The organism is Mesorhizobium sp. M0293, from assembly GCF_040321735.1.
Taxonomy (GTDB): domain Bacteria; phylum Pseudomonadota; class Alphaproteobacteria; order Rhizobiales; family Rhizobiaceae; genus Mesorhizobium.
This window is the reverse complement of record NZ_JAMYSA010000052.1, coordinates 1-43,374: the sequence shown is the minus strand read 5'-3', so window position 1 is coordinate 43,374 and position 43,374 is coordinate 1. Positions and strand designations below refer to the sequence as shown.

At 63.3% G+C, this 43,374-nt stretch carries 43 protein-coding genes and 1 pseudogene; 27 read left to right on the top strand and 17 right to left on the bottom strand.

Annotated elements, in window-relative coordinates:
- Positions 1 to 255 precede the first annotated feature (255 nt).
- The 11 genes from fliK (at position 256) to NKJ06_RS20085 (ending at position 10,319) form a co-directional block, all read left to right on the top strand.
- Positions 256 to 1,635 carry a flagellar hook-length control protein FliK gene (fliK, locus tag NKJ06_RS20135; RefSeq protein WP_352810451.1) on the top strand — a complete coding sequence of 460 codons (1,380 nt, stop codon included), beginning with the start codon at positions 256 to 258 and terminating at the stop codon, positions 1,633 to 1,635.
- Positions 1,565 to 2,152: a transglycosylase SLT domain-containing protein gene (locus NKJ06_RS20130; RefSeq protein WP_352632658.1), complete on the top strand. Its 588-nt coding sequence runs from the start codon at positions 1,565 to 1,567 to the stop codon at positions 2,150 to 2,152. Before fliK ends, NKJ06_RS20130 begins: the two co-directional genes overlap by 71 nt.
- 221 nt (positions 2,153 to 2,373) lie before the next feature.
- Entirely contained in the window at positions 2,374 to 3,042 is a 669-nt protein-coding gene (locus NKJ06_RS20125; RefSeq protein ID WP_352632692.1) for a response regulator transcription factor, read from the top strand.
- 79 nt (positions 3,043 to 3,121) lie between these two features.
- Positions 3,122 to 4,381 carry a flagellar hook protein FlgE gene (locus NKJ06_RS20120; protein WP_352632657.1) on the top strand — a complete coding sequence of 420 codons (1,260 nt, stop codon included), beginning with the start codon at positions 3,122 to 3,124 and terminating at the stop codon, positions 4,379 to 4,381.
- Positions 4,382 to 4,408: 27 nt separating this feature from the next.
- Complete coding sequence (gene flgK, locus NKJ06_RS20115; RefSeq protein ID WP_352810450.1) at positions 4,409 to 5,863, top strand: flagellar hook-associated protein FlgK; 1,455 nt, start codon at positions 4,409 to 4,411, stop codon at positions 5,861 to 5,863.
- A 3-nt stretch (positions 5,864 to 5,866) separates the two neighbouring features.
- The gene (locus NKJ06_RS20110) at positions 5,867 to 6,910 is read left to right on the top strand and encodes a flagellar hook-associated family protein (RefSeq protein WP_352632655.1); all 1,044 of its coding nucleotides are present in this window, start codon (positions 5,867 to 5,869) and stop codon (positions 6,908 to 6,910) included.
- A gap of 31 nt (positions 6,911 to 6,941) precedes the next feature.
- The gene (gene flaF, locus NKJ06_RS20105; RefSeq protein ID WP_352632654.1) at positions 6,942 to 7,289 is read left to right on the top strand and encodes a flagellar biosynthesis regulator FlaF; all 348 of its coding nucleotides are present in this window, start codon (positions 6,942 to 6,944) and stop codon (positions 7,287 to 7,289) included.
- Positions 7,286 to 7,729 (top strand): flagellar biosynthesis repressor FlbT, encoded by a 444-nt coding sequence (gene flbT / locus NKJ06_RS20100; RefSeq protein ID WP_352632653.1) that lies wholly within the window; start codon positions 7,286 to 7,288, stop codon positions 7,727 to 7,729. The genes flaF and flbT overlap by 4 nt, the downstream gene beginning before the upstream one ends.
- Positions 7,729 to 8,136, top strand: a complete 408-nt coding sequence (gene flgD, locus NKJ06_RS20095) for a flagellar hook assembly protein FlgD (RefSeq protein ID WP_352632652.1) — start codon at positions 7,729 to 7,731, stop codon at positions 8,134 to 8,136. Before flbT ends, flgD begins: the two co-directional genes overlap by 1 nt.
- A 25-nt stretch (positions 8,137 to 8,161) precedes the next feature.
- Positions 8,162 to 8,428, top strand: a complete 267-nt coding sequence (gene fliQ / locus NKJ06_RS20090) for a flagellar biosynthesis protein FliQ (RefSeq protein ID WP_023761707.1) — start codon at positions 8,162 to 8,164, stop codon at positions 8,426 to 8,428.
- Between the two features lie 247 nt (positions 8,429 to 8,675).
- Positions 8,676 to 10,319, top strand: coding sequence for an MFS transporter (locus tag NKJ06_RS20085; protein WP_352632651.1), 1,644 nt, complete (start codon positions 8,676 to 8,678; stop codon positions 10,317 to 10,319).
- Positions 10,320 to 10,376: 57 nt separating this feature from the next.
- On the opposite strand, the gene NKJ06_RS20080 is transcribed toward NKJ06_RS20085, so the two are convergent.
- The 3 genes from NKJ06_RS20080 to NKJ06_RS20070 all read right to left on the bottom strand — a co-directional run bounded on the left by NKJ06_RS20080 (position 10,377) and on the right by NKJ06_RS20070 (position 13,711).
- Positions 10,377 to 11,174 carry a hypothetical protein gene (locus NKJ06_RS20080; RefSeq protein ID WP_352632650.1) on the bottom strand — a complete coding sequence of 266 codons (798 nt, stop codon included), beginning with the start codon at positions 11,172 to 11,174 and terminating at the stop codon, positions 10,377 to 10,379.
- A 343-nt stretch (positions 11,175 to 11,517) separates the two neighbouring features.
- Complete coding sequence (locus NKJ06_RS20075) at positions 11,518 to 13,299, bottom strand: chloride channel protein (RefSeq protein ID WP_352810449.1); 1,782 nt, start codon at positions 13,297 to 13,299, stop codon at positions 11,518 to 11,520.
- 112 nt (positions 13,300 to 13,411) lie between these two features.
- The gene (locus NKJ06_RS20070; protein WP_352632648.1) at positions 13,412 to 13,711 is read right to left on the bottom strand and encodes a putative quinol monooxygenase; all 300 of its coding nucleotides are present in this window, start codon (positions 13,709 to 13,711) and stop codon (positions 13,412 to 13,414) included.
- 148 nt (positions 13,712 to 13,859) lie between these two features.
- Between NKJ06_RS20070 and flhA the strand changes: the two genes are divergently transcribed.
- From flhA to NKJ06_RS20055, 3 genes are read left to right on the top strand one after another with little or no spacing between them, the layout of a single operon-like run.
- Positions 13,860 to 15,947: a flagellar biosynthesis protein FlhA gene (gene flhA, locus NKJ06_RS20065; protein ID WP_352632647.1), complete on the top strand. Its 2,088-nt coding sequence runs from the start codon at positions 13,860 to 13,862 to the stop codon at positions 15,945 to 15,947.
- The gene (gene fliR, locus NKJ06_RS20060; RefSeq protein ID WP_023761712.1) at positions 15,944 to 16,696 is read left to right on the top strand and encodes a flagellar biosynthetic protein FliR; all 753 of its coding nucleotides are present in this window, start codon (positions 15,944 to 15,946) and stop codon (positions 16,694 to 16,696) included. The genes flhA and fliR overlap by 4 nt, the downstream gene beginning before the upstream one ends.
- A gap of 2 nt (positions 16,697 to 16,698) precedes the next feature.
- Entirely contained in the window at positions 16,699 to 17,082 is a 384-nt protein-coding gene (locus NKJ06_RS20055) for a hypothetical protein (protein ID WP_352632646.1), read from the top strand.
- Positions 17,083 to 17,272: 190 nt separating this feature from the next.
- On the opposite strand, the gene NKJ06_RS20050 is transcribed toward NKJ06_RS20055, so the two are convergent.
- Positions 17,273 to 17,830, bottom strand: a complete 558-nt coding sequence (locus tag NKJ06_RS20050; protein ID WP_352632645.1) for a c-type cytochrome — start codon at positions 17,828 to 17,830, stop codon at positions 17,273 to 17,275.
- A gap of 20 nt (positions 17,831 to 17,850) precedes the next feature.
- A complete protein-coding gene (locus tag NKJ06_RS20045) occupies positions 17,851 to 18,933 on the bottom strand; it encodes a methyltransferase (protein WP_352632644.1) in 1,083 nt (360 codons plus the stop codon).
- 555 nt (positions 18,934 to 19,488) lie between these two features.
- On the opposite strand from NKJ06_RS20045, the gene NKJ06_RS20040 reads away from it, so the two are divergent.
- Positions 19,489 to 20,403: an AraC family transcriptional regulator gene (locus NKJ06_RS20040; protein WP_352632643.1), complete on the top strand. Its 915-nt coding sequence runs from the start codon at positions 19,489 to 19,491 to the stop codon at positions 20,401 to 20,403.
- 274 nt (positions 20,404 to 20,677) lie between these two features.
- Here NKJ06_RS20040 and NKJ06_RS20035 read toward each other — a convergent pair whose 3' ends face one another.
- Both NKJ06_RS20035 and NKJ06_RS20030 read right to left on the bottom strand, forming a co-directional pair.
- A complete protein-coding gene (locus NKJ06_RS20035; RefSeq protein WP_502905639.1) occupies positions 20,678 to 21,544 on the bottom strand; it encodes a DUF1194 domain-containing protein in 867 nt (288 codons plus the stop codon).
- A 26-nt stretch (positions 21,545 to 21,570) separates the two neighbouring features.
- Positions 21,571 to 22,680 carry a DMT family transporter gene (locus NKJ06_RS20030; protein ID WP_352810448.1) on the bottom strand — a complete coding sequence of 370 codons (1,110 nt, stop codon included), beginning with the start codon at positions 22,678 to 22,680 and terminating at the stop codon, positions 21,571 to 21,573.
- Between the two features lie 155 nt (positions 22,681 to 22,835).
- On the opposite strand from NKJ06_RS20030, the gene NKJ06_RS20025 reads away from it, so the two are divergent.
- From NKJ06_RS20025 to NKJ06_RS20005, 5 genes are all read left to right on the top strand, one after another.
- The gene (locus tag NKJ06_RS20025; RefSeq protein WP_352632640.1) at positions 22,836 to 24,818 is read left to right on the top strand and encodes a BTAD domain-containing putative transcriptional regulator; all 1,983 of its coding nucleotides are present in this window, start codon (positions 22,836 to 22,838) and stop codon (positions 24,816 to 24,818) included.
- Positions 24,819 to 24,900: 82 nt separating this feature from the next.
- Positions 24,901 to 25,512 (top strand): rod-binding protein, encoded by a 612-nt coding sequence (locus tag NKJ06_RS20020; protein ID WP_352632639.1) that lies wholly within the window; start codon positions 24,901 to 24,903, stop codon positions 25,510 to 25,512.
- A gap of 96 nt (positions 25,513 to 25,608) precedes the next feature.
- Complete coding sequence (locus NKJ06_RS20015; protein ID WP_352632638.1) at positions 25,609 to 26,034, top strand: hypothetical protein; 426 nt, start codon at positions 25,609 to 25,611, stop codon at positions 26,032 to 26,034.
- An 85-nt stretch (positions 26,035 to 26,119) separates the two neighbouring features.
- Positions 26,120 to 26,635 carry a hypothetical protein gene (locus NKJ06_RS20010; RefSeq protein ID WP_352632637.1) on the top strand — a complete coding sequence of 172 codons (516 nt, stop codon included), beginning with the start codon at positions 26,120 to 26,122 and terminating at the stop codon, positions 26,633 to 26,635.
- Positions 26,636 to 26,834: 199 nt separating this feature from the next.
- Entirely contained in the window at positions 26,835 to 27,119 is a 285-nt protein-coding gene (locus tag NKJ06_RS20005) for an SCP2 sterol-binding domain-containing protein (protein WP_352632636.1), read from the top strand.
- An 83-nt stretch (positions 27,120 to 27,202) separates the two neighbouring features.
- On the opposite strand, the gene NKJ06_RS20000 is transcribed toward NKJ06_RS20005, so the two are convergent.
- Positions 27,203 to 27,760 carry a GNAT family N-acetyltransferase gene (locus NKJ06_RS20000; RefSeq protein WP_352632691.1) on the bottom strand — a complete coding sequence of 186 codons (558 nt, stop codon included), beginning with the start codon at positions 27,758 to 27,760 and terminating at the stop codon, positions 27,203 to 27,205.
- Positions 27,761 to 28,031: 271 nt separating this feature from the next.
- Positions 28,032 to 29,165: an ornithine/lysine decarboxylase gene (gene odc2, locus NKJ06_RS19995; RefSeq protein ID WP_352632635.1), complete on the bottom strand. Its 1,134-nt coding sequence runs from the start codon at positions 29,163 to 29,165 to the stop codon at positions 28,032 to 28,034.
- Between the two features lie 538 nt (positions 29,166 to 29,703).
- On the opposite strand from odc2, the gene NKJ06_RS19990 reads away from it, so the two are divergent.
- From NKJ06_RS19990 to NKJ06_RS19975, 4 genes are all read left to right on the top strand, one after another.
- Positions 29,704 to 30,900: an amidase gene (locus NKJ06_RS19990; protein ID WP_352632634.1), complete on the top strand. Its 1,197-nt coding sequence runs from the start codon at positions 29,704 to 29,706 to the stop codon at positions 30,898 to 30,900.
- 2 nt (positions 30,901 to 30,902) lie between these two features.
- On the top strand, positions 30,903 to 31,802 hold the full coding sequence (locus NKJ06_RS19985) for a LysR family transcriptional regulator (protein ID WP_352632633.1): 900 nt from the start codon (positions 30,903 to 30,905) through the stop codon (positions 31,800 to 31,802).
- Positions 31,803 to 31,889: 87 nt separating this feature from the next.
- Positions 31,890 to 32,558, top strand: coding sequence for a DUF1007 family protein (locus tag NKJ06_RS19980; RefSeq protein WP_109659327.1), 669 nt, complete (start codon positions 31,890 to 31,892; stop codon positions 32,556 to 32,558).
- Complete coding sequence (locus tag NKJ06_RS19975; protein WP_352632632.1) at positions 32,555 to 33,748, top strand: nickel/cobalt transporter; 1,194 nt, start codon at positions 32,555 to 32,557, stop codon at positions 33,746 to 33,748. The genes NKJ06_RS19980 and NKJ06_RS19975 overlap by 4 nt, the downstream gene beginning before the upstream one ends.
- A 25-nt stretch (positions 33,749 to 33,773) precedes the next feature.
- Here the strand turns inward: NKJ06_RS19975 and denD are convergent, their stop codons facing one another.
- From denD to NKJ06_RS19955, 4 genes are all read right to left on the bottom strand, one after another.
- The gene (gene denD, locus NKJ06_RS19970) at positions 33,774 to 34,751 is read right to left on the bottom strand and encodes a D-erythronate dehydrogenase (protein ID WP_352632631.1); all 978 of its coding nucleotides are present in this window, start codon (positions 34,749 to 34,751) and stop codon (positions 33,774 to 33,776) included.
- A gap of 16 nt (positions 34,752 to 34,767) precedes the next feature.
- Positions 34,768 to 34,980: a hypothetical protein gene (locus NKJ06_RS19965; protein ID WP_352632630.1), complete on the bottom strand. Its 213-nt coding sequence runs from the start codon at positions 34,978 to 34,980 to the stop codon at positions 34,768 to 34,770.
- A gap of 78 nt (positions 34,981 to 35,058) precedes the next feature.
- A complete protein-coding gene (locus NKJ06_RS19960) occupies positions 35,059 to 36,036 on the bottom strand; it encodes a cation diffusion facilitator family transporter (protein ID WP_352632629.1) in 978 nt (325 codons plus the stop codon).
- 25 nt (positions 36,037 to 36,061) lie between these two features.
- Positions 36,062 to 36,748: a GNAT family N-acetyltransferase gene (locus tag NKJ06_RS19955; protein WP_352632628.1), complete on the bottom strand. Its 687-nt coding sequence runs from the start codon at positions 36,746 to 36,748 to the stop codon at positions 36,062 to 36,064.
- An 83-nt stretch (positions 36,749 to 36,831) separates the two neighbouring features.
- Between NKJ06_RS19955 and NKJ06_RS19950 the strand changes: the two genes are divergently transcribed.
- Both NKJ06_RS19950 and NKJ06_RS19945 read left to right on the top strand, forming a co-directional pair.
- Positions 36,832 to 38,016 carry a pyridoxal phosphate-dependent aminotransferase gene (locus NKJ06_RS19950; protein WP_352632627.1) on the top strand — a complete coding sequence of 395 codons (1,185 nt, stop codon included), beginning with the start codon at positions 36,832 to 36,834 and terminating at the stop codon, positions 38,014 to 38,016.
- A gap of 50 nt (positions 38,017 to 38,066) precedes the next feature.
- Positions 38,067 to 38,441: a YciI family protein gene (locus NKJ06_RS19945; protein WP_352632626.1), complete on the top strand. Its 375-nt coding sequence runs from the start codon at positions 38,067 to 38,069 to the stop codon at positions 38,439 to 38,441.
- Here the strand turns inward: NKJ06_RS19945 and NKJ06_RS19940 are convergent, their stop codons facing one another.
- The 3 genes from NKJ06_RS19940 to trhO all read right to left on the bottom strand — a co-directional run bounded on the left by NKJ06_RS19940 (position 38,442) and on the right by trhO (position 41,284).
- Positions 38,442 to 39,197, bottom strand: coding sequence for an SDR family oxidoreductase (locus NKJ06_RS19940; protein WP_352810447.1), 756 nt, complete (start codon positions 39,195 to 39,197; stop codon positions 38,442 to 38,444).
- A gap of 307 nt (positions 39,198 to 39,504) precedes the next feature.
- Positions 39,505 to 40,239 carry a tellurite resistance TerB family protein gene (locus NKJ06_RS19935; RefSeq protein ID WP_352810446.1) on the bottom strand — a complete coding sequence of 245 codons (735 nt, stop codon included), beginning with the start codon at positions 40,237 to 40,239 and terminating at the stop codon, positions 39,505 to 39,507.
- Between the two features lie 124 nt (positions 40,240 to 40,363).
- A complete protein-coding gene (trhO, locus tag NKJ06_RS19930) occupies positions 40,364 to 41,284 on the bottom strand; it encodes an oxygen-dependent tRNA uridine(34) hydroxylase TrhO (RefSeq protein WP_352632623.1) in 921 nt (306 codons plus the stop codon).
- 256 nt (positions 41,285 to 41,540) lie between these two features.
- On the opposite strand from trhO, the gene NKJ06_RS19925 reads away from it, so the two are divergent.
- On the top strand, positions 41,541 to 42,179 hold the full coding sequence (locus NKJ06_RS19925) for a 2-dehydro-3-deoxy-phosphogluconate aldolase (RefSeq protein WP_352632622.1): 639 nt from the start codon (positions 41,541 to 41,543) through the stop codon (positions 42,177 to 42,179).
- A 114-nt stretch (positions 42,180 to 42,293) separates the two neighbouring features.
- Here NKJ06_RS19925 and NKJ06_RS19920 read toward each other — a convergent pair.
- A pseudogene (locus NKJ06_RS19920) lies at positions 42,294 to 43,374 on the bottom strand (DUF882 domain-containing protein); the annotation flags it as partial.

Genomic DNA, 43,374 nt, shown 5'->3' with positions numbered 1-43,374 from the left:
TGACCGCGGACTGCCACCGGTCTAAGGGGCGAGCTGGCAACAACCTGCCGACCCCGCGGCCCCCGGCGGACCACCCACGAATGCGCGGGACGCGCCGGCGGTTGCAGCCGCTCCCGCGGGCGCAGCGACCGTCATGCCGGCCTCGGCACCGGCGCCCGCTACCGGGCCGGAGCCCGCCGATCCGACCGACGCCGCCATGACCAGAACACGTCGACAGCTCGACTTGATCGACCAGATGCTTGGAGCCGCCCCCAAATGACCACCAGCCTCGGCTCGGCCTTGCCGGGATTTGCCTCCGCGCGCGCGACGTCGGATCAACCTGCCGCGAATGGCAGGAACGATGACGCCGGTTTCGGCAAGATGCTGCGCGGCGACACGGCGCCTGCTCGCCCTGAACGGCAGCCGACGACCGAGGCAGGATCGCGCGAGCAGCGTTGGGGCAAGCTCGCCGCCGGCCTTGCCGGGCATGGCGGCAAGGCCGAGCCTGAAAAGGTTATCTCAGCCAAAGCGCAGACCGTGAAAATCGGCAAGGACGGCCTGGAAGCAAAGGCGCACAAGGACGAAGTCGACGCCGAAGACGCGGCGCCGGACGCCGATGCCGTGCCGCTTCAGGACGACCTGCCGCTGCTGATCGCGTTTCATGACCTGCGCCATTTCTCGACATCGGCCAAGGCATCCGGGCGCGACGCGGCATCCGGCGAGAGCCCGTCGGACCCGGCACTCGACGGGCAGGCTCCACTGCCAAAGACCTACCGGTCGAAGTCTACGGCCGGACGCGAGGCTCTCGCCACCGTGTCGAAGCCGGAGCAGGCTTCGATCGTCGACGGGCCTCTGGCGGAACTCGACAGTCAACCGCCAAGCGCTGCCTCAAGCGCGCCGAAACGCGACAATACCGTGGCGGCCCTGAAGCTGCCGGACGCCCCGGCTGCCGACGTGCCCGGGGTACAGTCGAAGCACGCCGGGCCGGCGATGAAAAGCATCGAGGACGTCCAGTCCGCGATACGGCCCGAAGCGGGAAAACAGTCCCTGTCCGCGCGCATGGACGTGGTGTCCGAACAGAGCTTTCCCGCACCGCCGCAGAGTCCCGTCAGCCAGGCAGCCCTCAATGTGATCAACGCCATAGCCGCCGAAAGCGGCCCGCAAAAGGCGCTTTCGGCCTCATCCGCGGCCGCCCAGCTGGCCAGCCCTGTTGCCGTTCCGACACATGTGTTGAAGATCGAACTTCATCCCGCCGAACTCGGCATGGTGACGGCCCATCTCCGCCTCTCCGGAGAACAACTTTCGATTGAGCTGAAGCCTCAAACACACGACGCCTACCGCCGGTTGTCCGCCGACAGCGAGGCCATCATCAAATCGCTGCGCGGGCTCGGCTTCGAGGTTGACAAGGTCACAATCCTGCAACCTTCGATTGCAATTCCTGCCGCAACCCGCGCCGATGCAACCGCCCCTTTGCCGGCGGCAACAGGCCGCGATCCATCATCTTTCCAACCGGGGAGTTCGGGCGGCGGCAATGGTGGAGCGGGCAGCCAGCAACCGGGTCAGCAATCCGCAGGGAAACGCAACGATGACGCGCAGGACTACGGCCGCGGCACTTCGCCTTCTCGCGAGCGCGCTGGCGGCGATATCTTTATCTAGCGCGGCAAGCGCTGCCGCAGCCGCGACCAACCCTTGCGAGCCGGAGATCCTGCGCGCCGCCGATCGCTATGGCGTGCCCGCAGGCATCCTCTATGCGGTTGGCTTGACGGAGACCGGCAACAAGGGAAGCCTTCAGCCCAACGCCTTGAATATAGAGGGAAAAGCAGTCTTTCCGAAGAGCCGGACCGAGGCCCTTGCCGCTTTCGCCAATGCGCGGCGCGAGGGCAAGACGCTGATCGATCTGGGCTGCATGCAGATCAACCACCACTACCACGCGTCGCATTTTCGCAGCGTCGAGGACATGCTCGACCCACGTCAGAACGTCGACTATGCGGCGCGCTTCCTGGCCAGCCTCCATGCCCGTCATGAGACCTGGTCGATGGCCGTCGCCCGCTATCATGCCGGTCCCGACAACGATCCGGCGCAGAAGATCTATGTCTGCCGCGTCATTGCCAATATGGTCGCTACCGGCTTTGGAAAATGGACCGCGAACGCCCGCGGCTTCTGCAACCCATAAGCGTATTTCCGCTTCTAATAAAGCAACCGCACAACCCGGAATTGTCGGTTCACTTGGTCAAAACTTGCCACCGAAGGCGTATCTGGCTGCACGCTAATGCAACCGATACGATTCGAGACTCCCAAGAAACTAGCTACAAGAAATGACGGTTGTTCAGGATTCTCGCCAGCGGATACGCCTCTCTTCACGGGGCAAATGATTTGATTCGGAAGGCGGGGCCGATGATTGTTATCGTTGACGAGCGCGAGCTCGTAACAGAGGGATACAATTCACTTTTCGATCGTGAGGGCATCGCCTGTGCGGGCTTTGCGTCCGGCGAGTTCGGTGAGTGGGTGAGCTCGGCCGCCGACACCGATCTGCGCTCGGTCCGAGCCTTCCTCATCGGCGACTGCCGCGAAGGCTCCATCTCTCCCCGCCAGATCCGCGACCGCACCGGCGCTCCGGTCATTGCGCTCAGCGAACAGCATTCCCTAGAGAACACGCTGCGGTTGTTCGAGAGCGGCGTCGACGACGTCATTCGCAAGCCCGTCCACATCCGCGAGATCCTGGCCCGCATCACCGCCATCCGCCGCCGCGCCCAGGAAGACGTCGCCTACACCGAGATCGGCGCCATGCGTATCTTCATGGACGGGCGCGACCCCGAGATCGATGGTCAGCCCTTGCCCCTGCCGCGCCGCGAGCGCCGCATCCTCGAATATCTGGCGAGCAATCGCGGGCGTCGCGTCACCAAGACCCAGGTTTTCAATGCCATCTACGGCATCTTCGACGAAGAGGTCGAGGAGAACGTGGTGGAAAGCCACATCAGCAAACTGCGCAAGAAGCTGCGCGAAAAGCTGGGCACCGACCCGATCGATTCCAAGCGTTTCCTTGGCTACCGGCTCGTCTTCTGATGCAGCGCCGCGCCAGCCTCGCGCAAGAAAACACGCGTAGCCTCGTAGCCAGTGGCATGGACACAGCGGAGACGTTTCGATGAGCCTCTACGGAATGATGCGGACCGGCGTTTCCGGCATGAACGCGCAGGCGAACCGCCTATCGACGGTCGCCGACAACATCGCCAATTCCGACACCACCGGTTACAAGCGGTCCTCCGCCGAATTTTCGACGCTGGTCATGCCGTCGACGGGCGGTGCCTACAATTCCGGCGGCGTCACCACGACGATCCGTCAGGCGGTCAGCGATCCAGGCGTGCTTCAGTACACGACCTCGGTCTCCGACCTTGCCGTCAGCGGCGATGGCTTCTTTGTCGTTCAGGATCCGAGCGGTACGCCCTACCTGACCCGCGCCGGCGCCTTCGTTCCCGATGGGCAGGGCAGGCTGGTCAACTCGGCCGGCTTCCAGCTGATGGCCTATAGCTACGAGAATGGCGTGCCCGCAGCGACGGTCAACGGCTTCGAGGGATTGGTTCCGGTTGTCATCTCCGACCAGGGAATGACCGCAACGCCGAGCACCGAGGCTAGCTATGCCGGCAACCTGCCGGCAGGCGCGACACCGGTCGCGACCGCCAACCTGCCTGCCGCCAATGCTGCGTCCGCGCAATACACGTCGAAGTCCTCGATGGTCGCCTATGACAACCTCGGCAATAAGAAGCTGCTCGACGTCTACTTCACCAACACCGGCACCGGCACCTGGCAGGTGGCGGTCTTCGATCAGTCGAAGGCCACGCCCGGAACATCGTTCCCCTATACCGCCGGCGGCTTTCTGGGCTCGGCCAACCTGACCTTCGATACCACCACCGGCAAGCTCACCGGCACGCCCACCGGCGTTTCATTTACCGTGCCGAACGGCGCCAGCCTCAATCTCGACCTGTCGGCGCTGACCCAGCTCGGCACCGGCTTCACCGTTTCCGACGCCCAGGTCAACGGCAACGCGCCGAGCACCATCGATAAGGTCCAGATCAGCAAGGACGGCACCATCTACGCCCAGTACAAGGACGGTTCCACCAAGCCGCTCTACAAGATTCCGCTGGCCGACGTGCAGAGCCCGGACCAGCTCACCGCACTGCCCGGCAATGTCTACTCGCAGGGCACCGAATCCGGCGCAGTCCGTGTCGGCTTTGCCAATGAGGGCAAGCTCGGCTCCATCATCTCCGGCGCACTCGAGAATTCCAACGTCGATATCGCCGAAGAACTGACCAACATGATCGCGGCGCAGCGCAGCTACACCGCCAATTCGAAAGTCTTCCAGACCGGTTCCGATCTGATGGACGTCCTTGTCAACCTGAAGAGATAAGACGGGCACCGCCCGCGAAAGACGCGCATGTCACTGTCTACCGCATTGAGTATCGCCCAGTCGGCGCTTATGAACACCGCGCGACAGACCAGCGTCGTCTCGCGCAACGTCGCCGACGCCTCCAATCCGGACTATTCGCGCCGCCAGGCCGTCGTCACCAGCACGGCGCCGGGCGCGCGTTCGGTTGATATCCAGCGCGCCACCAACGACCTTTTGTTCCGCCAGAACCTCGCCGCGCTGTCTACCTGGAGCGGCCAGAACGCGCTCTACAGCGGCATGGATCAGCTGGGCGTTGCGGTCAACGGCGTCGACAATGCGTCCTCGCCCTCGACCGCTATCGGCAACCTGCAGCAGGCGCTGCAGCTCTACGCCACCTCGCCGTCCAACCAGAACCTCGGCGCCAGCGTCATCGACGCAGCCAAACAGGTCGTGCGCTCGCTCAATGAGGGCTCCAAGGCCATCCAGGATTTCCGCACCCAGACCGACGGCCAGATCGCCACGGCGGTCGACGACTTGAACTCGCTGCTCAGCCAGTTCCAGGATGCCAACACCGCGGTCATGTCCGGAACCCGTTCCGGCACCGACGTTTCCGACGCGCTCGACCAGCGCGACGCGCTTTTGAAGAAGATTTCGAACTATGTCCCGGTGTCGACCTTCACGCGTGGCGACAACGACATGGTCATCACCACCGGTGACGGCACGACTTTGTTCGAGACGATACCGCGCACGGTCACCTTCGCAGCGTCGGCCGGCTATACCGCGGGTGCCGCCGGCAATGCCGTCTATATCGACAATGTGCCGATCTCGGCGGGAGCCGGCGGCAACACCAGCGCCAGCGGCACACTCGCCGGCCTGCTGCAATTGCGCGACGGCGTCGCCTCGACCATGCAGAGCCAGCTCGATGAGACCGCGCGTGGCCTGATCACTGCCTTCGCCGAAACGGCGCCATCGCAGCCTAACAAAACCGGCCTGTTCACCTGGTCGGGCGCGCCGGCCATCCCGGCCGCGGGCACGCTGGTCAACGGCCTTGCCGCGTCCATCAGCGTCAATGCGGCGATGGACCCGAGCAGCGGTGGCAATCCGACGTTGCTGCGTGACGGCGGTGCCAATGGTGCCGCCTATGTCGCCAACACCGGCGGCGGCGCGTCCTATTCCACCCTTCTGGTTGCCTATGGCGACCGGCTCGACCAGCCGATGACTTTCGACCCCGCCGCGGGGGTTTCGGCAACGTCCAGCGTTTCCGACTACGCCGCCAATTCGATCGGCTGGTTCGAGGGCGTGCGTCAGCAGGCGTCGACCGCTTCCGACGCCAAGGAAGCGCTGGCCTCGCGCAGCGCCGAGGCGCTGTCCAACGCAACCGGCGTCAATGTCGACCAGGAAATGTCGCTGCTGCTCGACCTCGAACACACCTATCAGGCATCGGCCCGGATGATGAAAACCGTCGACGACATGCTGACTGCCTTGCTCAACGCGGTGGGATAATCCATGACTTCAGTCTCGTCAGCGGCCATATCGAACGCGATGCGCTCCCAGCAGATGCGCATGCAGGCAGAACTTGTCAAAGTCACAAAGGAAGCCTCGACCGGCAGGGTCGCCGATGTCGGCCTGGCTCTCGGAGGGCGCACAGCCCAGTCCGTCACATTCTCGCGTGATCTCGACCGGCTCAATGTCATCATCGATTCAAACGGCCTGGTCGGCGCCCGGCTCTCCTCGACGCAGACCTCGCTTAGCCAGCTGTCCAGCGCAGCGCAGACCTTTCTGTCCGCCCTGACCACCGCTTCATCAAGCGATTCTTCCAACAGTCTCACCCAATCCTCCGGCAAGGCGACCATCCAGCAGCTGACCTCGATCCTCAACACCAGCGTCAATGGCGAATACCTGTTCGCCGGCACCAACACCGACGTCAAGCCGATCAACGACTTCACCGCCGCCGGCTCGCCCGCCAAGGCGGCGTTCGATGCTTCCTTCGTCGCCAATTTCGGTTTCACCCAGGACGACCCGCTCGCGGCCGACATCACCGCCGCCCAGATGGACGATTTCATCACCAACGACGTCGTACCGCAATTCATGGGCGCGGGCTGGCAAGGCAACTGGTCGAATGCCACCGACCAGCAGATCGTCAGCCGCATCGCCCTCAACGAAACCACACCGACCTCGACCAGCGCCAACAGCGACGGCATTCAAAAGCTCGCAATGGCCGCAGCCATGGTCTCCAGCCTGATGTCCAGCAACATCAGCCAGGCAGCGAAAAATACGGTCGTCAGCCGCTCGACGGCAATCGTCGGCGAAGCGCTGAGCGGCATTGCCCAGGTTCAGTCCGAGACCGGCATCGTCCAGAAGCGGGTTTCCGATGCAAACGACCGGATGAAAACGCAGGTCGATCTTTTCGAACGGCACATTCTCGATCTGGAAGCCGTCGATCCGGCCGAAGCCGCGACCCGGGTCGCCGACCTGACACAGCACATCGAAACATCCTTCGCGCTGACCGCACGCCTGCAGCAACTCAGCCTGTTGAATTACCTGACCTGACAACTCTAAACGGAACGGTAGAGCCCCAACGATGTACCAATTCTCCTACGCCGACATCCAGAGCACCTCCGTTGCCGACGCGAAGGACCGCGAGCGCGAACTCTTGACCCGCTCGATCGACATGCTGGCGGCGGCGGCGGCGGCGGGCCACGGTTCGATGGAAGCGATCGAGGCGCTGCATTTCACCAATCGCGTCTGGACCGCCTTCGTCGAGGATCTCGGCTCCAGCGACAACGCCCTGCCCAAGGAACTGCGGGCCAACCTGATTTCCATCGGCCTGTGGCTGCTGCGCGAGGCGGAAGACGTTCGCCAGGGCCGCACCAACAATTTCGAAGGGCTGATCGAAGTGTCCCAGATCATCAGGGACGGCATTCAATGACCAACACGCTGAAGATATCGCTCAAGCCGAACGAAAAGATCTACATCAACGGCGCCGTCATCCGTGTCGACCGCAAGGTCACGGTCGAATTGATGAACGACGTGCAGTTCCTGCTCGAAAGCCACGTGATCCAGGCCGAAGATGCCTCGACGCCGCTCAAGCAGCTGTATTTCATCCTGCAGGTCATGCTGATGAATCCGGCCGGCGCGGCGGCCGCGCGCGATATGTTCCGCCGTTCGCTGCCGCTGCTTTTGGCAAGCTTCGAGGACAACCAGATCTGCGGCGCGCTGAAACAGATCGACCGCATGGTCGGTGAGGATCATATCTACGAGGCGCTGAAGGCGATCCGCGCGCTTTATCCGCTCGAACGCCGCGCGCTTGGTGGTAATGACGACGTTCCGGGTGCCGAGCGCCCGCTGGCTGTGGGAGCACGATACTGATGAACGTGGACATGACGACGACGATACCGACCGGCGCCAACCAGGCTACCGCGTCGACTTCGAAGACCGCGGTCGACTACCAGTCCTTCCTTAAGCTTCTGATCGCCGAGATGAAGAACCAGGATCCGACCAAGCCGATGGACTCGACGCAGTACGTCGCCCAGCTCGCCACCTTCTCGCAGGTCGAGCAATCGGTGCAAAGCAACACCAAGCTCGACCAGATCATGCAGTCGTCGGCGCTGTCGCAGGCCGACGCGCTGATCGGGCGCTCGATAACATCCGCCGATGGCAAGACGACGGGCACGGTGGCGTCGGTGCGCCTTGCCAGCAGCGGTCTCATCGCGGTGCTGCAGAATGGCACCGAAGTCGCGGTCGGCCCGGGAGTCTCGGTCAAGGCAGCGAGCTGACGCTTTTCGACAGAGAGCCAGTCCCATGAACGAGGCCGACGCTCTCGACATCGTCCAGTACGCGGTGTGGACGGTGCTGACCGCGTCTGCCCCGGTAGTGCTGGTCGCCATGGTGGTCGGCATCGGCATCGCCCTCATCCAGGCGCTGACGCAGGTCCAGGAAATCACCTTGACCTTTGTGCCGAAGATCGTCGCCATCATGCTGGTGGTGGCGCTGACCGGCCCCTTCATCGGCAGCCAGATATCGGCCTTCACCAACGTCATCTTCGAGCGCATCCAGAACGGGTTCTGAAGCCAGTTCCAGGAAAGTGTGCCGCGACATGCCGTCCGCATTGCGCGAAGACAGAAGACAGATGTCCGCCGACCCTAACCGCACCGGGCGTGCCGGGAGACAGGGCGTGGACCTTCTCTATCCCATTGTTGGACCATGGGCTTTTTCGAAAGACATTCGCCCTTTGCGGCGCCATGCCCTACTTTCGGCAAACGATCTGAGCAAACGGACCGCCTGACGAATCGGCACGACATGGCAGGAACCCCCGATGATTGACGAAAAGCCGGACAGCGAAAGCGTCTCGGCGCTGGCGCCATTCCGGCACGGCATCTTCCGCGCCGTATGGGGCGCAAGTCTCGTCTCCAATTTCGGTGGCCTGATCCAGGGCGTCGGCGCCGCCTGGATGATGACCACGATCGCCACCTCGCCCTATCAGGTGGCCCTGGTCCAGGCTTCGACCACCTTGCCGATCATGCTGTTTGCGCTCGTGGCCGGCGCCATCGCCGACAGTTTCGACCGGCGCAAGGTGATGCTGGTCGCCCAGACCTTCATGCTGGTCGTCTCGGTGCTTCTGACCCTGTTCACCTATTCGGGCCTGATCACGCCGTGGACGCTGCTTGCCTTCACCTTCCTGATCGACAGCGGCACGGCGCTCAACAGCCCGTCATGGCAGGCCTCCGTCGGCGACATCGTCCCTCGCAACAAGGTGCCGGCCGCTGTCGCGCTCAATTCCCTGGGCTTCAATCTGACGCGCAGTGTTGGACCGGCGATCGGCGGCATCATCGTCGCCGCGGCCGGCGCAGCGGCCGCCTTCGCGGCAAACGCGGTGAGCTATATCGGCCTGATCGTCGTGCTGGCCCGCTGGAAGCCGGACGTGCCGGTATCGACCTTGCCGCGCGAGTCGCTGGGTGCCGCCATGGGCGCCGGCCTGCGCTATGTCGCCATGTCGCCCAACATCGGCAAGGTGCTTGTCAGGGGTGCCGCTTTTGGCTTCAGCGCAGGTGCTGTACTGGCATTGCTGCCGCTGGTGGCACGCGATGTCGTCAAGGGCGACGCGCTGACCTACGGCATCATGCTCGGCGCCTTCGGCATCGGCGCGGTCGGCGGCGCGCTGATCAGCGTGCGGCTGCGGCAGCTGCTGTCCAGCGAGACAATGGTGCGCTCAGCCTTCGCCGGTTTCGCCGTCTGCGCCTTCAACGCCGCCGTCAGCCATCATGCCTGGCAGACGTCGCTCGGTCTGCTTGTCGGCGGTGCCTGCTGGGTGATCGCGCTGTCGCATTTCAACGTCACGGTACAGATGGCGACACCGCGCTGGGTGGTCGGCCGGGTGCTGTCGGTTTATCAGACCGCGACCTTCGGCGGCATCGCACTCGGCAGCTGGATCTGGGGCGTCGTCGCCGATGCGCATGGCGCCGAAACCGCGCTGATCGCCGCCAGCATCGCCATGCTGGCCGGCGGCGCCATCGGCCTGTTGTTGCCGCTGCCGCAACAGCAGGTGCTCAACCTCGACCCGCTCAATCGCTTCAGGGAACCGCACCTCGCGCTCGACCTGAAGCCGCGCAGCGGGCCGATCGCCATCATGATCGAATACATCATCCGCGACGAGGACGTGCCGGAGTTCCTCGCCATCATGGCCGAACGTGGCCGCATCCGCCGCCGTGATGGCGCCCGCAACTGGACGCTGGCGCGCGACCTGGAGAATCCGGCGATCTGGATCGAGCATTATCACACGCCGACCTGGATCGAATATGTGCGCCACAATGGACGCATCACCCATGCCGACGCCGTCATCGGCGAGCGTGTACGGGCGCTGCACAGCGGCGACGAGCCGCCGCGCGTGCGGCGCATGATCGAGCGCCCGACGACCGCCGGCACCGCTCTCGTGATGGCCAAGGGGCCTATTGAACACTGACTGCCGACCAGGAGGCGCAGCTTGCCTCAGCTTTCTTCCCCCCTTCCAGACGCCGATCTAAGGCCCAAACGCTGAGGGGAATAGGATCTTTAAACTTGGAATGATCGTGTGCTGAATAACTTGGCCAATCACATTATCGCCGAGCACTGCAAGCAGATAGACAAATACGCCGACAACGAAATTACGTGCTAGCTCAAGCCGTATTGTATCGGGCTCCAGAAGCGATTTTACCGAGCTTAGCTCCGCAACGGACCTTTCGCGAATGCCAGGATCGATATCATTGCTTCCCCGAAGCTGTTCCTCCAAGCCTTCCAATCCTGTTATCAGGGTAGAGTATTCTGGGGCATTGTGGTTGATACCGACGATCCGATCCGAAGCAGGAATTGGCCGAATGGATTCTTCAATCGGCCTATCTTTGTTGCGTCGCAAATAACGGCGCAGGTCATCGACCATTGGGTCGAATAGATGTTCTGTCATCTCACGAAGGACGGCATTTATGTTGTTCGAGCTGGCGTAGAAATAGTTATGTGCAAATCGCCATCCCGCATCTTCCTGCGAAGAGAAGCTTCGAAACAAGTTCAATTGCCCCGACAATCGGGCTTCCGTATCATCCGGCCAAGACATCCTTCCCGACCCGACCATTCCACTTGGCTCTACCAGAACCTCCTTGTCGACCCGGGCCATTGGAAAGAGATTTTGAAGCCAATCAAGTCGCGAGCGCAAGGGTTCTGGCGCGTTATGCAGCACGTTAAACCATCGGCGTAGCGCTGAGGCAAAATCTTGATACCTAGCGCGGCTAGCTAGGCTAGCGAGATCATCGTACTCCTCGATAAAATCATCGAATTCGTTGGCCAAATTTCCCCCCAATGAAACCCTGCGTCACGATCACATGGGCGTGGCACCAGCAATCAATCCCCGTCAGTGACTATTGACCCTACAAATTGTCCCCCAGCAGAGTCCACAAAAGAACAGTATTCATCCCCAGAAAAATGAAAAGCATGTCTGGTTTCAGGATTAGCGATACGAGCGCAACGGCGGCGATAGTGTTCGCATCAATGGATTGCCTTTGGACTCATTTTGCTTGCTTGCGACAGTGGAGGCCGGGCCCAAGGAACTACTAGTCCAGCGGTCACCTGACCGAGTGGGTCCAAATTTCCGAACACCAATGCGGTCTTAGCAAGGTTATCAAATCCGCAACCTACCCCTCGCCCGATAGATCCCTGCGTGCCTTGTCGAGTTCCTCGGCATAGCGCCGCATCAGATGGCCTTCGGTCAACAGCCCCAGCACGATGTGGTCGGTGAAATCCTCGACCACGGCGAGTTCTTCGGCGCCCGCGCGCTGGAAGGTTTCGGCGGCGGCCTGCACGTTCATGCTCGGCACCAGCACCGCGTCCTTGTACTTGGCAAGATCGCGCACCGGTACCTCGCCATCGGAGAGATCGCTGTGCAGTTCGGCCACGATCAGCACGCCGACATAGTGATCGCCCGCGTCGACGGCGATGACGCGCTGGGCCGAGCCAAGCGGCACTTCCTTGCGGAAAGCCGCCAGCGTCGTCGAGGCATAAATCGTCTTGATGTCCTTACGCATCATCGAGCCGACGGTGAGGCTGCGCATCCAGCCGACATCATGGGCGCTGCGAATGGTCTCGCCACGCAGATGGAAGCGCCATGTCGAGAACGAATAGCCAAAGGTTTCGCGCACCAGGATGGCCGACATGATCGAGGCCGCCAGCACGACACCGGTCAGCGTCAGGTCGCGGGTCGATTCCAGCGCCAGGAAGGTCATCGTCAGCGGGCCGCCGACGACGCCGACGGCGAGCGACGTCATGCCGACGACGGCGGCGACGGCGGGGTCGATGCCGGTTGCCGGCGAGACGACCACCATCACCTCCGCAAACGCCTTGCCGAGCAGCGCGCCGAGGAACAGCGAGGCAAAGAACAATCCGCCGCGAAAGCCCGAACCCAGCGAGACCGCCGATGCCGCCAGCTTGAGCACGAAGACGCTGGCCACGACGGCCAGCCCGTAGTTCATCGAGAATTCGCGATGCAGCGCGCCGTGGCCGCTGGACAGGACCTGCGGCGTGATCAGCCCCAACAAGCCGACGATGACGCCGCCGATGACGGGGCGCAGCGACGCATCGATCGACAGCCTGGCAAAGCCGCGTTCGATAAGCGTTACCAGATGCATGATAGCGATCGCGACGGCCCCGCCGAGCAGGCCAAGCAGCAGGAACGGCACGTACTGGCTGGCGGTGAGCGCCGGCAGGCCCGAAAGCTCGAGCGGAAACGGCACGCCGCCGAACATCTCGGCGGCCAGCGAGGCTGAGATCGCGGCTGTCATGACCGGCGCGACATTGGCGACCGAATAGATGCCGATAATCAGTTCGAAGCCGTAGAAGGCGCCGGTCAGCGGTGCATCGAAAGCGGCCGCTATGGCGCCGGCCGCACCACAGCCGACCAGGATGCGGACATCGTTGCGGCGCAGCCTGAGGAAGCGCGCCAGCCGCGATGCCAGGCCGGACCCGACCTGCGTGTAGCCGGCCTCCAGCCCGACCGAGGCGCCAAAGCCGCTGGAGATCATCGTCTGGCCGGCGATGATGAAGGTGTCGGTCAGCGACATGCGCCCGCCATAGAGCGCGTTGGCTTCGATCGGGTCGATCGGCGTGCGGAATTTCCGTATCCGGAGCCAGATCACCGTCAACCCGAGCAGGATGCCGCCGATGGCCGGCACCAGCGCCTGCATCGGATTGGCGAGCGAGAACATGCCGGAAAGCCGGCCGCCGGGCTGGACGCCGAACAACAGCCCGTGCAGGTCCTGCACGATCTGGCTCATCGCCGTGACCAGGATGCCCGCCATCACCCCGACGATTCCGGCCAGGATGACGACCGCTATGCCGCGCGCCTCGAGCAGCGGCAGCGACCTGATCAGCACCGCGCGCAGCCGGCGGGCGTAGACTTCGCTGTGGTTTCTGGAAAGCACCGGGGCGGCTCGCCGATATCACAAAAGGCAGTGGAAAGCCCGCCTGATACGCCCGGCGGTACGGCAAGGCAACCACAATGGCGACAGAGGAGGTGCCATTATGGCAGGCCAATCAGGTCGGCATCGGCTCGCCGGCTTCATAGAGCACGAGGTTGCGCTGGCCTATGCCAAGTGCCGGCCAGCTCGCACGCCAGTCCGCAATGTGCGGCGAGCGGAAATGCGCGTCCAGCGCTGCCCTGTCGCTCCAGACTTCTGTGACCCGGATGAGTCCGGCATCGAAGACATCCTGCGCGTAGGAATATTCGATACAACCGGGTTCCGCGCGGCTGCCGGAAACCATGCGTTCCATGGCGGGCTTCGCTTCCTCCAATTTGTTTGGCGGCAGGCGAATGGTGCCGATGATCAGAAGCATGGGTTTTCCCTTTCTTTGCGAAGCCGGCCCGCACGGCTGCCCGCGCATGATCGTTTGAACTAGCCAGTCTCCCACCCTCGCGCAAGCTTGGCGGGCTACCCTCACAGGGCTGTCGCGCGCTCGGCAGGCTTGCAATTTTGGGGACGACATGGCGATCAGCGAAAGCATTCAGCCCGGTGCGGTGGCCAAGAACGGCCGCGACGTCTTCTTCGCCATCGGCATCGTCATCATTCTGGCCGTGCTGTTCCTGCCGATCCCGGCCTTTCTCATCGACATTGGCCTCGCCTTCTCGATCGCACTTTCGGTGCTGATCCTGATGGTGGCATTGTGGATCCAGCGGCCGCTCGATTTCTCGTCGTTCCCGACCGTGCTGCTGATCGCCACCATGCTCAGGCTGTCGCTCAACATAGCCACCACGCGCATGATCCTGTCGCATGGCAATGAGGGCACGCACGCCGCCGGCTATGTCATCGCCGGCTTCTCCAAGCTGGTGATGGCCAGCGACTTCGTCATCGGCCTCATCGTCTTCATGATCCTGATCGTAGTGAACTTCATCGTCATCACCAAGGGCGCCACCCGTATCGCCGAGGTCGGCGCCCGCTTCACCCTCGACGCCATTCCCGGCAAGCAGATGTCGATCGACGCCGACCTCTCTGCCGGCATGATCGACGACAAGACCGCACAGCTGCGCCGTCGCGAGCTGGAGGAAGAGTCCTCCTTCTTCGGCTCGATGGACGGCGCCTCGAAATTCGTCCGCGGCGATGCCATCGCCGGCCTCATCATCACCGCCATCAACATCATTGGCGGCATCGCCATCGGCTACATCAGGCACGGCATGGGCATGGGCGAAGCCGCCGACGTGTTCATCAAGCTGTCGGTCGGCGACGGTCTCGTCACCCAGATCCCGGCGCTGATCGTGTCGCTCGCCGCCGGTCTGCTCGTGTCCAAGGGCGGTACCCGCGGCTCGACCAACCAGGCGGTGTTCGGCCAACTCGGCGCCCACCCGCGCGCGCTGTACGTGGCGGCATCGCTACTGGTGCTGCTGGGCCTGATGCCCGGCCTGCCGCTGTTCCCGTTCTTTGCGCTCGCCGCCGGCATGGCCGGCCTCGGCTACATCATCCCGATGCGCGCTAACCGCGTCCTCGCCGAAGCCGAGGCGATCAAGGATCAGGAAAAGGCGACCAAGGTCGAGGAGGAGAAGAACTCGGTCAAGGCCTCGCTCGCCACCGCCGAGATCGAACTTTTGATCGGCAAGCAGCTGTCGACAAGGCTGCTGACGTCGCATCAGGAACTGGTTTTCCGCATGGGGAAGATGCGCAAGAAATTCGCCACCCAATATGGCTTCGTCGTACCGGAAGTGCGTGTCGCCGACGATTTCGCCATCCCGCCGAAGAGCTACCAGATCAAGGTGCACGGCACCGTGGTCGCCGAATATCAGATGCGCGTCGGCGAGATCATGGTGCTGCTCGGCAACCGCGACGTCCCCGAAATACCAGGCGAGGAAATCCGCGAGCCGGCCTTCGGCATGCGCGCCTATTCGGTGGTCGAAGCCTTCGCCGAGGATCTGAAGCGCGAGAACTACACCTTCGCCGACAACATGTCGGTGCTGCTCACCCATCTCTCCGAGGTCATCCGCAACAACCTGCCGCAGCTTCTGTCCTACAAGGACATGAAGGCGCTGCTCGAACGGCAGGACCAGGAATATCGCAAGCTCGCCGACGAGATCTGCACCACGCACATCTCCTATCCCGGCCTGCAGGCGGTGCTGAAGCTGCTGCTCGCCGAGCGCGTCTCGATCCGCAATTTGCACCTGATCATCGAGGCGATCGCCGAGATCGCGCCGCATGTGCGCCGCACCGAGCAGATCGTCGAGCATGTCCGCATCCGCATGGCCCAGCAGATCTGTGGCGACCTCTCCGAGGGCGGCGTGCTGAAGGTGCTGCGCCTCGGCAACCGCTGGGACCTCGCCTTTCACCAGAGCCTCAAGCGCGACGCCAAGGGCGAGGTGCGCGAGTTCGACATCGACCCGCGCCAGTTGGAAGAGTTCGGCCAGGACGCGACCAAGGCGATCAAGAAATTTCTCGAAGCCGGCGAGCGTTTCGTGCTGGTCACCGCGCCCGATGCCCGCCCCTATGTGCGCATGATCATCGAGCGGCTGTTCACCACGCTGCCGGTGCTCAGCCACGTCGAAATCGCCAAGGGCGTCGAGATCAGGGTGCTCGGAACCATATCGTGAGCGTACTTTCGCAAGGCGTCGTCATCGCGGCATTCCTCGCCTTCTGCCGCATCGGCGCCTGCTTCATGCTGATGCCGGGCCTGTCCAGCGCCCGCATTCCGGTGCAGGTCAGGCTGTTCGTGGCGGTCGCCGCCACCGGTGGCCTGCTCGCCTTCTTGTGGGACAAGATATTTCCGTTCGTCGACCCGCGCCCGCAGATCCTGGTGCCGATGATCATCTCGGAACTTCTGGTCGGCGGCCTGATCGGCGCCATGACCAGGCTCTACATGGAAGCCCTTCGCTTCATGGGCTCGGCCATCGCCATGCTGATCGGCTATGGCGGTACCGGCGGACCGGCAATCGAAGAGCCCGAACCCCAGGCCGCCCTTGCCGCCATCATCTCGTTCTCGGCGCTGCTGATGCTGTTCGTGTTCGACTTCGACCACGAGATCGTGCGCGCGCTGGTTTCCTCCTACACCGTCGCGCCGGTCAACATCTTCTTCAACCCCCAGGCCGCACTGGTCGATGTCACCGACACGGTGTCGGACACGTTCTTCCTGGTCATCCGCCTCGGCAGCCCGTTCGTCGCCTATGCCATTCTCGTCAATCTGACGATCGGCTTCGTCAACAAGCTGACCCCGCAGATCCCGATCTATTTCATCTCCCAGCCCTTCATCATCGCCGGCGGCATGATCATCTTCTACTTTGCCATCGGCACCATGCTGTCTTTGTTCGTCGACGGCTTTGTCGACCTGACGTTGGCGAGATAGAAATGAGCACGCGCAAGGACCGCCTCAGGAAACTGGTCAAGGTGCAGGAGCAGCTGAAGGCGCTGCACGAAACCCGTCACGCCACCTTCCTTGCGGCAGCCAGCGCTGCCGAGGTCGAAGCCCGCGATCTGGTCGGACATTTCGACCAGGCCGATTCGCTTTCCGGCCTGTTCCCCGATCTGTACCACCGCCGCATTGCCCAGGCGGTCGTGCGCCAGGAGGCGAACCTGGCAAGCGCTAAGCAAGAAGCCAGCCTCATCGCCGCCGCGACCGCGCGCACCAACATGGTCGAACGCGCCTACAAGGACGTGCGCAACCGCGATGAGCGCGAACGCTCCGACCGCGAGCGGCTGGACCTGATCGCGCAGAAGCGGGGCGAGGAGTAGTTGGGGAGTTTGCTTATGACTCGAAGCAGACACTCCGAGGTGAAGCGCGCATGATGCCAGAAGCCGTCTGTTCGCTTTCGGCCCCCGAGCTGCCGATGGCAATGCACTGGCGCAATCGTCCGGGGCGACTCCGCGCGAGTCGTGGGCCGTAAAGGGCGTAAAGAGATGGGGCGCCGCTCTGCAATGCGCCCTATTGCTTCGCTGGCGGCACGATCTTCATCACGAACGAAGTCGGCGCCTCGCCCGGGGCGAACGGTCCAGGGACCTTGTTGCTCGCCGGCGGCAGGCTCTTGAGATAAGCCGCGATCGCCTTGGCGTCAGAATCGGTGAGTTCCGCGAATGCAGCCCACGGCATGATCGGAGCGAGCGTGCGTCCGTCGGGGCGCTTGCCTGTCCGGATTGCCGTGACGATATCACGCTCGCTCCAGCGCCCGAGACCCGTCGCCTCGTCGGACGTGAGGTTGGGGCCGTAGAAGACCCCGAGCCCCGGGATCTCGAAGCCGACCTCGGAGCCTCCGAGGTGACGCGTCATGTCCGGCTTGCCGAGGAAATGTCCCGGCGTGTGGCAATCGGTGCAGTTCCCGATGGTCACCAGGTATTTCCCCCGTTCGACCAGCTCGCGGTCGGCCGCGCCGGCAGGCGACGATCCGATCGCCGCCACCAGCGCCGTGAACGCTGCGGGCAACACCCGCCTGGCCGCCTGCGACGCCACGCGCGCCGCGGCAGATCCGAAGTCGTGAATGCTCATGCTTTCCTCCGTCCGTGGCTCTAGGGCTTGCGGCCGATCACGGCGCCGTTCGCGGCGGGTGCGTCGAACCAGACCGTCTCGATTTGCCGGAATCCGGCTTCCTCGAGCCACGCCGAATATTCGGCCGGCGTATAGTTTCGCCCTTCCGTCTCGATCAGCATGTTGAGGCTCATCAGCGCGGCCGACGCCGGCCCGGTCTTTTCGTCATTGACGAGGAGCTCGCTGATGACGACCGCGCCGCCGCTCGGCAAAGCCTTGAAGGACCGGCGGAGCAGGGCGCGGTCCTTCGCCTCGTCCCAGTCGTGCAGGATCATCGACAGGAGATGCACGTCGTGATCCCCGGGAAGCTGCTCGAAGAAGCTGCCGCCTGTGGTCTCGATCCGGTTGGTCAAGCCGGCCTCGGCAATCTTTCCCGCGGCGATCGCGGCCACATGTGGCAGATCGAACACGGTCGCGCGAAGCGCTCCATATTGCTTGCAAAGCTCGATGTCGTACGCGCCCGATCCGCCGCCGATGTCGAGAAGGTGGCGGAAACGACTGAGGTCCACGGCTTCGCCGAGTTTGCGCGCGGTCATCGTAGAAAGCGAATGCATCGCCTCCCAGAAGAGTGCCAGCATCACCGGATCCTCGCCGTCGAAGATCGAGGATTGCACCGCCGGGTCCCATGTGGTCGGCCGGTTCGTGTGCAGCGCCTCTGTAAGCCTTCCCCAGCCCGCGTAGAGCCGCTTGTCGGCCATCTGCACGAAGCCGCCGAAGTAATACGGCTTCCCGCGCACGAGATAGGCTTCGCTTAACGGCGTATTGCGATAGCGGCCGTCCGTTTTCTCCAGAAGCCCGAGTGCAGCGCAGCCGGTCAACAGCATCTCGGCCGGGCGTGGATGCAGGCCGAGCACTTCCACCAGCTCTGCAACCGTGGTGCCGCCGCTGCCCGCAAGACTGCTGAAGAGGTCCAGCTCGTGTGCTGCGGTCAGAGTCTTGAAGGCCCAGAAACCGGTCGAAAGCGCCATCAGCGGGACGGCGGAAGGAAGCTCCGGCGTGGTGGCATTCGGCTGGACGTTTGCATGGTTGGCCGGACGTGCTGTCCGCGAAAGCTGACTGACCATGATCATCTCCCTTTCAGAGTGCGTTCGAACACCGCGTCTACCTTGCCGATATCAGGTTCGTGATCAGACCTGCCTTGACTTCAAGCACAGGCGCGGGGGCCTCGGCATGACCGATGTCTCTCAACTGATCGGCGGTCAAATTCGCGATCGTCCGCCGTCTTGAGACGGTCCGTTGCCAAGTCCTGAGAGCTGCAATTGCAGTCGCTGTGGTTTTCAGTCCAAGCAGTCGCACTCTCGACGAGTGATCGACGCGAGTTTCCGCGCGAGGCATTTCAGCCTCCCATTTCCAGCCATCCGTCCGAGTTCCTCGAAGGTTTGCGGCCCGCCGGCCAGTTCGTCGGCGGTCTTCAGCTTCGGCGCCAAGCATAGCAATTGCGTCGTCAAGTAACCGCATGTTCTTGCCTCGCTTTGCGAAGCCCTCCGCCAGTCGACGCATAGCGCAGGCACTGCGGCGCTGTCAGCCCAAAAGCTCCGGGTTTTGTTCTGATCTTGCTGCGGAATGGACAGCGGTCTTGATGGTCGGCAGATTTTGTTTACCTGATTGGCATGTTGCGATTGCAGGACTACGCCATCTTCAACCAGTTGCAGCAGTCGGGTGTTCCTTTGCGGGCCTCGGCACGCTTCGGGGAGGGCTTGGCAGCCGCGCTCTGGGAGCGGGAGGGACGCGGGCATTACCGCTACAACCCGGCCAATCACCATACGCTCAGTTTTTGGGTCGCCGAGGGTGCGGGCTTTCGCCGGCTGCGCGGACGCAGCTACGACCCCATCCATGGCGAAAGCAGCCTCTGGGTTGTGCCGGCGGGCGCACCGACCGCATGGGAGGCTGCCGGGAAAGGCCGGCTGCTCCACTTCTACATCCCGACGCCGGTGTTTGAAGCCCGGGTGGTGGAGACGCTCGATGCCGACCCCAGCCTGATAAGGCTGCGCGAAGAGGGCCTCCAACGCGACCCGTCACTCGAAAACATTATCCGCTCGATGGTGCTGCCGCTGTCGTGGGAGGAGCCGGCTGACCGCATCGCCGTAACGCAGGCTGGCGAAATGCTGACCACCTATCTCGCGGTCCGCTGCAGCGAACGCCCACCGAGAGCGCTCTTCATCCGTGGGGGCTTGGCGCCAGTCGTTCTGCGGCGGTTGCAGGAGTATGTCGAAGCCCATCTGGAGCAGGACCTGACGATTGAGGACCTGGCTGCCGTGGCCGGTCTGAGCCCCTATCACTTCGCCCGCGCCTTCAAACGCTCGACGGGCTTTGGCCCCTATCGCTACGTATTGCGGAGACGTACCGAGCGTGCCAAGCGGCTTCTAGCAGCAGGCAAGACTCCGTTGTCCGAGGTGGCACATGCCTGCGGCTTTGGCAGCCAAAGCCACTTTTCCGCCCGCTTCCGAGAGGTAATCGGACTGACCCCACGCCAATTTGGCCGCTGCGTTCATGATCGGTCCCTGGTCGAGCGCGTCGGGATTGAGAATCTTTGAGGCGGCTTATCGCTGAGTTCGTACCGAACCGGACCGACTGTATACGGCCCAAAGGCGACGGTAGGAAATCTGCCCTCGTGGCGCGTATCACACACCCGATCCACACACCGCATCCCCGCCTCTCTCCCGCGCAAGCCTGCCACAAGCTTGTTGAGGCATTGTCTGGCTAAGGAAAGCCGACAAAAGGCGGACTTTCTTGGCGATTTCTCCACCCAGCGACATCGTTATGGATGTGGCCCCAAATTCATCGAGCCAATCCTCTCAATGTCCGGAATTACGGTTGCGAAAAGCGCCCATCCGCCTGTTGCGGGAATTGTCGGCCGACGTCCATGCTTACTTCAGTGACCAGCTTGCGGCGAAGGGCCATGGCGTAGTCGTTTGGCCCCTTCGGCGTTATGACGAAGGCTTGCGAACCGCCAATGACCGATTTGGCAAAATAGGATGCCAACGGTTGATCGGGATTCTCATCTTGCGTTGGAATGGCGATCGCGTTGATCGTATACCCCTTGGCAATGGCGTTCAGCCTGCTCGGCTGAACAGGAAGCCCATCGTTGTTCTCACCATTGGAAGAGATGTCGATTACTTTCTTGGCCGCCTTTCCGGGAAACTGGTCGAGCAGCAGACTTCCAACGTCGATGGCGGAGGAAACGGATGTTCCTCTTCGCCCTCTGCGGGTGAAGCCGGTATCGCCTTTCTTGCTGATCACCGACGCGGCCGCTCTGGCATCCTCCAGCCCGCAGATGCTTGTCCACGGCAGCACAATGCGTGTGTGCCCGGGACTCGACCATTCAAAGTAGGCCACACTGATGCAGCCAACGTAGTTCCGTGTAATGGCCGCGATGATCTCTGGCGAAGTGAGCGCCGCGGCATGACCCTCGCGCTGTAGATCGGCAATCTCTGGATCGATCGAGGACGAGAAGTCGACAGCGAATACAACGGCAACATCAACCTCGGCTGCGTGTGCCTGCAGTCCCCAAAACATCGAAGCTGCAAGTGTCCCCGCCAGCATCAAGAATGAGCTGGCACGCTTTGCCGCCCCTCCGGTCGATCGCTCTGTCGGCGGTGTCGGAATGCCCCTGCGTGTCGCACGCACCTGCCCGCGAAAGGAGGCCGCTGCGTCCTGATGCACACTTCCCAACATGTTATTCTCCATCTCCGCCCGCGCGGTCATCGCAGCGGCCTCGCGACACGTCCGGTCGCCATCGACACGGCGACCGCTGGCGGGTCGATCGAAGCCGTCGGCGCCATGCCGGGCGGCGGTCGGGTTGGGACCAAATTCGCTTCACCGGCAAGGGTCATCCCATTCCTCCACTGGACCTGAATTGAGGGCGGGACGATTCCCGCCCAGGCTGCTGGCACAGCCGCAAAGGCAGGCACCGCGTCGAAGGGAATCGGACCGGCCAGCGAGGGCGTGCGTGCCTGCGGCGTTCGGTTCGACATTGCGACGGACAGGATCGCACCGAGAATGATCGCGGCACCCAGTGCGCCCGCGGGTGAGTTCCGTTCGCCGAGGAAGATCGCCGCGCCCAACGCCCCGAAGACGCTTTCGGCACTGACGATCACGGCGGCATGACTGGCCGGGGTGAAGCGCTGGGCGGCAATCTGCATGCCGAATGCGATTGCGGTGGAGAACACGCCGAGGACTGCGTGTTCCGGGCCGGCCGCAAGTGCAGCGGCCAGCGACAGGTTGCCTTGCAGTGCCCCGAACGGCAGGGCAAAAGCGGCGGCGCCGAGGAACTGTGTCGCTGCGGCGGTGAACGGCCGCGCATGGGTCTGCATGTGCCGGCCAAGCTCGACCATCCAGAGCGCATAGCAGGCAGCCGACAGGATGGCGGTGAGATCGCCGCTGCTGAGACCGGCGATCCCGCCGGACAAGAGCATGGCACCGACCACGGTCAGCCCGGCGGCAGCGGTGAGGCTCGCTGTCGGACGTTCGCCGATGAGCAGCCAGGCGGCCATTGGTGTCATCACCGTTGCCGTGCTCACCAGGAAGCTTGCATTCGTGACCGTGGCGCCGAGATAGCAAAGCTGCTGAAGCGTGATGGAGATGGCAAACAGAACGCCCACCCTGGCCAGGCTGGAAAGATAGCCCGGCCCGGCGGGTGGTCGCCTTTCGGTCAAGACGAAAGGTAGCACAAGCAGCCCACCGATCAGGCAGCGCAGGCCGACGGCACTCAGCGGGTCGAGATGAAAAAGCACCGTCTTTTGCGCGACATTGCCGAGACCCCACAAAGCGGCTGCAAACAGCAGCAGCAAATTGGCTCTAGTCTTGGACACCCGCCACCCCCTCGAGCCAAAGCCTGTTGCTGACTCGGTTGGCCCTAATTCAGCGAAGGCTAATTGACCTTGCGTCACGACAGCGCTTGAGTGGGGGGCGCTACAGTTCCGAAGCGTTAGTTTTGAGTTAGAATTTCGTCAGGCTGGAAGAGCAAATGCAAAATGAGGGCAGCGGCGCCAATATAATCTCACTCTTCGGTGGTTTCCGGATCGAAAATGGATCGGCAGATCCGCTCCGGCTGACAGGGAAAAGAGGTCCTGCGATCGTTGCCTATCTGGCCCGGTGTCCAGGCATGGTGGCGACACGGGAGAGACTGGCTGATCTATTTTGGGGTGACAGCGATAGCGAACACTCGCGCAACAGCCTGCGGCAAACGCTCAGTGTCCTGCGTCGGGATCTGTCGCGCGCAGGTGTGGATCTTATCCATTCCCGCGGGGACCTAATCGGCCTCGCGCCAGACGCGGTTCGAGTTGACGTGGAGGAATTCGAAGCAGGCCTCTCGGCCCGTTCCGTGCAGGAACTCGAAAAGGCTCTGGCGAACTACACCGGGCCATTCCTCGACGGGCTTTATCTGGGAAGCAGTGGGTTCGATGACTGGGTCGCATCCGAACGCGACAGGCTGCTGAGCCGCGCACTTGAGGCCTTCGAAAAATTGGCCCGCCTCGTCGACGCGGAAACCGGAGTCATCCTGGTCGATCGTGTTCTGGCCATGGAGCCGACGCGGGAAGAATCCTACCGGCTCAAGATGGAATTGCTACTCGCATGTGGTCAACACGACAGGGCGATTAGGACATACGAGGCCTGTAGAAGCATGCTGAAGAAGGATCTCGGCGTCGACGTCGGCCCGCAGACGCGAGCGCTTTGGCAATCCGTGCTGTCTGCCGTCGCCACGGCCTCAAATGTGCAGTCGGCAAATACGGTTCCAGCCAGCCAGCGCCTCGGGCACCCATCGATCAGCGTTGCCGACTTCATCAATCTGACTGGAAAGCAGGGCGACGATTTTTTCGCCAAGGGACTGGTCCAGGACATCACCACGGCCCTCTCCGAGGTCGCCGACTATATCGTGCTTTCCGCATTTCCACCCGTGGAGAAGAACGGCCCTGCCGAAGAAACCAAAATCCCGGGAATGCTCCGGGCGCAATATGTGCTCAGCGGCAGCGTCCAGAGATCCGGCAATGGGTTGAGGGTGAACATCCAGCTTGTCGATGCCGCCGGCGGCCATAACGTCTGGGCCCAGAAGTTCGACGGCCACTCCGAGAACGCGCTCGAATTCCAGGACAGGATCGCACAGTCTGTTGTTCTGGCCGTGATCCTCGACCTTCAACTGACCAACTGGAAAGTCCGCGACAAGAGCCCGCCTGGCCCCCCGGAAGTGCGCAGGTTGGTGAACGAAGCTCTCATGAAATATTTTGAAATGACCCGGGATTCGCTGTTGGTCGGGATAGAGCTTGCCGAGAAGGCTGTCGCGATAGGTCCCGACAACGCTCGTGCTAAGCGAACGCTCTCGATCGTAATTTCCATGGGCGTGGCGTTTGGCTCGCTGCCCCGGGAGCCGGGGCAGATCGAGCGTGCGGTCGAGCTTGCGGAAGCAGCGGTACGGGCAGTGCCTGACGACGAAATTGCCCGCTGCATCCTGTCATTCGCTCTCGAAAGTTCCGGTCGCATCGACGAGGCGATCGCCGAGTGCCAACATGCGATCAGCCTCAACCCGAGCTATCCGACAGGCCATGGCGACATTTCGATGCTCTTTGCGTTGCGCGGACAGGTCAGCGAAGCAGCGCGTGAGGCCAACGAGGCAATCCGGCTCGGAACGCATGACGTCATCGACTTCTGGCGTCACCATGGCCTGGTTGTCGCACTGTTCGCCGGCGGAGACGATCGGCGCGCCCTCGAAGTCGCGCGCAGGGTGGTCAGGACAAAGCCTGGATTCGTTCGCGGCGCCCTGTACTGGGCTGCTGCCGCGTCGGCAACCGGAAACAACGAAGAGGCCTCGCGGGCCATCCATCATTGCCTGTCACAACTTCCGCATCTCAACCTGGGTAATGTCTGCCCCGGCTTTGTGCCGCGCTATGTGAAGGATCATCATCACGCGAGATTCCTTGAAATGCTGTCGAGGGCTGGCCTTCCTGCTTCCTAGTGGAACCTGGCTACGCGACCGGGATCCGGAGAAACCAGATCAAGCCTGCCGCTTGGCAAGCCTGCCACAAGCTTGTTGAGGCATGGTCTGGCTAAGGAAAACCGACAAAAGGCGGACTTTCTTGGCGATTTCTCCACCCAGCGACATCGTTATGGATGTGGCTCGAGCCGTCGACCCGACGGACATCGAGGCCGCCCGTGCCGCGCTGACGAAGCGGGCCGGTAGTGCTGCGGGCGCGTTTTCGGTCGACAGCGCCGCTTCGGTCGATGCCGGCTCGATCCTGTCGCGCGCCACTGCCGACAAGGCAGCCGCCGCAACCGATCCCGCCAAGAAATTCAAGAAGTTCGAGGCGATGGTGCTGCAGACCTTCATCCAGAACATGCTGCCCAAGGACACCGAAGGCGTCTACGGCAAGGGCCTGGCCGGCGACATGTGGAAATCGCAGCTTGCCGAGCGCGTGGCCGACGTGATGGCCGAACGCGGCGGCATCGGCATCGCCAAGTCGATGCTCGCCGACCACTATGTCGAGGGCAAGCGCATCGTGCCGGTGGGTCCGGTTTCGGGCGGGCCGGAAAAGACCGAGATCGATCAACAGAACAGCCTGTCGACCTCGCTGGTCCACGAATTGCAGCGCAGGGCGGCGCGATCGATCACCGGTGACGAGACCACCGTCAAGACAGACGTCAAGATCTAGAGCATGCCCCGGAACCGGAAACCGGTTCTGGGGAGGATCATGCTTACCAAGCGATAGTGCGTATCCGAGTTCAATCTAACCAGACCGGGATTTCTCATGGCCGACTTTTCGGAATTCACCGCCAACCTGCCAGCACGCACGACCGCGTCGGAAGCGCCGATCCCGTTCGCGCGGCCTGGCAACCTCGCCGCCATCATCGGCCGTATCGAGGAAGTGGTCGAGGAAGAGACGGCCGGCATCCGCAACGCCACCAACTACGATCTCAAGGCATCGAACGCCCGCAAGAGCCGCTATCTCTACGAGCTGACCCGCGCCATGAAGGGCGGCAGCGAAGCCGAATTCCTCGAACAGCACCGCGACGGCCTGATCCGGCTGCGCCAGAAGCTGGCGAAAAACGAGGCGGCGATCCTGGCGCATCTCAGCGCTGTCAATGAAGTCGCCAGCCTGCTGCGGCACGCCATCCAACGCGCGGAAACCGACGGCACCTATTCGGCCGGCGAATTCGGCTGGGCAAAGGCATGATGCCGAGCACAAAGGACACATCAGCGATGCTGCTCAGGCAACAGGGCAGCGTCATGGCGCCATCGCAAGGGAATGACAGGACCCGATGATCAAGGTCATCGCCATCGCCGTCTGGATCTGCGCCGCCACGCTGGGCGCCGTGTTCTATTCGTTCCAGGCGGCCGGCGAGCGTGGCGTCGGCGAAACGCCGAAGCCGATGCTGGGTGGCCTCGACTACGTCAAGACCGACATCATTTCGGTGCCGCTGATCCGCGATTCGCAGATCGGCGGCTATTTCCTGACCAAGCTCGTCTACACGGTCGAACCCGAGCAGATAAAGAAGCTGTCCATTCCGGCGGAAGCGCTGATCACCGACCAGGTCTATTCCTACCTCTATTCCAATCCGCAGATCGACTTCACCAAGGAGGCGACGATTGATCTCGATGCCTTCCGCGCCGCGATCCGCGATACCGTCAACACGCGTGTCGGCACCCCTTTGGTGCATGAGGTTCTGATCGATCAGGTCAATTTCCTGTCGAAGGACGAAATCCGCGACAACTGGCTGCGCCGCAAGAAAAGCGAGACCGCGGCGGAAATGACCAAGGCGTTCAAGGAACACTGAGTTGCCCTGCTCATAGGCCCCGATCACATCGGGGCCTCACCTGCCGCGAGGGCAGGAACCAGCCACCGGAATCCGCGTTGACGTAAACGTCAACCCAAAGCTATATGCGGCAGCGACCATGATCGCGAAACCGCGGCATGGGCTTCGGCTGGATCGAAGCGCCGTTGCGAGACAGATGCAACCAGACAAGGAGAACAGCGTGAGCGTTCAGGAGATTGCCGAGAAGATCAAGTCGCGTGTGGCAAGCAGCGGGTTCGATCGTTCCGTGAAATTCGACACCGGCGGCGACGGCGTCATCGTCATCGACGGTGCGAGCGTTTCGACCACCGACGCGCCCGCCGATTGCACCATCAAGCTCTCGCTCGACGACCTGGATTCGCTGATCGCCGGCGACCTGAACCCGACCATGGCCTTCATGACCGGCAAGATAAAGGTCGAAGGCGACATGACCGTCGCCATGGCCCTCAGCCAGTTGATTGGCTGACCACTTCCAGACAAACAAAACGCCGCCCGACGGGCGGCGTATTGTTTTGAATGAAGACGCGCCACTTCAGGCGGCTTGAGGCATCAGGCCGCCGAATTCAGTTCCTGCGCCTTCAGCTTGCGCCCTGCCGCCTTCAGCGTGCCTTCGACGCCGTCCAGCGTGCCTTCTACCAGTTCCAGCGCCAGCAGGCGGTGCCGCTCATAGGGCCCCGGCATGGCGAGCGAACCGGTCCTGGCGGCGGAGAAGCCGAAGCGTCCGTAATAAGGCGCATCGCCGACTAGCAGGATCGCGGCGTGGCCAAGCCGCGCCGCTTCGGCGACGGCATGGCGCATCAGCGCCGAGCCGATGCCGGCACTCTTGAGCGACGGGTCGACGGCGAGCGGGCCAAGCAGCAGCGCTGCCGGGCCGCCCTCGCCCAACCGCACATCCCACAGCCGCACGGTGCCGGCGACGGCGCCCGACGCATCGCGCATGACGAAGGCCAGGCCTTCCGAAGGCCGGCGACCACGCCGCAGCTTTTCCGACGATTTTGTCTTGCGCTTCGGCCCCATGGCCCGATCGAGCAGCGCTTCGCGCGATGCAACGTCGGTCGCGGTTTCGGCAACAATGGCGATGGCACTCTCCCCCCTCGAGGGGGAGATGTCGCCAAAGGCGACAGAGGGGGTCACCGCGCGTGAGGCGCCGGCCCCAGACAGCGCAAGGGAAGTCGCGGCAGCGGAGGCGACCGCCTCTGGCCGCTTCGCGGCTATCTCCCCCTCGAGGGGGGAGAGCGGCCAGTGTGCGGCGCCATCAACGATGAAATTTGCAATGTCCATTTCCGCAATCCCTAGCGAGCGGAGATCTGTTCCACAGGCGAGCCCGGATGGACGACAGGCGCCCACCTGGGATGATCTGACCGGTTCTCTCGAACCGTCAGATCACGTAGGATCGGAGAGGCTCGAAGCCGTTGAAGGCGACCGCCGAGTAGGTGGTCGTGTAGGCGCCGGTGCCTTCGATCAGCACCTCGTCGCCGATCGTCAGCGACAAAGGCAGCGGATACGGCGTCTTCTCGTACATCACGTCGGCCGAATCGCAGGTCGGGCCGGCGAGCACGCAGGGCGCGGTCTCCGTGCCGTCATGCGGGGTGACTATCGGGTAGCGGATCGCCTCGTCCATCGTCTCGGCCAGGCCGCCGAACTTGCCGATGTCGAGGAACACCCAGCGCACATTGTCGTTGGCGGCCTTCTTCGAGATCAGCACGACTTCCGACTTGATGACGCCGGCATTGCCGACCATGCCACGGCCCGGCTCGATGATGGTTTCCGGGATGGCATTGCCGAAATGCTTGCGCAACGCCGAGAAGATCGCCTGGCCATAGGCTTGGGCGGCCGGCACGTCACGCAGGTAGCGCGTCGGGAAACCGCCGCCCATATTGACCATCTTCAAGACGATGCCTTCCTCGGCGAGCGTCGCGAACACCACCTTGGCGTCGGCCAGCGCACGGTCCCAGGCGGTCAGGTCGGTCTGCTGCGAGCCGACATGGAACGACACGCCATAGGCGTCGAGGCCGAGCCCCTTGGCGTGGCGCAGCACGTCGACGGCCATCGCCGGCACGCAGCCGAACTTGCGCGACAGCGGCCACTCGGCGCCCTCGCCATCAGTCAGCACGCGGCAGAACACGCGCGCGCCGGGAGCGACGCGGGCGATCTTCTCGACCTCTTCGACGCAATCGACAGCGAACAGGCGGATGCCGAGCTGATAGGCGCGTGCGATGTCACGCTCCTTCTTGATGGTGTTGCCGAAGGAGATGCGGTCCGCCGGCGCACCGGCGTCCATCGCCATCTCGACTTCGGCAACGGAAGCGGTGTCGAAGGACGAGCCCATCGCAGCAAGCAGGCGCAGGATTTCCGGCGCCGGGTTCGCTTTCACCGCATAGTAGATTTTCGAATCGGGCAGCGCCTTCTCGAAGGCGCGGAAATTGTCGCGCACGACATCGAGGTCGACGACGAGGCAGGGGCCGGACGGGCGTCGGGTGGCGAGGAAGTCAAGGATGCGCTGGGTAGCCATCGGGTCTCTCCATCAGCGCCTTTCGGCGCGCAATAAGGCTGCGGACGCGGGCTGTCAGCCTCGCGAACACGCGGTGGACAAAGGCGGGACGGAAATCCATGGAACCAGCCGGTGGAGACCCCGGAACCATGAAGCGCCGTCTCGCGGCGGTGAACCTTGGCCTTGCCCGGCCTCGGTTCGCTTTGTCTGCCTTGGCTTGGATGGGAGACCCGTCCGCACTGCCGGCAATGAAGGTGTGCCTCTTCAGTAACCCCGGTCTTTGGACAACCGGCAGAGAACCAGAAAGGCCCGCACCGTCGTTGCTTCAAGGTGTCCTCGGTCTGGCGGTTGGCCGCTAAACCGACTGGAGGGGTTGGCTCCAGTTACCTTACCGATTTCCCTCACCATTCGAGGATCGGCGGACACCCACAGGCACGTGCGACTTTGGGCAAGCGCGATATATGGCTGGTTGCCATCACAATCAATAAAAATCGTATCCCAGGTTGTAAAATTTCTGGCATCGAACGATGTTGCGGCAACCGTATCCGGATATCGAACGATGACAGGCACGCACGGCCCTCTCAACGCCTTTCTCGATCTTCGCCAGATGCCGGTCGCACATGCCGAGCTGGGCCCGCTGGCCGGCCTGCGGCTGGCAGTCAAGGACATCTACGACGTCGCCGGCTACCGCACCGGCTGCGGCAACTTGCAGAAATTCACTGACAGCCACGCCGCCTCGCGCACGGCACCGGCCGTGCAGATGATTCTCGATGCCGGTGCACGCTTCGTCGGCAAGACCCAGACCGACGAGCTTGCCTTCGCGCTGTTCGGCCAGAATGCGCATTTTTCGTTTCCGGTGAACCCGGCAGCGCCCGACCGCGTCACCGGCGGCTCGTCATCAGGGTCGGCGGCGGCGGTGGCGGGCAGGCTGGCCGAGATCGCCACCGGCTCCGACACCGGCGGCTCGATCCGCGCGCCAGCGAGCTTTTGCGGCCTGATCGGGCTGCGCACCACACATGGGCGCATTTCGCTCGATGGCACGATGAAGCTGGCGCCGAGCTTCGACACGTTCGGCTGGTTCGCCGACGACATCGAGACCTATGAGACCGTCGGCAAGCTGCTGCTCGGCCGCGACCCGCACCAGCATACACTGGACCGGCCGTTGGCGCTGGAATGGCTGGACGGGATGGTCGCCCGCCCGGCGCTGGCCGAATATGCCGGAATGAAGGCGCTGGCGAGTGCGGTCTTCAGCACGCCGGCGACGCCGGCAGTGCGCTTCACCTCGTCTCCCGATGAACTCTACTGGTGCTTTCGCCGGCTGCAGGCCAGGGAGGCCTGGGCGGTGCATGGCGAATGGATCACCAGTGGCGAGCGCCACCTCGGTCCCGGCGTTGAAGAACGCTTCGGCTTTGGCCGTGCCGTCGACGACAAGACAGCGGAGGCCGAGAAGGCGCGCCGGCTGACGTTTCGCGGCGAACTGAGTGCCATGCTCGGCAAGGACGGGTTCCTTGTCCTGCCTACGGTTCCGGGCCCGGCGCCATACGTGGACAGTACGACGGAGCAGTTCCAGGCCTATCGCGAACGGGCGCTCCAGCTTCTGTGCCTGGCCGGCCTGTCCGGCTTTCCACAGATCACCTTGCCCATCGGCTCGGTCGCCGGCGCCCCGTTCGGCCTGTCGCTGCTTGGCCCTTCCGGCAGCGACATTGCCCTGATACGGCTCGGCCGGAAACTTCTCGACGCCGCACGAAAGGCCTGACCATGGACACACTGACCCGCATGCGTGCCTTCATCGACGTGGTCGAGGCCGAGGGCTTTTCGGCGGCGGCACGCAAGATCGGCCGCTCCAAGGCATTGCTGTCGAAATATGTGCGCGAACTGGAGGACGAGCTCGGTGCGCTGCTGCTCAACCGCACCACGCGCCAGTTCTCGATGACCGAGGCCGGCCACACCTATTACCGGCGCGCCTCGGAGATCGTGCGCGAGGTCGACAGCCTGGCCGACGCCGTGCGCGAATCCTCCGGCGACGTGCGCGGCCGGATCAAGCTGTCGGCGCCGCGCACCTTCGCCGATGCACCGATCGGCCAGTCGCTGATCGATTTCGCCAAGCAGCATCCCGACATCGTGCTCGACATCCAGCTCGACGACCGCTTCGTCGATCTGGTCGAGGAAGGCTTCGACCTCGCGGTGCGCATCTCGCGGCTGGAGAACTCGTCGCTGATCGCCAGGCGGCTGGCGCCGTTTTCGATAAAGCTATGCGGCTCCCCGGAACTGATAGCCAAGCATGGCATGCCGACACGGCCGCAGGATCTCAGCCGCATGCCCTGCATCGTCGACACCAATGGCCGCGGCCTGAACAACTGGCCGTTCAAGGGCGATAATGGTGATCCGGTGAGCGTTTCGGTGTCGGGTCCAGTCGAGGTCAACAGTCCGATGACGGCGCGAGCCGCGGCCGTGGCCGGATTGGGGTTCACCGTCTTGCCGGATTTCATTGCCGCGCCCGACCTCGCCAGCGGCCAGCTGGTGGCGGTGATGGATGACCGCATCCTATCGGGCGGCGGCATCTTCGCCGTCTACCCGCACCGCCGCTATCTGCCGGCCAAGGTACGCGTTTTCGTCGACTTCCTGGTGCAGTGGTTCAGGACGCGTGAGGTTGCCTGACCCACTTCGGCCGCGTCCGGTCCCAATTTCGCCCCCTTTCTGATAACTCTCGACATCTCTCCGAGGCCAATGGAATCGCGACCGAGAATGCACCTGAAACGGCACGCTATCATGCTGGCTTCGGCCTTGGCGGCGACATTCGCCGCCACCGGACCGGCTGAGGTGCACCCGCACGTCTTCGCCGAAGCCCGCCTCGATGTGATCCTCTCCCCGGATCACCAAAGTGTGAAAGCCCTGCGTCACCTCTGGCGCTTCGACGATCTGTTTTCCTCGACGGTGATGATGGAGTTCGACAAGAACTCCGACCTGAAGCTCGACGACAAGGAGTTGAAGGAGGTCGCCGACACCGTCCATGCCTCGCTGGCCGAGTTCAATTACTTCCAGCTCGTCACAGTCGACGGCAAGGACGTGGCGATGACGCCACCGCCGCATCTGATGGCCAATTTCGACAACGACCAGCTGATCATCCTGTTCGAATCCGAGCCGAAGGTGCCGATCAAGCTCAACGGCAAGATCGATATCGGCGTCTACGATCCGACCTTCTACACGGCGATCGACTTCACCGAAGATTCCAACATCACGGTTGAAGGCCTGCCGTCGAATTGCACCAGCAAGGTGATCCGTCCGGACCCGGACGAGGCAATCAAGGAAAACCAGAAGACACTCACCGATGCCTTCTTCAACGATCCGACCGGCACCGACATGAGCAAGATCTTCGCCACCAAGCTCGAACTGACCTGTCAGCCAGAAGGATGAAGCCGGTGACGAAACCGTCCCTGCGTTTGGCATTCGGCCTGTTGGCCCTCACTGTCGCCATGATGCATTTTGCCAACGCCGCCCATGCCCAGAGTTCGCTCGGCATCGGCGTCAATGACGGCATGGCGCCCACCACCGGCCCCTTCGCCCACCTCCTGATGTGGATCAATCTGCGGCAGCAGGAATTCTATCGCGCGCTGGCAACGGCAATGAAGGCGATGCGCCAGGACGGCAGCAAGATTTGGATACTCGTCGGCCTGTCCTTCGCCTACGGCATCTTCCACGCCGCCGGCCCGGGCCACGGCAAGGCGGTGATCTCGTCCTACATGGTCGCCAACGAAGTGGCGCTGCGGCGCGGCATTCTGTTGTCCTTCGTCTCGGCGCTGCTGCAGGGCCTCACGGCGGTCGCGGTGATGGGGGTCGCCTATTTCGTCCTGCGCGGCACCTCCGTGTCGATGACAGACGCGGCCTGGTTCATGGAGATCATGAGCTTTGTCTTCGTCACGCTGTTTGGCGCCTGGTTGCTGTGGCGCAAGCTCGGCCCTGCCGTCCTGCGCCTGTTTGGCAAAGGCCCACCCTACAGCCTGTCGGCAGCGCACGCCGGACATTCTCATGGTGGCCATTCGCATGCCGGTCATTCGCATGCCGCTCACAGCCATTCGGCGCATGCCCATTCGCATGCGCTGCAGGTGCATGACGATCACGACCATGCGCCTAGCCATTCGCACGATCATCACGACCATGGTGCGCACGGCCATGATCACGGCGCACACGATCATGCGCACCACGATCACGCGGCAGGCGAGGTCTGCGACACCTGCGGCCATTCGCATGCACCCGATCCGGCGTTGCTGTCGGGCGATCGCTTCGATTGGCGCACGGCATGGTCGGCGGTGGCGGCGGTTGGCATCCGTCCCTGCTCCGGCGCGCTGATCGTGCTCAGCTTTGCCCTGCTCAACGGACTCTGGCTCGGCGGCCTGCTGTCGGTGCTGGCGATGTCGCTGGGCACCGCGATCACCGTCTCGGCTCTGGCCACACTCGCGGTGACCGCCAAGAACTGGGCGGTCTATTTCGCCGGCGACGGCCGCATGGGCAACCGCATCCACTCGATCGTCGAGATCGGCGGCGCCGCCTTCGTGTTCCTGTTCGGACTGTTGCTTTTGTCGGCGAGCCTGGCATCAGGCGGGTGATTTTCCCCACCGTAGTGCTGCAGGTTTAACTCGCGATCTTGCCGCCGAGTTCATCCTCGATGTGAGCGCGGATGATCTCATCGAAACTCTTTTCGGCGACAAAGCCGAGTTCCCTCGACCGCCGCGCCTCGAACCGGGTCGGCCAGCCCTTGACGATCGCCCAGATCGTCTCGTCCGGCTCCTCGCGGATCAGGCTTGCCACCTTCGGCCCGGCGATGCGTTCCAGCGCCTCGATCTGCTCGCCAACGGTGACGGCTACGCCGGGCATCGTCAGATTGCGGCGCGGCCCGACAGCGGCGCCATCGATCTCCGCCGCATGGATCAGGAAATTGACCGCCGAACGCGGGCTGGCGTGGGTGTGCACGACGGAGCGCGGCACCGGCAGGATCGCCTCGTGGCCGCTCAAGGGCTCGCGGATGATGCCGGAGAAGAAGCCCGACGCAGCTTTGTTCGGCTTGCCTGGCCGCACGCAGATGGTCGGCAGCCTGATGCCGATGCCGTCGAAGAAACCGCGCCTGGTATAGTCGGCCAGCAGCGCTTCGCTCATCTGCTTCTGGGTGCCGTAGGAGGTCAGCGGCGTCGGATGGAATTCGTCCGGTATGACATCCGGGAACGGCGCGCCGAATACCGCGATCGACGAGGTGAAGACGACGCGCGGTGCAAAGCCCGCCAGGCGAATGGCATCGAACAGCGCGCGCGTGCCGTCGAGATTGACGCGGTAGCCGAGTTCGAAATTCGCCTCCGCCTCACCCGACACGATGCCGGCGAGATGGAAGACGATATCGGGGCGCGATGCGACCAGGCGTTCAGTGGCACCCGCCTCGGCAAGATCGCCGGTGTGGAGGGTGATGCTGACCCCGTTCATGCTAGGTGCCTGCGGCGGCACGATATCGTGCAGGTCGAGCGCGATGATCTTGCCGCCGCGCAACGTGCCGTCCTTGGCCAGCCGGGCGATGAGCTTGCGGCCGACCATACCCGCGGCGCCGGTGATCAGAATGCGCATGTCGAAAATCCCTTGCCTATTTACCCTGGTTTTTGCGCTGGTTGCGGGCCCGCAGCCAGAACACCGAGAAGAACGCCAGCACGAAGACGATGCCAAAGGCGCCGGCCAGCACGGTCGAAAGGCTGCCAAGAGCCAACATTACGGTCGGCAGATAGTAGGCGCCGATGCCGAACAGAAGCATGATCCACACCGCTGCGATGGCCGCATTTCTGGTGTCGCGATCCATCACGCCGCGTCCGGGCAGTGGGCGTTCATCAAGCTGGTTTTCAAGGTTTGGAACTCCTGAGGCAGGACCAATCGATCGGTCCTAGTGATGGTGGTCGTGATGCGCGGCCGCTTCATGCCGGTGGTCGTGGCCGTGGCTATCGTCGGCGCACTGTCCGAATTCCGGTTCCACGGTGGCATGGCTGATGCCGTGCTCGCTGGCAAGCCGCTTCTTGACGGCGCTGACCGCCTGATAGGCATCGACGCCCTCATCGAGGCAGGCATGCAGCGTCGCCATGTTGCTGGTCCCGTCGAGCGACCAGACATGCATGTGATGCACTTCGCGCACGCCCTGGATCGTCGCCTCGATATCCCTGGCGATGAGATCGCGATCGAGGCTTGGCGGCACGCCCTCGAGCAGGACATGGGCGGCTTCACGCATCAGCGACCATGCCGTGTAGAGGATCAGCAGCGCAACCAGGACCGACAGGATCGGGTCGATCGGCGTCCAGCCTGTCGCCAGGATGACCAGCGCGGCAGCGATGGCCGCGGCCGAGCCGAGCAGGTCGCCCAGCACATGCAGGATGGCGCCGCGCATGTTCAGGTTCTCGCGATCGCCGCCATGCAGCACGAAGAACGAACCGATATTGACCAGCAGGCCGAGGATCGCCACCACCAGCATCGGCCCGCCAAGCACCGGTGCCGGCGCCTGCAGGCGCCCCCAGGCCTCGTAGACGATCCACAGCGCGATGACGAAGATGGCAACGCCGTTTGTATAGGCCACCAGCGTCTTGATCCGGCCGAAGCCGTAGGTGAGGCGAACGGTCGCCGGACGCCCCGCAAGATGAAACGCATACCAGGCAAGGCCGAGCGCGATCGCATCGGCGAGCATGTGGCCGGCATCGGCCAGCAGCGCCAGCGACCCGGTGAGGATGCCGCCAAGCGCTTCGGCGACCATGAAGCCGCCGGTCAGGCAGGCCGCGATAAGCACGCGTTTCTTGTCGGTCGAACCATGTACATGACCGGGCCCATGATCGTGCCCAATGTGATCATGCCCGCTATGATCGTGGGTGTGGGCCAATGGCAACTCCGTTACGCGCCTGATCTCACGCCCCAAACTGCGCGCGAAAATCCTCGAGCCGTCGCTTCTGCTGGCCGTCGCCATCGAAATTGGCCGGATCGAGCCACGCCTCATAGGCCTTGCGCAAGGCCGGCCACTCCTTGTCGATGATCGAATACCATGCCGTGTCGCGGTTTTCACCCTTGACGATGAGATGCTGGCGGAAAATGCCTTCGAACTTGAAGCCGAACCGTTCTGCCGCCCGCTTCGATGGCTCGTTGCGGTTGTTGCATTTCCATTCGTAGCGGCGATAGCCAAGCTCGTCGAAGATGTATTTCATGAACAGGAACTGCGCTTCGGTCGCTCCCGGCTTGCGCGAGATGAGTGGCCCCCAATAGATGTTGCCTATCTCGATGACGCCGTAGGCCGGATCGATGCGCATCAGCGTCTGGCGTCCGGCGACCTTGCCGCTGGCCTTGTCGATGACGGTGAAGAACAGCGGATCCTCGCTGGCCTCGACCTTGTCCAGCCATGGCTGGAAGGCGGCACGGGTCTCCGGCGGATAGTCGGGCAGCCAGGCGAAGCGGCCGTCGACATCGGATACGGAGGACGCTTCATAGAGACCGTCGCCGTGTTTTGCGGCACTCAGCGGCTCAAGCTGGACGTACCGGCCGTCGATGACCTTGCGCTCGGGCCGCGGGCGCGGTTGCCAGTCTTTGAGATTTTCCGACACCAAGAACTCCAATCCGTTTGACTTTTGCGGCCCGAGGCTCACAAAAACGCGACCCAACAGCAAGAACCACACGGACGGGAAAAATGCTCCACACGATTTCGGCCTTCGACCGTCTCGGCGAAGAAAACGCCTTTGCCGTGCTCGCGAGGGCCACAGCGCTTGCCCAACAGGGCCGCGACATCGTCAATCTCGGCATCGGCCAGCCCGACTTCAAGACGCCGCAGCACATCGTCGAGGCGGCGATCAAGGCGCTGCGCGACGGCCACCACGGCTACACGCCGGCCAATGGCCTGTTGGCGACGCGCGAGGCGGTGGTGCGGCGCACGCTGACCACTACTGGCGTCGAGGTGTCGCCCGAGACGGTGATGATCCTGCCCGGCGGCAAGCCCACCATGTTCGCCGCGATCCTGATGTTCGGCGAACCTGGCGCCGAGATCCTCTATCCCGATCCCGGCTTTCCGATCTATCGCTCTATGATCGAGTTCACCGGTGCAGCACCTATTCCAGTGCCGATGCGCGAGGAAAACGGCTTTGCCTTCTCCGCCGAGGAGACGCTGGCGCTGATCACCTCGAAAACCAGGCTGTTGATCCTCAACTCGCCGGCCAACCCGACCGGCGGCGTCACCCCGCGCGCCGAGATCGAGAAACTGGTCAAGGGGCTGGAGGCGCATCCGCACGTCGCCATCCTCTCCGACGAGATCTACGACGTCATGACCTATGATGGCGAGACGCATTGCTCCCTGCTTGGCTTTCCCGAGATCCGCGACCGGCTGATCGTGCTCAATGGCTGGTCGAAGACCTGGGCGATGACCGGCTGGCGCATGGGCTGGTCGATCTGGCCGAATGGCGACAAGGGCGCCCATCTCTACGACAAGGTGCGCAAGCTGGCGGTCAATTGCTGGTCCTGCGTCAACGCGCCGAGCCAGTTTGCCTGCATCGCGGCCATCGACGGCCCGCAGGACGACGTCGACAAGATGATGCGTGCCTTCGACCGCCGCCGGAAGATCGTTGTCGAGGGATTGAACGCCCTGCCCAACATTTCCTGCATCACGCCCAAGGGCGCGTTCTATGCCTTCCCAAACGTCTCGAAGACCGGCTGGAAAGCAAAGAAGCTCGCCTCGGCGCTGCTCGACGAGGCCGGCGTGGCACTGATCGGCGGCCCCGATTTCGGCATTCTCGGCGAAGGCTATATCAGGCTCTCCTACGCCAATTCCGAGGAGAACATTTTGCGCGCGCTGGAGCGGATCGGAGCGTTCCTGGCGAAATGAGCCATCCGAAACGTCCTTGGCCGTTCACGACAAGACAGAGGTGACATCAGATGTTCTACGCAATCCTTGCCTATCACGTGGAAGACGCGATCAAGGCACTGACGCCGCAGGAAGATGCCGCTCTGATGGCCGAACTGCTCAAGATACATGATGGGCTCTACGCCGACGGCAGCCTCGGACCTTCGGCGCGGCTTGGGGCGACACAATCCGCCTTCACCTTGCGCGGGCCAGGCGAGGGAACCGTCATTGACGGGCCATTCGCCGAGACCAAGGAACAGCTTCTCGGTCTCTATGTCGTCGACTGCGCGACGCGCGACGATGTGATCGCCATCGCGCGCGACTTTCGCCGCGTCAATCCAACCGCCGTCTACGAGATCCGTCCCGTCGCGCTCTACCTGCCCGGCGGGCCGTTGGCCGGGAACTAACTAACCACGTCCCACAAACGGCATCTTGGTCGCCATCACCGTCATGAACAGCACGTTGGCGTCGGGCGGCAGGCTGGCCATGTGGACGACGGCGTCGGCAACGCGCTGAACGTCCATCACAGGCTCGGCGGCGATCAAGCCATTGGCCTGCGGCACGCCGACCGTCATCGGCTGCGCCATGTCGGTCAGTGCATTGCCTATGTCGATCTGGCCGCAGGCAATGTCATAGGGCCTTCCGTCCAGCGCCAGCGTCTTGGTCAGCCCCGTGATGGCATGCTTGGTCGCGGTATAAGGCACCGAGCCTGGCCGCGGCGCGTAGGCCGACACCGAGCCATTGTTGATGATGCGGCCGCCCATCGGCCGCTGCTTGCGCATGGCGCCAAAGGCGGCGCGGGCGCACAGGAACGAACCGGTGAGATTGACGCCGACGATATCGTTCCACACCTCGATCGGGATCTCGTCGATCAGCGTCGATTTGTAGCCCATGCCGGCATTGTTGAAGAGCAGGTCGACGCGGCCGAAGGCCCCCGCCACCGTCTCGAACAGATCATCGACCTCACTGGGCCTGCTGATATCGCAGGCAACCGCCAATGCCTTGGCATCGGTGCGGCCAACTTCGGCGACCGCGGCATCCAGCACCGACTTGCGGCGCCCGCAGAACACCGTGTTCCAGCCGGCCTTGAGCAGCGCCGTGGCGACGCTCTTGCCGATGCCGGTGCCGGCGCCGGTGACGATGGCGGTTCTTTTTACGATCATGGCTGTTGTCCTCCGGCAATGACGCGCGCTCGCACTATTTTCCGGGTTTGCGCAAGAAGCAAAGGCATCGCAAATGACGGCGGCGATGGCAAGCCGAAGCACAAAGCATGATCCGAAATTGGGATCCGATTTTGCTGGAGATCATGCTCAGGCGAGCAGATCGTGCCGACAAAAAGGGCGGTCATTGGCGACCGCCCTGATCTGAACCGGGCTTGGGAGGAGGAAAGCCGATCCGACTGGTTAGAATGATGCGCTTGCTGGGTTAACGAAAGGTTAACGCAAAACAGGCCGCCTGTGCCGTTTTGGCCTACCAGCGCGGATTGGGTGAAGTTCCGGCCTTGGCCGGCACCTTGGCTGCCGAAACCGTCGCCTCGACATGATCGACCAGCGCATCCGGCAGGCCAAGCCGGCCGGCCAGCAGGTCGAGGTAGCCGCGCTCGGCGCGTGTGTCGGGATCGATGGTCAGGCGCGATGCGGTGTAGAGTTCGAGCTTCTGCTCATCGGTCTTTGCGCCGGCCACCAGCGCATCGAGGTCGAGCGGGCTCGCCAGCTCCGCCATCAGGAATTTTTCGGCATCGGAGCCAATTCCCGAAAGGCTCAACTTGCCGGCGATCTTCTGGCGCTCGTCATCGTCGATACGGCCGTCGGCCTTTGCTGCCGAGATCATTGCCCGCACCAGGGTCAGGGTGAATTCATCCTCGCCTTGCGGTGCCTGCGACGGGTGGAACGCGGTGTCCTTGGGCGGCGGCAGCAGTTCCGGCTCGGTGGCCGGCGCCTCGGCCGGTGCATTGCCGGCCTTGTAGTTCTGGTAGGCCTTGTAGGCGAGGCCGCCGATCGCGGCCAATCCACCGAGCTTCACTGCGGTGCCCGTCACCTGGCGGCCAGCACCGGTTCCGAGCAGCACTGCAGCGAGCGCGCCGGCAGCCAGCGGATTGTCCTTGGCCATCTGCACAGCCTGACCCGCCTTGTCGCGAACGGTGCCGCTGGTGCCGGGGATTTGCGAACCGAGCAGATCGTCGAGAAGCTTCTTGGGATCGAACATTCAATGCCTCCAGGATTTGCCCGGCCGAACGGGCAGGTTTCGAACGTCGAAGACGTAGGTCCCGAACCCTTGCATTACAATGACAAACCGTCGCTTTGCCGGAGCTGTCGATAACAGCGCCAACCTAAGATCCGATGTGCGGATCCCTGCCCCGCGCCCGCGCAAGCTCGACCTGCCGCTGACGCTCGGCATAACGCTGGCGGTCCTCGTTTGAACGCGCATCGAAGCAATGCGGGCACGAAACACCGGCGGCAAATCTGGGCGATGTCAGGTCGCTCGGCGTCAGCGGATGGCGGCAGGCGCGGCAGAGTTCCGCCTCGCCCTCGGCGAGGCCGTGCGACACCGAAACCCGTTCGTCGAAGACGAAGCACTCGCCTTGCCACAGGCTCTGTTCGGACGGAACCTCCTCGAGGTATTTGAGGATGCCGCCCTTGAGGTGGAACACGTCCTCGAAGCCGAGCGATTTGACGTAGGCGGTCGCCTTTTCGCAGCGTATGCCGCCAGTGCAGAACATCGCGACCTTGCGGCCTTCCAATTCCGCCCGATGCGCTTCCACCCAGGCCGGGAACTCGCGAAAGCTGGCGGTGGCGGGGTCGACCGCGCCTTTGAAGGTGCCGATCGAGACCTCATAGGCATTGCGGGTGTCGATAACGATCGTATCGGGCTCGGAAATCAGCGCGTTCCAGTCGGCAGGCGCGACATAGGTGCCAGCGCTCGTCGCCGGATCGATATCCGCGACACCCATGGTGACGATCTCGCGCTTCAGCCGCACCTTCATGCGATGGAACGGCATTTCCGCGGCTACGCTGTATTTGACCTTGAGGCCGGCGAGTCCTTCGACGGCTTCGAGATACTCGATCAGTTCGGCAATCGCCGTTTCACTGCCGGCGACGGTGCCGTTGATGCCTTCATGCGCCAGAAGCAGCGTGCCCTTGATGCCGCGCCCACAACAGAACGCAGCGAGCGGCGCGCGCAGTTCCTCGAAGGCGTCGAGCCGGGCAAACTGGTAGAGCGCGGCGACGCGAAAGGGCAGAAGTGATATCATTGCCGAAGCCACTAAACGCTCACGCAAGCCGATTCAAGGCAGAGCCGGAATCCCGGCAAGCGTCGACTGCGCGTGACATCGCGACACGCTTCGTTTCATGGACAGAAAAACACCCGTCTGCTAATCGGTTGAATTGTCCTAAAGCCCGTCGCGCCGAAACGAATTCATGCGATGCGCTTTAGGTCTTTGTTTATGCATGTCGTTTCCCAAACCCGGGTCACTTTTGGGCGACATGCACTAGGATACGGAGAGACAGATGCCCAGCAAGACCGAAAACCTCCTGTCGCTCCTCAACGGCCAGCCGGTCATCCCGGTGCTGAAGATCTCCGATGTCGCCGACGCCGTGCCGCTGGCACGCGCCCTGGCACGCGGCGGCCTGCCGGCAATCGAGATTACGCTGAGGACCGCCGATGCACTGGAAGCGATCCGGCGGGTGGCTGGTGAGGTCGAGGAAGCCGTCGTTGGCGCCGGCACCATTCTCGATATCAGGCAGTTCGAAGAGGCAGCGAGCGCAGGCTCGCGATTCATCGTCAGCCCCGGCATCACCCGCGAGCTTCTGGCGGCAGCCGCCGACAGCGATGTTCCGCTGCTGCCCGGCGCCATCACGCCAGGCGAGATCATGGCGGCGCGGGAAGCCGGCTTGCGTTTCTTGAAATTCTTCCCGGCCGAGCAGTCGGGCGGCATCGCTTCGTTGAAGGCCTTCGCCTCGCCGCTGGCCGATGTGAAATTCTGCCCGACCGGCGGCATCACCGGCAAGAACGCGGCCGATTATCTCAGCCTGCCCAACGTCGTCTGCGTCGGCGGCTCCTGGGTGGCGCCGGACGATTTGGTCAAGGCTGGCAAATGGGACGAGATCGAAGCCCTGGCGCGCGCGGCGAGCAAGCTCGCGAAATAAGGCCTCGCGACATGAAATAACCCGGCCGACTTGCGTCGCAGTGTGGCAGCGCCTCGCCGCGCAACAAAAAGCCGCGCTGGTTGCCCGGCGCGGCTTCGTCGATTGATTGGTCCGTTACTTCGTCTGGAAGCGTGCGACCGACAGGAACTTGACCGCGTTGCCGGTGAAGCGGTTGGCATCGGCCACATCGTTGCCTGGCTGGAAGCCGGCCGTGTAGACCTCGCTCGGCGGCGTGTGCACGATATTGTAGGCGTAGCCCGGCGCCGTCGTGGAACTTGAAACAGCGGCGACATTCTCACCACTGGTCAGCGCCCAGCGGGCGGCCTGAGGTGCTGCGGCAACCACCATCGCCTTGGGGCCTGGCTTCAGGTCACGGGCCGTAGCCCTCGATTCCTTGCGGGTCGTCTTCACGCCGGCGCCGATCGCGGCGGCCGGATCGGAGCCGGCCGGGCGGGCAACGACAGCGTCGCGCGGCGATGCGGCATCAGTGCCCGACGGATCGTTGAACGCCGAACGCGGCTCGGACTCGGACAAGGAAGCAATCTGATATTCGTCGGCCGCGCCGACCTGGGCATTGGCCTCGTCGAGCACGGCCTTGACAGCGTCCGGCCTGGCCATCTCGGGGCGCGCCGTCGGCAGCACCGAGAACGCATCGGTGGCGGTCTTGCCGTGCTCAGCCGTATCGGCCAGCGCCATCAGCACATCCTTGCTGGGCGGCGCAGCCAGAGCGGCCGGCAGCGAAGTTTCGGGGCGCCAAGTCGGCAGCGGTACGTTGTTGACGGCAATTTGGGCCGGATCAGCCGAAGCCGTCGCATCGGCCATGCCGAAAGGAACGGTCGCCGGCGCATGTGCTGTCGCCACGGCCTGCTCGGTGGTGGCTGTCGCATCCGCCATCGCAAAAGGAACGTTCTCAGGCGGCTGGGCGCCGACATCGGCTTTCGGCCGCGGTGCGAAATCAGGCAACGGAATGCTGCGTGCCGGCAATGCCGCGATGATCGTCTCCGGCGTGTCCTGTTCCGGCTCCGGAGCCTGCTCGTCGGCAATCTGCGGAATTTCGGCGCGCTGCGCGTTCTCCGGCGCCACGATGGCGATGCCCGGGAGGTCGCTGGCTTTGGCGGCCGCTGCCGGCTTCAGGTTTCTCGCCTTGGGTGGAGGTGCTGCCGAAACGGTCTCGACATCGGCGCTGTCATCGGCC

Bases quoted from the DNA above. Each gene is read 5' to 3' on its own strand.
- fliK (WP_352810451.1), top strand. From the start codon at position 256: ATGACCACCAGCCTCGGCTCGGCCTTGCCGGGATTTGCCTCCGCGCGC.
- NKJ06_RS20130 (WP_352632658.1), top strand. From the start codon at position 1,565: ATGACGCGCAGGACTACGGCCGCGGCACTTCGCCTTCTCGCGAGCGCG.
- NKJ06_RS20125 (WP_352632692.1), top strand. From the start codon at position 2,374: ATGATTGTTATCGTTGACGAGCGCGAGCTCGTAACAGAGGGATACAAT.
- NKJ06_RS20120 (WP_352632657.1), top strand. From the start codon at position 3,122: ATGAGCCTCTACGGAATGATGCGGACCGGCGTTTCCGGCATGAACGCG.
- flgK (WP_352810450.1), top strand. From the start codon at position 4,409: ATGTCACTGTCTACCGCATTGAGTATCGCCCAGTCGGCGCTTATGAAC.
- NKJ06_RS20110 (WP_352632655.1), top strand. From the start codon at position 5,867: ATGACTTCAGTCTCGTCAGCGGCCATATCGAACGCGATGCGCTCCCAG.
- flaF (WP_352632654.1), top strand. From the start codon at position 6,942: ATGTACCAATTCTCCTACGCCGACATCCAGAGCACCTCCGTTGCCGAC.
- flbT (WP_352632653.1), top strand. From the start codon at position 7,286: ATGACCAACACGCTGAAGATATCGCTCAAGCCGAACGAAAAGATCTAC.
- flgD (WP_352632652.1), top strand. From the start codon at position 7,729: ATGAACGTGGACATGACGACGACGATACCGACCGGCGCCAACCAGGCT.
- fliQ (WP_023761707.1), top strand. From the start codon at position 8,162: ATGAACGAGGCCGACGCTCTCGACATCGTCCAGTACGCGGTGTGGACG.
- NKJ06_RS20085 (WP_352632651.1), top strand. From the start codon at position 8,676: ATGATTGACGAAAAGCCGGACAGCGAAAGCGTCTCGGCGCTGGCGCCA.
- NKJ06_RS20070 (WP_352632648.1), bottom strand. From the start codon at position 13,711: ATGCTTCTGATCATCGGCACCATTCGCCTGCCGCCAAACAAATTGGAG.
- flhA (WP_352632647.1), top strand. From the start codon at position 13,860: ATGGCGATCAGCGAAAGCATTCAGCCCGGTGCGGTGGCCAAGAACGGC.
- NKJ06_RS20055 (WP_352632646.1), top strand. From the start codon at position 16,699: ATGAGCACGCGCAAGGACCGCCTCAGGAAACTGGTCAAGGTGCAGGAG.
- NKJ06_RS20050 (WP_352632645.1), bottom strand. From the start codon at position 17,830: ATGAGCATTCACGACTTCGGATCTGCCGCGGCGCGCGTGGCGTCGCAG.
- NKJ06_RS20045 (WP_352632644.1), bottom strand. From the start codon at position 18,933: ATGGTCAGTCAGCTTTCGCGGACAGCACGTCCGGCCAACCATGCAAAC.
- NKJ06_RS20035 (WP_502905639.1), bottom strand. From the start codon at position 21,544: ATGTTGGGAAGTGTGCATCAGGACGCAGCGGCCTCCTTTCGCGGGCAG.
- NKJ06_RS20025 (WP_352632640.1), top strand. From the start codon at position 22,836: ATGCAAAATGAGGGCAGCGGCGCCAATATAATCTCACTCTTCGGTGGT.
- NKJ06_RS20020 (WP_352632639.1), top strand. From the start codon at position 24,901: ATGGTCTGGCTAAGGAAAACCGACAAAAGGCGGACTTTCTTGGCGATT.
- NKJ06_RS20015 (WP_352632638.1), top strand. From the start codon at position 25,609: ATGGCCGACTTTTCGGAATTCACCGCCAACCTGCCAGCACGCACGACC.
- NKJ06_RS20010 (WP_352632637.1), top strand. From the start codon at position 26,120: ATGATCAAGGTCATCGCCATCGCCGTCTGGATCTGCGCCGCCACGCTG.
- odc2 (WP_352632635.1), bottom strand. From the start codon at position 29,165: ATGGCTACCCAGCGCATCCTTGACTTCCTCGCCACCCGACGCCCGTCC.
- NKJ06_RS19990 (WP_352632634.1), top strand. From the start codon at position 29,704: ATGACAGGCACGCACGGCCCTCTCAACGCCTTTCTCGATCTTCGCCAG.
- NKJ06_RS19985 (WP_352632633.1), top strand. From the start codon at position 30,903: ATGGACACACTGACCCGCATGCGTGCCTTCATCGACGTGGTCGAGGCC.
- NKJ06_RS19980 (WP_109659327.1), top strand. From the start codon at position 31,890: ATGCACCTGAAACGGCACGCTATCATGCTGGCTTCGGCCTTGGCGGCG.
- NKJ06_RS19975 (WP_352632632.1), top strand. From the start codon at position 32,555: ATGAAGCCGGTGACGAAACCGTCCCTGCGTTTGGCATTCGGCCTGTTG.
- denD (WP_352632631.1), bottom strand. From the start codon at position 34,751: ATGCGCATTCTGATCACCGGCGCCGCGGGTATGGTCGGCCGCAAGCTC.
- NKJ06_RS19950 (WP_352632627.1), top strand. From the start codon at position 36,832: ATGCTCCACACGATTTCGGCCTTCGACCGTCTCGGCGAAGAAAACGCC.
- NKJ06_RS19945 (WP_352632626.1), top strand. From the start codon at position 38,067: ATGTTCTACGCAATCCTTGCCTATCACGTGGAAGACGCGATCAAGGCA.
- NKJ06_RS19940 (WP_352810447.1), bottom strand. From the start codon at position 39,197: ATGATCGTAAAAAGAACCGCCATCGTCACCGGCGCCGGCACCGGCATC.
- NKJ06_RS19935 (WP_352810446.1), bottom strand. From the start codon at position 40,239: ATGTTCGATCCCAAGAAGCTTCTCGACGATCTGCTCGGTTCGCAAATC.
- trhO (WP_352632623.1), bottom strand. From the start codon at position 41,284: ATGATATCACTTCTGCCCTTTCGCGTCGCCGCGCTCTACCAGTTTGCC.
- NKJ06_RS19925 (WP_352632622.1), top strand. From the start codon at position 41,541: ATGCCCAGCAAGACCGAAAACCTCCTGTCGCTCCTCAACGGCCAGCCG.